This window comes from Rhizobium sp. CF142 (assembly GCF_000281145.1).
Lineage (GTDB): Bacteria > Pseudomonadota > Alphaproteobacteria > Rhizobiales > Rhizobiaceae > Rhizobium.
The window spans coordinates 225287-282957 of record NZ_AJWE01000114.1; the positions used below are offsets into that span (position 1 = coordinate 225287).

The following is a 57671-nucleotide window of genomic DNA, read 5'->3' on the forward strand; positions in this document are numbered from 1 at the left end:
TGCGCCGCTCGGCTTCAAGCTGCTGTTCGAAGCCGAATGGATCGGCATGCGCACGCCGGTCTCGGCGCCGTCTCCAATCACCTGGCAGCGCATGGAAAGCGCCGCCGATCTTGCCCAATGGGAGGCGGAATGGGGCAAGGCGAACGGTCCGGTAACGCAGAAGATATTTACCGAACCATTGCTGCACGATCCCGAAATCGCCTTTCTGCTCGGCTTCGAACACGGCAAGCCGATCGGCGGCGGTATCCTCAACCACCACGCCGGCGTCGTCGGCCATTCGAACCTGTTTGCCGAGGGCCGGCACGGTGAAACCATCCGCCGCGGGCTGGTCGCTCGGGCGGCCGAACTCTATCCGCGAGAACCGCTTGTCGGCTACGAACGCGGCGACGATCTGGACGAGGCGCTGCGCGCGGGCTTCGAACTTCTGGGCCCGCTGCGCGTCTGGCTGAAGGAGGCCTGAGCTTACTGAAATGTAAGTCGCCAAGGCTTTGAAATGCCCCAATCGCTTCCTAACTCAGCCTTAGCGGCCCATCCGCCGAATGTTAAAGCTGCAGAACTTTAGAGGAGACAGGATATGTCACCGGAAGAACGCCAATTGCTGACCGCCCTCTTCGATCGCGTCCGTACCGCCGCCGCCACGCCGCGCGATCCGGAAGCCGAAACGCTGATATCGGAAGCGACCCGTGCGCAACCGTCTGCCACCTACTACCTGGCGCAGGCCGTCATCGTGCAGGAAAAGGGTTTGGAAGCTGCGGCCAATCACATCAAGGAGCTTGAAGAGCGCGTCCGGCAGCTCGAAGCGGGCGAAACCGATCACCGCCGGGCCGAACAAGGCGGCTTTCTGAGCTCTATCTTCGGCAACACGCAGACGCAACAGCCGGCGCCCGCACCCGGCCCATGGGGTGGCGCTCCGAGAGACAGCTACGAACAGCCGCGCGGCTATGACAACACCAGGCAGGCGCCGCAACAGCCGACCGGCCCCTGGACCCAGCAGGCCTCCGCGCCGTCTGCCGGCGGCAGCTTCCTGCGTGGCGCCCTCGGCACGGCAGCCGGCGTTGCCGGCGGCATGCTGCTTGCCAACTCGCTTTCCGGCATCTTTGGCAATCACATGTCGTCGCTCGGCTTGGGTTCATCTTTTGGCGGCGCCAATCCCTTCGGCAATGCCAGCGCGCCCGCCGAGGAAACCGTTATCAACAACTATTACGGTAACGACGATAAGGCTGACGACAACCAAGCCGACAATAACGACAATATCCAGCAGGCCGATTACGACGACAACGACGATTTTACGGATGACTCCGGCGACGACACGACGGATGTTTGAGTTTTGATACGAAGGGCAAGCGGCAGTTGGCTTTAAACTGCAGCACCGTTTGCCCGGCCCTTCGCTTTGGCTCAGGGCGTTCGCAGTTGCAATCGATTCACTGGATCGATTGCTCGGGCTGCGCCCGACCACGGCTCACCCACGCCCACGATAGGTCGCAACGCCCTGATCCGGCAGCCATACGCCTTCCGGCGGCTTGCCTGTCTGCCAGAAGACGTCAATCGGAATGCCGCCGCGTGGATACCAGTAAGCGCCGATGCGCAACCATTTCGGATCGAGAAGCTCGACGATCCGCTTGGCGATATAGATCGAGCAATCCTCGTGAAAGGCGCCGTGATTGCGGAAGGAATGCAGGAAGAGCTTCAGCGACTTCGATTCGACCAGAAATTCGTTCGGGATGTAATCGATGACGATATGGGCGAAATCCGGCTGTCCGGTCATCGGGCAGAGCGACGTGAATTCCGGCGCGGTGAAGCGCACGACATAGTCGGTTCCGGCATGATTGGACGGCACTTTTTCCAGAACCGCCTCTTCGGGACTCCTGGCGGTTTCCGTCTGCTGGCCCAGCATCGAAAGGCTGGAAACGTCTGTATTGGGCATTACGCCTCCTTGATCACTTTGACGCGGATGCCATGGGCCTTTTCGCCCTCCGGCTCCACGTGAATGGCAATTGTCGAGCCCGAATGCGCGGCCCTGATGGCGTCTTCAAGGCGATCGCAAATATCATGGGCTTCGCGAACCGTCATCTTGGCGGGCACGACGAGATGGAAATCGACGAAGGTCACCGACCCGGCACGCCGCGTCTTCAGGTCATGCACGCCGATCGAGCCTGCCGCATGGGTGGCAATCGCCTGCTTGATCGCCTCTTCCTCCTGCGGTTCGACCGCCTGGTCCATCAGCCCGCCGATCGACTGCGAGATCACCTTCCAACCCTGATAGAGGATGTTGAGCGCAACAAGAATGGCGAGAATGGGGTCGAAGATCGCATAACCGGTCGCAAGCGCTAGCAGCAGGCCGACGAGAACGCCGACGGAAGTGACCACATCCGACATGATGTGCTGCCCGTCCGCCGTCAGTGCCGCGGAGCGATGCTTGCGCCCTGTGCGGATCAAAAGCCGAGCCCAGACGGCATTGATGACACCGGCGGCGAAGTTGATCGAAAGACCGAGCACCGGTGCGTCGAGCATGCGCGGATCTGCGAGATGGTTCACGGCCTCCTGCACGATCAGCAGCGCGGCAACGACAATCATCACTCCTTCGGTGACGGCCGAAAGATATTCCGCCTTATGGTGGCCGAAGGGATGGTCGTGGTCGGCCGGCTTCTGCGCGTAGCGGATGACGAAAAAGGCGATGAAGGCCGCCACCACATTGACGAAGGATTCCAGCCCGTCCGAGAGCAGCGCCACGGAGCCCGTCACCCACCAGGCGACCATCTTCAGCCCCAGAACGCCAAGCGACAGGGGAATGCCCCAGAACGCCAGTTTCCGAACCGTGAGATTGCCTTCTTCGTTCATATCATCCCCCTGCGGATGCGAATGAATTGCAGCATTTAAGCCATTGAAACGCAAAACCGCCCGCGCGGGAATCGCGCAGGCGGCCAATGCGGGTGATATGGGCAATCAGGCTCAAAAAGTCAAAGGTTTTGGCAGGACAAAGGCGAGGTCATCTCCATGTGAACCGCGCCCTAACCCGCTTGTGAATTGACGATAATTACATTATCAGTTATATAACTTGTTATGCAATTAGAATGAGGAACCTGTCTTGGTCGAAGATGTTGTGAAATCGCTGGGCTACCTTTGCCTCGGCAGCCGCTTCCGCCGGATCGGGGAGCGTCTGCAGGCCGACACGCAACAGATGATTGAGGAACTGGGCGTCTCCATACAGGCCGCGCAATATCCCTTCCTCGGCGCCATCGACAGGCTCGGCCCGCTGACCATCGGGGAATTGGCACAGGCAGTGGGTATCACCCAGCCCGGCGCGACGCGCACCGCCTCCCAGCTCATGGAGCTAGGTTTCCTCGACATGCAACCATCCGCCGAAGATCAGCGGCGCAGAGTCGTTTCGCTGACACCAAAAGGACAGGAACTCGTTGACTATTCGAAGCAACAGGTCTGGCCCCGCATTGCCGCCGCCGTCGCCGATCTTTGCCGGAATCTCGACGGCCCGCTGCTCGAGCAACTTGCTGCGATGGAGGACGGGCTCGCCGAAGCACCGTTGATCCGACGCGTTAGAGCGCCGTGCGTCCATTCGGACGCACAAAGGACGCTCTAATTTTTTGAATTTACGCATCAGGCTTTCCGAAAATCGGTCCCGATTTTCGGGCCGATACTGTAGCGCCATACAGGAAAAGACACCATGAGCCATATTCTCGACCGACCGATCTGGAACGCGCTGCAAACAACGCATGCCGAACTCGCCGAAGGCGGCAAGCACGCGATGCGCTACCCGCCGTCCATCGTCCCCTTCGCAGCCGCCGCCGACGATAGCCGCGAAAGCCTCGAAGCGCTCGAAAACCTCCCCGCCGCTGATGAGGTCATGGCGATCGTCGAAGCCGGACCCGTCACCATCCCACAGGGACTGACGGTCATCTCCGAGGGAAAGCTGGTGCAGATGATCGCCGAGCGGCCTTACGAGCGTATTTCCGACAGCCGGCTGCAGCCGCTGACCCCCGACGATGCGGATGAGATGCTAGCCCTCGCCATGCTGACCAAACCCGGGCCCTTCACACTTGGCGCTCAAAAACTTGGCACCTTCTGGGGCGTCAAGATCGACGGCCGGCTTGTCGCCATGGTCGGGCAGCGCCTGCGACATCCCGGATTTGGCGAGCTCAGCGGCCTTTGCACCCATCCTGATTTTCAGGGACGCGGCCTCGGCACCCTGCTCTTCCGTTTCGTCGCCGGCGAAATTTCCGCCAGGGGCGACACCGTCTTCCTGCATGCCTATTACACCAACACTTCAGCCATAACGCTCTACAAGACACTCGGCTTCAAGCTGCGGTCGGAAATGAACCTGCGCGTCGTCAAGCGCAGCGTATAGGCTGACCAAAACGCCGCAGGCTCGAGCTTTTGCCCATTTGCGCCATGATAGCGTCCCAATTGCATGGTGTTGACGGCCCTGCTGTCAATTGGGGACCGCGCAGACATGCATTGGATCAATCGCTACATCGACCAACCGTTGCTCGACGGTGCGGCCAGTTCCTTGCGGGCCTGGCATATCCGAACCGGCCTTTCGCCGGAACGGCTGGAGCCGCTCTGGAACATTGCCGTGACAGGCTTCCTGTTCTTTGCCGCCGGACACTTCCTCTCCGGACCGGCCCTGCTTCTGTGTTACGGCGGTCTCGCGATGCTGACCCTCCCCTCGGCCTGGATGCTCTTCACATCCAGTCGCACGACAGACGGCTATGACGTCGCCGCCTACAAGAAGCTGAGAACCAGGGCTTTCATGAAGCGCGAGGCGGAATGGGCCGTGCGGCTTGCCATCCTCTTCACCGCCATCTGCCTTCCCTTCGTCTCACGTTCGGATGATCCGACGGCCGCCTATTTCATGATCGGCGCCAGCCTCTGGTTCGTGCTGACCGGCCCGGCGAGATCCTATCTGGCAGCAGCAGAACCGCCCATGCCGCGCGATGGAGACCGCTCCTTCAATACCGATCTGCAATTCGGCTGAGCAGATTTAAATCAGCACACAATTCAATTGTCGCAGCGACAATGGAACGAACGGCTCACGCTTCCGTTATATTGCCAGCAACCGACAAAGGAGATCGCGATGCTGTACTATGCTCTGGTATTTCTCGTCGTAGCCCTGATTGCAGGCGTCCTTGGATTTGGCGGCATTGCCGGCGCATCCGCTTCGATCGCCCAGGTCCTGTTCTTCATCTTCCTGGTGCTGTTCGTCGTATCCATCGTCGCCCGGCTCATGCGGCGCGTATAGACGAACAAACCGACGCACATAAAAAACCCGCCATTCCGGCGGGTTTTTTATTGCTTATGCCTTTAGCGTCAGGCCGCCTTCGTCTTGGCCCGGCGGGCAAGATGCGCCACCACATTCTCGATCATCCGCATGCCGGCATCGCCGCCGAGCGTCATGATCGATTCCGGATGGAACTGTACCGCTGCGATCGGCTCCTTGGCATGCTCGATGCCCATGATCGTACCGTCTTCGCTTTCGGCAGTGATGATGAATTCCCGCGGCAGCGTCGAAGGATCGGCAAAGATCGAGTGGTAACGACCGACCGTCACTTCCTTGGCAAGGCCGGAGAAGACGATGCCCGGCTCCAGCACGCGGATGCGCGACGGCTTGCCATGCATCGGCAATGCCAGATGGCGAAGCTCGCCGCCATAGGCTTCCGCCAGCGCCTGCAGGCCGAGGCAGACGCCAAAGATCGGCAGGTTGCGTGCCCTCGCCTTCTTGATTGTCGCCTTGCAGTCGAAATCCTTGGGGTTGCCGGGACCCGGAGAGAGAACGACGAGATCCGGGTTCAGCCGATCGAAGACTTCCTCGGGCACCGGCGTACGAACGGTCGAAACCGTGGCACCCGTCTGGCGGAAATAGTTCGCCAGCGTGTGAACAAAGCTGTCTTCATGGTCGATCAGCAGAATGTTGACGCCCTTGCCGACTGAGGCGACATCGCGCTGGGTCTTGCCGGAATTGCCCGTTTTGGCATCGCGGATTGCGGAAAGCATGGCAGAGGCCTTCAGTTCGGTTTCGGCTTCTTCTTCCTCGGGAATGGAATCGTTCAGCAGCGTCGCACCGGCGCGCACTTCGGCAATGCCGTCCTTGATGCGCACGGTGCGCAGCGTCAGGCCGGTATTCATATCGCCGTTGAAGCCGACCATGCCGATCGCCCCACCATACCATGCACGCGGGCTCTTCTCATGAGATTCGATAAAGCGCATGGCCCAGAGCTTTGGCGCGCCGGTGACGGTGACAGCCCATGCGTGGCTGAGGAAGCCGTCGAAGGCATCCATGTCGTCCCGCAGGCGGCCTTCGATATGATCGACCGTATGGATCAGCCGCGAATACATCTCGATCTGTCGGCGACCGATGACCTTGACCGAGCCCGGCTCGCAGACGCGGCTCTTGTCGTTGCGGTCGACATCCGAGCACATGGTCAGTTCGGACTCGTCCTTCTTGGAATTCAGGAGCTTCAGGATCTGCTCGCTGTCGGCAATCGGATCGTCGCCACGCTTGATCGTACCGGAGATCGGGCAGGTCTCGATGCGGCGGCCGGAAACGCGCACAAACATTTCCGGCGATGCGCCGACGAGATATTCCTGGTTTCCGAGGTTGATGAAAAAGGAATAGGGTGACGGATTGATCGCCTTCAGCCGCTTGGAAATGTCCGAAGGCTTGCTTTCGCAACGCTCCATGAACTTCTGGCCAGGCACGACCTCGAAGAGATCGCCCTTGCGGAAGCTTTCCTTCGCCTTGACGACGAGCTCTGCATATTCGCCCGGACGATGATCGCTCTTCGGCGGAATGGCATCCGTGCGGATAAACGGCTCGGCAGCAATATCGCCCGCCCTGCCCTCAGTCGTCTTGCCGCCCTTAGCGAAGTCGTAGCGATCGACCCACGCCTTTGCGGCGTAGTTGTCGACGACGAGAATTTCATCGGGCAGGTAGAGCACCATGTCGCGCTGGTCGGAAGGGCGTTCCAGCTTCAGGTTGATCGCGTCAAACTGAAAAGCGAGATCGTAACCGAAGGCGCCATAGAAACCGATGCTGGCATCAGCCTGCGAATAGAAGAGATCGGTGATGGCGCGAAGCACGGTAAACACCGTCGGCATCTTCGAGCGCTCTTCTTCGGTGAAGACTCGGTCGGGCAACTTGACCGTCAGGTCGAGCCTGCGCGCGGTCAATGCACCGAGTTCAAGTTCGCGGACAGTCTTCAACCGCTCGACGATAAAGCCAAGGATGATCTCGCCGCGCTCGTTATAGGCTTCGATCCAGACATTGCGGCCGAAGGAGGAAACACCGAGCGGCGGATCGACAACAGCCGTATCCCAGCGCGTATAGCGGCCCGGATATTCGTAGTTCGAGGAGAAGACGGCGCCGCGCCGCTCATCGAGCTTGTCGACATAGGACGAAACAGCATCGGCATAAGGGATGGCCCGCCTTTGCCGCGTGACGGTGATGCCGCCCTTGGTCTCGTAGATTTCCGCACCATCATCCCGCAGGATCGTTACCATAGTTCCACTCCGTTATCGGGGCCCGGACGAAAGGCGGCCTTTGAAACAAAAAAGCCGCCTCGAAGTTTCGGGCGGCTCGTTCGTCGTCTTTGGACACGATTGGTCGAGGCCGCCTCAGCGAGCCCACCACCAAACTGCAATGTTCAAGGACTTCTTCATGGGCGAAATTGTTAGCCTGAGATGAAGCCAAGCGCAAGAGGCCATTCCCGCACGAAAAAGGGCGGCCCGAAAGCCGCCCCTACCCCCAGCCGTGAAAGGTTGATTCTTAACTAGAAAGTCTTGGTGACCGAAATCTTGAAGGTGCGGCCTGGCTCCGAATACCACTCCTTCGGCTGCGAAGACGTTGCGGAGAGGTTCACGTCGCGAACGGCGAGTGCATTGTAATATTCCTGGTCGAAGATGTTGTAGACCCCGCCCTGAATACGAAGCCCCTTTACCTGCTCCGGTGTCCACCATGCAGTCAGGTCGACGATGCCGTAACCGGGCGCGTCGAATGACGTCACCGCGTTATCGTTGCCGGTCATCTGCGACGAGAGCGTCGAGGAGAGGTCGAAACCGTATTCGTCATTGCTCCAGCCACCGCCGACGATGGCCTTAAACGGCGCGACCGAGCGCAGCCGCTCCTGCGTATCGTCATTCCGGCCATAGGTATAGGCAAGCGAGGTATGAAGGTTGATGCCGTTGTCGAACGTCTTGATCAGGTTCGCTTCGAGACCGGAGATGGAGGCCGAAGACACGTTCGTATAATTGAACGTCGTGAAGCCTGGAGTGGTCGTCGTCACGACTTCGATGAAGTTCTGATACCGGGTATGGAATGCCGCTACGCGACCCTGCAGACCGCCAGTATCGAAATTGGCACCGATCTCGATGCCGCGGCCGATTTCCGGATCCAGATTGGGATTGCCGAGCTGCGCATAACCTTGCGTCGAGTTGTAGAAGCGGCTGTAGAGCTCATCGACGGTCGGAGCACGGAAGCCGACTGCAAGCTGGGCATAGAGCTGAACATCAGGTGTCAGGTCATAGGTCGCAAGCAATTTTGGCGACATGCCGGCTTCCGTACGATCGTAAATCGCACCGAAGCGGGGAAGCGCCGGATTGCTCTCGAAACCGCCACCCGTCGACGGCCGGTAGTTGAACCAGTCAAAGCGGAAGCCAGGCGTCAGGGCGAAGCCGCTATTGCCGATCTCGATCTTGTCTTCGAATGTCACGCCGAGGTTCGCACTGTCGACGTTGGGCACTTCGGACTGGTTGTTGAGTGACGGGCACGTGGTCGGCGTCGGGCAAAGCGCCGAACTATATTGGGTCCATTTCGATACCCCGACGTCGAGGCCGACGCGAACGGAGTGGCTAAGACCGGAATATTCGAAGTCCTTCGTTGCCGTGCCGCTAAAGCCCCAAGTTTCGTTTTCGATGCTGTTATTACGGCCGTAAGCGACATTGGCTGCGGTGCGGCCCTGGCTGCCGGATTCCTTTTTCAGATCCTGCCAGTAGAGGGTGGCTCTGGCCGTGCTGAAGAATGCATCGGAAGACTGCGCCTCGTAATCATAATCGAGCGAGACACGATCGCGGTCGCGCAGTTCCCGACCGTCATAGTTGCCGACGAGATAGCTGCGGATCGGAGGCGTGCCCTGCAGGTCCCGCAGATCGGTCTTCAGGTCGCGCCGGAAGCGTTCAGCCGTTAGGCCGATGCGATGGCCGCCTTCGAGATCCTGGCGCAGCTTGAAGAGCAGGTTGTGCTGATCGAAATCCGCCGGATCGGCCTCGGTGCGGAAGCGGCCATAAACATCGTCATTGCCCTTGCTGTCACGTTCATGGCCCTTGCGATAGGCACCCTGGAAAAGGATCGACGTATTGCCGACCTTCTTGGCGGCAGCAGCGGAGCCAGCAATGCTGCGGTCTTCGCTGTCATAGGTCGACTTGACGATCGCGCCCCAGTCGCGGTCCTCGGGGATCAGATCCTCGGGTTCAAGCGTATTGAGGACGAAGGCACCGCCGAGCATGCCTGAACCGCCCTTGCTCGAATCCGCGCCCCGCACGATATCGAGAGAGGAAAGTGAATCGAAATCAAAGGTGTCGCCGCCGCCATTGGCATTGGCCGGCGCAAAGGCACCCTGACGCGAACTGTTCGAGAGATAAGGGATCGGGATGCCGTCGATGGTCGTCAGGATACGGGGGCCGGAAAGGCCACGCAGGCTGAAGCCCGCATCGGCACGCGAATAATTCACGGTTGCATCGACGCTGCGGCCGATATCGTCGTAATTCGTGACCTGCTTTTTTTCCAATTCCTTCTTGTCGATCTGCGTCGCAAGCGGCGTGTCGGCAACACTGCCGGGGGCTGCACGGTTTCCCTTGACGACGATTTTCTGAAGGACGGTTGCGCCTTCAGCATTCGTGGCCGGCGTGGTCGCCGGAGCGCTCTGGGCGAAAGCCTGTGAAACAGGAAGAACAAGTGCGGCTGCTGTGCAGACCATTAGAACCGAGCGCCAATGCCGGACGATCATAACCTACCCTCAAATGAAAATTACCGGGCTGGCTGTCGTGGCGTTTCAGACGCTCGAGGGGCTGGCTAGGCTTGCGGACGACTGCGGAGATTTCCGCCTTCTTTTTGCCGCATAAAAAACATGAGTTTTATTGTCAATATATTCCGCCGATTTATGTTGAATAATAGCGTCAAGTTTTAAGGATCTCAGGAAACGTTGCGCAATTGCAACGAATTCGCCGTTCTTGCGTTTCCCCTCCGCTCGATCAACGGGAAACGACGTGTGAGAGAATTTCGGAAGATGGCGGTCATTCTGGCCGCACTCGCCCTGCTCCCCGGTGCACGATTGCCGCGAACCGGCCCGGTGCCTCAGGCAAAGCCAGAAGCAGCAATCGAAGCGCCTGCGGTCCCTCAGCCAGAAAAGAAACAGGAAGAAGAGCAGGTTCCCAAGCCTCAGCCCGAACCTGCGCCTGCGCAAAACCCCGAAACACCGCCGGCCGCCGCCGAGGTTCCGACACCGCAGCCCAAACCGAGCGAGACTCCGGCCGCGCCAGCCGGCGAAAAATTTGGTCCGCCCTCTCCCGCACTAGAAGAGCGGGCACCGAAGCCCCCGACTGAACAGACGCTCGAAGAGCAGCATCTGACCATCGAACCGGAAAGCGATGTGGACCATGCCGAATGCACTAGAGAATTGCAGAGCCTCGGCGTCGTCTTCCGCGAGACACCCCGCATCGACGACGGCAACGGCTGCGGCATCGACAAGCCGATCATTGTCTCTGAGGCCCTGCCCGGCATCGCACTGAAGCCTGAAGCCACACTACGCTGCCCGACGGCACTGGCGCTCGCACGATGGATAAAGGGAAGCGTCATTCCCACAGCCTCGGTCGCCTTGCCGGAAAGCGGCGATATCACCACCATCAATCAGGCCTCCGCCTACATTTGCCGCCTGCGCAACGGCGCCGACACCGGCAAGATCTCCGAACATGCCCGCGGCAATGCCATCGATATCGCAAGCTTCAGCTTCAAGAAGGGCGAGGATGTTGCCGTCCGCTCGCGCCGCGAGGATTCGACGCTGACAGGGGCATTCCAGCGCACCGTCAGCGCCGCAGGCTGCCTCTATTTCACCACCGTGCTCGATCCCGAGAGCGATGCTGCCCACGAGACCCACTTCCATCTGGACGTATTGCAGAGAAAGGGCGATTATCGCTACTGCCACTAATCATTTCAGGCGCTTGAGACAGCGGCTTGAATCAGTTCCTCACATCCCCAAATCAAAGTCTGAGAATGACGAAGGCGAAGTTAGGAAAGTGAATGAAGGCTATCGCAGCCTGTATCATCCTCGGGCTGCTTTTAGCTGCCATAGCCTTGCTGTTTACAGGCCACATTCTCTGGCTCATCCCCATAGGGATATTGCTGAGCGGCAGCCTTGAGAGGCTCTTCATTTGGCTATTCATCGACCCTGAATTTGGGAACCGCCAACGTCATCGCCTGATCCGAGGCGAGAAAGCTGCTCCGGATCAGAACAACCCTTCGATATAACCCTGGTCATTGAGGTAAATCCGCTCTGCCGACGGCGACTTCGGCAGACCGGGCATCGTCATGATCTCGCCGGTAATGACCACGACGAAACCGGCGCCGGCCGACAGGCGTACCTCGCGCACCGTTACGATATGCCCCTCGGGCGCACCGCGCAGGTTCGGATCGGTGGAGAAGGAATATTGCGTCTTCGCCATGCAGACCGGAAGGTTGCCGTAGCCCTGTTCCTCCCAGGCTGCGAGCTGGTCGCGTACGGCCTTGTCAGCCGTCACCTCGCCGGCGTGATAGATCTTCGAGGCGACGATCTCGATCTTTTCGAGCAGCGGCAGGTCGTCGCCGTAGAGCGGCTCGAACTTCGCCTGGCCGGATTCTGCAAGCTCCACAACCTTATAGGCGAGGTCCTCGATGCCTTCAGACCCTTCCGCCCAGTGACGGCAGAGGATGGCTTCCGCGCCGTGACGCGCGACGAAATCTTTGACGGCAGCAATTTCCGCATCTGTATCAGACGTGAAATGGTTGATCGCCACCACGACAGGCACGCCGAACCGGCGCACATTGGCGATATGGCGGCCAAGGTTGGAACAGCCGCGAACCAGCGCCTGAACATTCTCCGCGCCGAGATCGTCCTTCTTCACGCCACCGTTCATTTTCAGCGCCCGGACAGTCGCCACGATCACCGCAGCACTCGGCTTCAATCCTGCCTTCCGGCACTTGATGTTGAAGAATTTCTCCGCGCCGAGATCGGCCCCGAAACCCGCTTCCGTCACGACATATTCGCCGAGCTTCAGCGCCGTCTTCGTGGCAATCACCGAATTGCAGCCATGGGCGATATTGGCGAAAGGACCGCCGTGAACGAAGGCAGGATTGTTCTCCAGGGTCTGCACGAGGTTCGGCTGCATGGCGTCTTTCAGGAGCACGGCCATGGCCCCATCCGCCTTGAGATCGCGGGCATAAACCGGCGTCTTGTCGAAGCGATAGCCGATGATGATATCGCCAAGGCGACGTTCCAGATCCCTAAGATCAGTCGCAAGGCACAGGATTGCCATAACTTCGGAGGCGACGGTGATATCGAAGCCGTTCTGCCTCGGAAAACCATTGGACACGCCGCCGAGTGACGAGACCATGCTGCGCAGCGCCCGGTCGTTCATGTCCATCACCCGCCGCCATGTGATGCGACGCAGGTCGATATTCTCTTCGTTGCCCCAGTAGATGTGATTGTCGATCATCGCAGCGAGCAGATTGTGTGCCGAGGTGATCGCGTGGAAATCGCCCGTGAAATGCAGGTTGATGTCTTCCATCGGCACGACCTGGGCATATCCGCCACCTGCCGCCCCGCCCTTCACACCAAAGCAGGGACCAAGCGAGGCCTCGCGCACGCAGACGATCGCCTTCTTGCCGATGCGGTTCAGCCCGTCGCCGAGACCGACGGTGGTCGTCGTCTTGCCCTCGCCCGCCGGCGTTGGGTTGATGGCGGTAACAAGGATAAGCTTGCCATCCTTCTTGCCCTCTTGGGCGGCGATGAACTCGGCACTGATCTTCGCCTTGTCATGACCATAGGGAACAAGCTGTTCCGGGGGGATGCCAAGCGTGGCGCCGATTTCGAAGATCGGCTTCTTCGTCGCCGCACGCGCGATTTCGATATCGGATTTGATGGCAGCCATGGATCGTGTCCTCATTCTCTCAGCACAACGGACTCGGCGTTTATTTCAATCGGATAGCGAAATATCCCGAACCTGTGAATAGTGCTGCGCCTTGCAGTCCGCCTATTCCATTGTTTATTAGGGACCAACGATTCTAGGATTTACGGGGATAGACCATGAAATCACTCGAACTTCTGGTCGAGCGCATCATTCTTTCCAGCCGCTGGCTGCTGGTGGTCTTCTATATCGGCCTGGTGCTTGCGTTGGCCGTTTATGCCGTATCTTTCGCCTTCAAGTTCCTGAAGGTCGCAGGAAGCGTATTCGAACTCGGCGAGGCGGAAATGATCCTCGCCATGCTCGGGCTTATCGATGCGGCACTCGTCGCAAGCCTCATCGTCATGGTCATGATCTCCGGCTACGAGAATTTCGTCAGCCGCTTCGACGAGGCGGAAAAGGAAGGTGAAGTCTCCTTCCTCGGCAAGCTCGATTCCGGCAGCCTGAAGATCAAGGTCGCCTCCTCGATCGTCGCCATCTCCTCCATCCACCTGCTGCAGGTCTTCCTCAACGTCGATCAATATACCGACGGCAGGATCATGTGGCTGACCCTCATGCATCTCGCCTTCGTCGTCTCGGCGGTCATGCTCGGCTTCCTTGAGAAGCTGATGAGCGTGACCTCGAAGAATGATTTGAAGGACAAGGCGTAAGGCGGCATCAAGCCGAAAAAATCCGACGAATGATAGCGGCACAAAGCAAAGGCGCCGTATCGCGGCTGCGCATCTTTTCGGATATCGGCATCAATTGACCGTAGCCGCAACCGGAACAGTTTCCACACCGGATCTCCTGGGGCACCGAACGCTTTCCTTCGCGTTCGGTCCGCAGAAATGAAGGCCAGGCTCTTCATCGTAGGGGATCACACCGTCGATGATGTCAAGCTTGAGCGCCTGAGGTGGATATATATCGCCTCTCCCGAAAGACGGCGTTATCATCATCGTGTCGAATGTCTCGGGACTGATCCCCATCTCACTGAAATAGGCAATGAATTTTCCGCGCTCAGTCTCCGTAACCTTGCTCGCCGGCTGGCTGATGCCAAGAGCGGAAGTCCTTCCCACGAGCCGCGACGTTCCGCCCATAAAGGCGAGCGTGCAGCTCGAAAAACAGTACGCACCACCGGCAAAGACTTCCCCCTCGGTCGGCCCGCTTTTGGCCATGCTCGCGGTGCAACGCGGATCCTGCATCGGACAATTCGGCAAGCGCGTTCTACCAATTGACGTATCGAGGCCTGCAGCGCGGATCATACGCCCCATTGCGAAAGCTGCATCCTTGTCGCCACCAAAGGACTGAAAGACGACCGGCAACTTTCTGTCGCCGAGCGTCTTCAAGATTGCGTCCAGTTGAGCCGGTGTATCCGGCATGATGTCGCCATCCGCCGAGATCCACTGCGTGCACTCTTCCTGGCAATTACCGTTGTACATCAGGAGAAAGTCCATCGGATGGGTTTTAGGCGCAGGATAGCTTGGGTATACGGTCGCACGCTTCACGGGCACCTCTGCGACAGCCGCTTTGGGCGCCGGATGGCGATAGCATACGGCATCGGCCGCTGCATCCTGCGCGCAGAGCGGCATGCCGGGCCATTCGTTGTAAGCCAGCATATCCGTTAGCAGACCTGTCCGAAGTGCATCGGTGGGCGCGACCATCATCATGCTGTCGGGCGCGGCCCTCATCATCAGGTCAACGATGTCATCGCTGACTCCCATTTCTTTCAGATACGCCTTCAAAGTCGCGGTAGCTTTTTTGCCGAGCTTGGTGGAACTGCTCTGCCCGGTCACTTTGCGGCCAATCTCCTTGCGGGAAACTTCCTGCTTCTTCCCATTCACCATCTTATATTCGATGCGATAGGACACGCGCATCTTGTTGTAGACGGTCGTGATCTGATGAACGCCGATATAGGCCCATTGAGACGAAACTCGCGTCGTGCCCCCCGCCAAAGCCAGCGGGCACGCAGAAACGCAATATGCTCCATACGAATAGGTGGATCCAGCTGGAGCGCCATTCCGGGCGATGGCAGCAGCGCAACGCAGATCCTCAGGCGGGCAGCCCTCCAGCCGCGTACCACCGACCGCCGTTTCCAGCCCAGCCTTACGAATCATTCGTCCCATAGCATAGGCAGCGTTCACATCCCCACCTTCGGAACGGAACACGATCGGCAATTTCCGATTCCCGATCTTCTTGAGAATCTTTCTCATTTGGGCAGGTGTATCGGAAGTAATGCGCCCCTCTGCCGAAATCCATTCCGGGCAGGGTTGGTTGCAAACAGCACGGCGCACGATGATGAAGCTCATCGCTGGATGTTCCGACTGCTTCTGCTCTGCGGCCTGCAAAAGCGCAACCCCGATTGGGAGGCTAGAAAGAACTAAAGCAAGTATTATTCGAGAAAACAGATACTTTACGGAAAAGAAAATTGCAAAGCGCACGACCAGATCGCCTCAGTTGTATCTGATCATACGCTTACCAATTGGTTTGAACGGCAGCAAGCGGCGTTCCAAAGACTTGCTGCCGCTTCATTACTTTATTCGCCCATCGCGATCAGGCTGGCATTGCCTCCAGCCGCAGCGGTGTTTACCGAGATCACCTGTTCCAGCGCAAAACGCTGCAGATAGGCAGGGCCGCCAGCCTTGAAGCCGGTTCCGGAAAGGCCCGAGCCACCGAAAGGCTGAGTACCGACAACGGCGCCGATCATGTTGCGGTTGACATAGATGTTGCCGGTATCGAGCGCATCGGTGACGGTGCGGATCGTGGATTCGATGCGGCTGTGGACGCCAAGCGTCAGGCCATAGCCGGAGGCCTGGATATCCTGCAGCACCCTAGGCAATTCCTTCGCCTTCCATCTGACGATGTGCAGCACCGGCCCGAAGACCTCCTTGGTCAGCGCCGCTGGCTTGTCGAGCTCGATAATGTGCGGCGCGAAGAAGCTGCCACCATCCGGCGCCTTGCCGGCATAGCGCACCTTCTGCGTTTTCTGCATCTCGGCGATATGGGCTTCCAGCATCGCCTTCTGCTTCTCGTCGATGATCGGGCCGACATCGGTGGTTTCCAATGCGGGATCGCCGAGCTGCAGTTCGCGCGCAGCACCTTCGATCATCTGCGTCATGTGCTCAGCCACATCCTCCTGCAGGAAGAGCAGGCGCAGTGCGGAACAGCGCTGACCGGCCGAACGGAAGGCCGATAGGACCACGTCATCGGCCACCTGCTCGCCGAGCGCCGTCGCATCGACCACCATGGCGTTGAGACCACCGGTTTCGGCGATCAGCGGCACGATCGGACCATCCTTGGCAGCAAGCGCCCGGTTGATCGCCCATGCCGTCTTCGTTGAACCGGTGAAGGCGACGCCGGCAAGCGCTGCATGCGCGGTGATAGCGGCACCGACGTCGGGACCGCCAGGCACGAAGAGCAGCGCGTCTTCGGGCACGCCGGCCTTGTGGAACAGCTTGACGGCCTCATAGGCGATCAGCGGCGTCTGCGGTGCAGGCTTTGCGAGCACGGCGTTGCCGGAAACGAGTGCGGCCGAAACCTGCCCAAGGAAGATCGCCAGCGGGAAATTCCAGGGCGAGATGCAGGCAAAAACCCCGCGACCACGCCACAGGTACCGATTATCCTCTCCAGTCGGCCCCGGCATCTTGGTCGCGGTACCGAAAAGCCGGCGCGCCTCGCCGGCGTAATAGCGGCAGAAATCCACCGCCTCGCGTATTTCCGCAATGCCGTCGTCGAGCGTCTTGCCGGCTTCTGCGGCCAAAAGAACAAGCAGCCTGTCGCGATTTTCTTCCATAAGGTCGGCCATGCGCTCCAGCGCAGATGCACGTTCTTCGACCGAACGGCGCGACCATGCCTTGTAGCCTTTGGCGGCAGCGGCAAAGGCCTTGTCGATATCGGCAGCGGTGGCATTGCGAATCGAGCCGACGGTCTTGGAGCGATCGGACGGCGAAACGACTGGCGCTTCCAAACCGCTGGCAGCCACACCCGGAATGAGGGGCGCAGCCGCGATGGCGGGAAGCCCCTTCCGAATCGCCTCCATCAGCTTTTCAAGCGTCGCACGATGACCGAATTCCAGTCCGGCGCTGTTCTTGCGCTTGCCGTAAAGCTGCAGCGGCATAGGAATCTTGCTGTTGCGCGCGCTTGCTCCGACATCGAATTGCAGTTTGTCCGCCGGGCGTTCCAGCAATGCCTTGATCGGCACGTTCTTGTCGCCGGCCATCGCGACGAAGGAGGAATTGGCACCGTTTTCCAGAAGACGGCGGACGAGATAGGCGAGCAGATCACGGTAACCGCCAACAGGCGCATAGATCCGGCACGCGATCCGGTCGTTGGTATCAAGCAGATGATTGTAAAGGCTTTCGCCCATGCCATGCAGGCGCTGGAATTCGAAGCCGGAGCGATCATTGCCAGCGAGCTCCAGAATGGTGGAAACCGTCAGCGCATTATGGGTAGCGAACTGCGGGAAGATGCGCGCCCGCTTGGCAAGCATGTGCTGCGCGCAGGCGAGATAGGAAAGATCCGTCGCCTGCTTGCGCGTCCACACCGGATAATCGTCGAGCCCGCGTTCCTGCGCCCGCTTAACCTCGGTATCCCAGTAGGCGCCCTTGACGAGGCGCACCATCATGCGGCGGCCAAGCTTTGCGCAGAGTTCGTCAATATAATCGATCACGGCCACCGCGCGCTTCTGATAGGCCTGGATTGCCAAGCCAAAACCATCCCAGCCGGCAAGCGACGGATCGGAAAAGACTGCGGCGATTACGTCCAGCGACAGCTCCAGCCGGTCAGCCTCTTCGGCGTCGATGGTGAAATTGAGCTGATGTGCCTTGGCCATCTGCGCAAGCTTGAGGAGATCGGGCACCAGCTCCTTCATGACGCGGTCGCGATGGGTGGCGAGATAACGCGGATGCAGCGCCGAAAGCTTGACGGAAATACCCATGCGATCGGGCAGATCCTTGCCCTTGGCGTTCTTCGCCATCCAGCCGCCGATCGCTTCGATCGCCATGGCATAGGATTGCCAGTAACGTTTGGCATCTTCGGCCGTCCGTGCGCCCTCACCCAGCATGTCGAAGGAGTGGCGATAACCCTTCTCCTCGCTCTTGGCCGCGCGGTTGAGAGCGTCCTTGATGGTTTCGCCAAGCACGAAGTGATGGCCCAGGAAGCGCATGGCCTGTTTGGTGGCATTGCGAACGGTCGGCAGGCCCATGCGTTTGACGAGGCCGCGAAGCACGCCCTCGGGCGTCTCACCGGGACGGATGATGCGGGCTGAAACGCCGAGCGCCCAGGCGGATGCCGAGACAAACCAGCTATCGGCCTTGCCCTCATGCTCGCTCCAGCCGCCTTCCTTAAGCTTGTCCTCGATCAGCTTGTCCTGTGTCAGCGCGTCGGGCACGCGCAGCAGCGCTTCGGCAAGCACCATCAGCGCCAGACCCTCCTTGGTGGAAAGCCCGTATTCCCTGAGGAAATCCTCCACGCCGCCGATCGATCCCGAATTGCTGCGGATCGCCTCGATCATGCCGCCGGCACGCTTGTCGATAGCAACATCCTGGGAGGCCGAAAAGCGCAAGCCTTCGGCGAAACCATGCAGCAAGCGATCATCGTCACCGGCAAATGGAGCGTTGAACGGGGCAAAAGCCGTGGAAATCTGGGTCGGCATGAAGTGTTCTCCGTGATTTCGGCAACATAGCTGTTCATTCGCAGTGTTTTTCACTAAACTGAGGCCGACCAACACGATCTTCGCCTACCGACCGCCTGAAAGGCCGCGAAAAATGAAAGAGCTCGACCGTCTCGACCGCAAGATTCTCCGTGCGCTGCAGAAGGAAGGACGACTTTCCAACATAGAGCTCGCCGAACGCGTCAACCTGTCTCCCACGGCGACTGCCGAGCGCGTCAAGCGGCTAACCCGAGACGGTTATATCACGGGCTATATGGCAATCCTTTCGCCGGAAAAACTCGGCCGCAACCTCCTCGTTTTCGTACAGGTAAAACTTGACCGCACCACGCCTGACGTTTTCGATGCCTTTGCTGCGGCAGTAAAACGCAGCGACGACGTCATGGAATGTCATATGGTCGCGGGAGGCTTCGACTATCTTGTGAAGGCGCGCATGGCGGGGATGGAGGCTTATCGCCAATTCCTCTCCGAGGTGATTCTTTCCCTCCCCGGCGTACGCGAAACACATACCTATGCGGTCATGGAGGAGGTAAAAGGCACAGCCCTTCTACCCGTATAGCTCGAAAATCAACTTAAGCGCGTTTTTCAGCTGATTAATTTTTCACAAAATGAATTAATCAGCGTGTGCTAAGTCAATTAGGGCTAGCATGCAGGCGGATTTATGTATTTGATAGCGGTAACATGGGGACCTGCGGGGGCATATAATGTCTTACATGACTACCTCTGAAAGGCAGTCATTGCTATCGAGCGAACTGGCAGTGGCGCGCACGCGCGGCTTGTTCGCACAAGCGCTTGGAAGGGTGGCGGCAGCTTTCGGTTTTGAGCACGCCACTCTGCTGAACGCACCGACGATAGAAGATTTGCTGCTCAAGCCGCTGATCATCGAGAGCTCGCTGCCGGTTTCCTACATCAGGGATTTCGATCGCGCGCATATGCTGCGCGCCTGTCCTTTTGCCGCGCGCATGAGGGAATCAGCCGTACCGCAGGTATGGCATCTTAACGATCCCGGCCATGCCCAATCTTTCCCCGCCGGCACCAGAAACTTGATGCTCCAGCACGCTATGAGCGCCGGCATTGCCATGCCGATCAATTCGGCCGATGGACAGCGCCTCGTCTTCTGGTTCGGCGGCGAACGCGCATCCCTCGGCCAGAGCGAGATCAACGAACTCGCGATGATCGTTCTTCACGCCGTCGATACCTACAACAGCGTCAAGCGCAATGAGGAGAGCCCCCATAGCGCGCTCTCGGCCCGCGAGCTCGAGGTCGTGCGGTGGACGGCGCAGGGCAAGACCTCGATCGAGATTGGCCAGATCCTGGCGCTCTCGGATCACACGGTAAATGCCTATATGACGAACGCAATTAAAAAACTCGATTGCGTCAACCGCACCCAGTTGGTAGCAAAAGCCATCCGATTGAAGCTGATCAACTGAGGAATCAGAAGAGAATCAGCGCGTCATCCCAATTAGGGGGAAACCGTGCCTCTTCGTTTCGAACAGTCAGCCGTCGAACATCGGCTGCAATCCCGTGCCCACATCGGAATTACCGATGCCGAAGCGCTGACCATGTTCGCAGCCTACCGCCTCTTCGGCTTCTGGCGGATGAACCTCGAGACCGGGCATTTCTTCGCCAGCGAAGACGTACACCAGATCTTCGATCTTCCCTACAGCGAAGGTCCGGTCAACCTGACCGAACTCATGTCGCGCATCCATGAGGAAGACCGGCTGCTGATTGCCGAAACCTTCGAGCAGGCAAGCCTCTACCGGGTCGGCTTCCACTATGTCTATCGCGTCGACAACGGGCTCGGCGGCTACAAGATGGTGCGCTCCGTCGGCAAATTCCGCGACGACGCTAGCGGCGGCGGCATCGTAGGCATCACCTACGAATTCGTCGAGAAACTCCGCATCGTCGGCTTCGAGGACGGCGGCACGCCCCTTTAGCGGGTCGAGCTTTAGCCGCCAGGATACAGCGTTCCGGACGGCTTAGCGGTCGAGCACCGAGCGGATTTCGACCAGGTTCGACCGCACTCTCAGCATATAAAAGCCCATCGTGGCGAGATGGCTCGGCATGATCCAGCCATCCTCCCGGCCGTTGGAAATGATCGCCGGCTGGATGCGAAGTGCGGCCTGAAACTGTTTGGTCGTGCCCGCCCAGATTGCTCCGAGGTTCCGTTCTGCCACAACCTGAGAGAAGTCCGACTGCGCGGCCGACAGAATCGCGTAATAAGCGTAGAGCTGGCCATAGGCGAACCAGAACCGGTCGTCGGCCCGCGTGTCGAACCAGCCGCGATTATGGTTTTCCGAGCGCTCCGCCAGCATGTCGGAGGTGCTGCCGAGATCGTTGGCGATGCGGTCGATGAACTGCATCAGGTTATCGGCGCGACCGTCGAAAACTGCGTTGCAGGCGGCAAGATCAGCGTTGAACTTGCGCAAGTCTTTGATGGCCGTGCGATAATAGGCAGGCGTCGGCGTCTTCAGTCCGAAGGGATCGAGCCCGAAATACCAGCTGTGTTCATCGAACTGCAGATTGCCGCGCGCGGTCTGCAGATCGTTGTTGATACCCGACGTGCCGCGCACGCGCCCGAGCGTATCAACAAGCTCCGCCGAAGTTCGCCGGACCGCCTGGTTGATGCCGCGTTGGAAGGATGCCTTGTTGTCGAGGAAGGGCGTGTGATCCCAGTCCATGCCGAACAGGCCCATCTTGTAGAGCACCATCGACGATATCCAGGCATTCTGGTTGACGTTGAAATCCGTCAGATCGGCCGCGACATCGACGATCGCCGAGCGCTGGCAGGTCTTGGCAGCAGTCCCGTCCGCGGTCGGAATTTCCTGTCCTGCCGGCACCTTGCGATCAGAAAGGCGATACTGATCGACGAAATTCGTGTTGAAATTCGACCAGACCTGCGTCTGCCAGATAAAATAGCCGTAGAGGACGACGAGAAGTGCCAGAAACGCGATGATCGGCAGCCGGATCATCCAGGTCCGCCGCGCATACCATCCGTGCGCGGCCATGAACGGCCAGATGGCCCAGGCGGCAAAAAGGCGAACCCAGCGGCTGATCGTCTGGCCGATCAGTCTAAAAAAACCGGCAATCCGGTCAAGCATCGTCGTCTCCTGTCAGGCGGCGAAAACAGGGATATCCTTTCCATCCACATATGCGCTCAATCGCCCAAGTACAACAACAGACAAGGATATTTCGGCCAAACGGTGCGCGAGCCAGACACGACAGATCGGATACGCCTTCCCTCGCCGCCCCGTCAGGAGCGCAGTGAACGGAGGAATCCGAGGCCGAACATCGGAGATTTTCGCACCACATCGATCAGTGGCGCCTCCGAGGGCTTCTCGGCATAGGCGGGAAATTTCCGGGCAAATTCCTGGTCTGCACGGCTCTTTCGTTGGACCAGATCCTGAGGCACCAGCATGCCCTTCTCGAAAAGCGCAATGGATGCGGCGATATTAGGGAAAAGCTCCGGCTTGATCCTCACCTTCATGCCCGGACGATCGGTATCGACCTGTGCCTGATAGATGATGAGCCGCTCCTCGGTATCGACCGAAAGCTTTCGGATGAGAACGTTGCAGCCGGCGATACGGCCGTTCAGCCTGTCGACGAAGGCCTGGAACATGCCGATGAAGCGTTCGCGCCGCTGGCTCTCGTCGCGCATCGCATGTTCCTCGACGGAAATGCGCTCGGCCTCCGCCTTTAACGCCAGACGCTCCGCTTCCATCTGCTCCCAGTGCGCCTTGTTGCCATAGACGCCGATGCGCCCCTGCGTGTTTAATGCCTTGGCGTTGAGCTCCTTCATACGCATCCGCGCGATGTCGATCTTGTCGACAAGCCGCCGCCGGTGCTCGACAATGTCGATGAGGCTCAATTCGGCGCTCTTGTGACGCTCGACAAGGGACAGCCTCTGGCCTTTAAGCAGCGTCGCCAGCAGATCGGATTTCGTCAGAAGATCGAGCAGTTGTTCCACGACCGGCGCCTCGCGCACCCGCGCGCCATGCATGCGCCACATGCGCTGTCGGGAAAACCATCCGGCCATCTTTTCGCGCCGCGTCAGCCCGCGAAAACTGTCGAGATCGGCCGAAACCTTGGCCGTCAGCCGGTCGAGAGAGAAGACGAGTTCCGCAAGCAGCACATCGAGCGTGGCACTATCGTTTAAGAACGCCTGGAAGCGCGCATTCTGCTCCAGGAAAATCTCGTCGGATGAGCGCGACTCATCGCCATCGAACCCCTTGATGCAGGCGGAGCAATAATCGGCTTCGCCGGCCATGGCCTCGGCAAGGTCACGGGCAGCATCATACTGGCTATCGAAAGGCGGGCTTTTGCGCACCGGGCACTCCCAGGGAATCTGCGAATTCCAGATTATTCATTTGCCGCGCTAAAGAAAACAGGCGTCGATCCGTTCAGACCGGCTCGGCAATCCATTCGCCGTTCATTGCATCATCCCAATGGCGGCGACACAATGAAACATATTTCTCGTTCCCGCCGACATCGATCTGTGCGCCTTCGTGCAGCACCTTGCCCTCGGCATCGAGCCGCACGACCATGGTGGCCTTGCGCCCGCAATGGCAGATGGTACGCACCTCCCTCATCTCGTCGGCAATCGCCAGCAGCTCCTGCGAGGCCGGGAAGAGCTTACCCTGGAAATCCGTTCTCAGGCCGTAGACCATCACGGGAATGCCAAGCCTGTCGACGACGCGGGCAAGCTGCCAGATATGATCGCGCGTCATGAAATGCGCTTCGTCGACGAAGACGCAGGAGATCGCCTGTCCTTCACGGCTGAGTTTCCGGACCAGCACGTAGAGGTCACTGTCGCTTTCGAAAGGGATGGCCTCCGCTTCGAGCCCGATACGCGAACCGATGACGCCGCGCCCCACCCGATCGTCGAAGGCCGCGATCAAGAGAACCGTGCGCATGCCGCGCTCCTGGTAATTGTAGGAGGCCTGCAGCAGCATGGTCGACTTGCCGGCATTCATTGTCGAGTAGTTGAAATAGAGTTTTGCCATCGGATTCTCCTTATCTGGCTTCTTGAAAGCTGGAGAACGCAAAGAAAAGCCCCGACAAATCGATAATCACAGGAAATCCTGGCGGCGAAATCGCCAAAAGCCTTGAAATTCAAGCTTTCCCAAAAAACGCTGGGGCGTCGCAATCATATAGTCCGGAACGCCGCAAACGCGCCGAGATCGCTTGTAAAACTGGTCTATTGATGGTTGGCTTGGGAACGTAAGACTGGGAGTCTAAAATGAAAACAACAAGCGCATTCAAACTCGTTACCGCAACTGCAGTCGCAGCTCTCTCCGTTGCGACCGCCGCCTTCTCTGCAGACCCTGAAAGCTGCTCCACCGTCCATCTTTCGGACATCGGCTGGACGGACGTCACTTCTACTACGGCGACCGCCTCCCTGCTCCTCAAGAAGCTCGGCTATGAGACCGACATCAAGGTTCTCTCCTTGCCGGTCACCTATACCTCGATGAAGAACAAGGACATCGACGTCTTCCTCGGCAACTGGATGCAGTCCCAGAAGGCGGATATCCAGCCCTACCTCGACGACAAATCGGTCGAATCCTACGGTCCGAACCTCGTCGGCGCCAAGTACACGCTGGCGACCAATGCCAAGGGCGCCGAACTCGGCATCAAGGACTTCAAGGATATCGCTGCTCACAAGAGCGATCTCGACGGCAAGATCTACGGCATCGAGCCCGGCAATGACGGCAACCGCCACGTCATCGACATGATCGACAAGAACACCTTCGGCATGAAGGAGATGGAACTGGTCGAATCCTCCGAGCAGGGCATGCTGGCGCAGGTCGCCCGCGCCGAGAAGGATGGCAAACCCATCGTCTTCCTCGGCTGGGAACCGCACCCGATGAACACCAACTTCAAGATGACCTATCTGTCGGGTGGCGACGACACCTTCGGGCCGAATTTCGGCGGCGCCGAAGTCTATACCAACGTGCGTGCCGGCTATCTCGGTGAGTGCCCGAACGTCGGGACGTTGGTCAAGAATCTGAAGTTCTCCCTGAAGATGGAGAACGAGATCATGAACAAGATCCTGAACGACGGCGAGGAACCGGAAAAGGCAGCGGGCGAATGGCTGAAGGCCAATCCGTCCACCGTCGAACCCTGGCTTGCCGGTGTCAAGACGCGTGACGGCAGCAGCGATGGCCTCGCAGCCGTCAAGTCCGGCCTCGGCCTCTGATGAAATGACCGGGGCGGATCTGCCGCCCCGTTTTCGTTTTCATCCCGATCTTCGTTCTCAAAAGACAGGCGCGCCTCGTGAATTGGATCACCGACGCTAAAATTCCCATTGGCCCCTGGGCCAAGTCCTTTGTCGATTGGCTGACATCGAACGGCGAATGGTTTTTCAACCAACTCTCCGCCCTGTTGTCGCACGTCATTAATGCCTTGCTTTTCGTGCTACAGACGCCCAATCCGCTGATTGCCGTCCTTGCCATCAGCCTCCTCGCCTGGTGGCTGCGCCGGTCGATTACAGTGGCGGTATTCACCTGTCTTGGGCTGCTGCTCATCATGAATCAGGGCTATTGGAAGGAGACGACGGAAACGCTGGCGCTCGTACTCGCCGCGACCTTCGTCAGCATGGTGATCGGCATTCCGCTCGGCATTGCGGCTGCACGCCGCGCCTGGATCTATGCCGCGATGCGGCCTGTTCTGGACCTCATGCAGACCATTCCAACCTTCGTCTATCTGATTCCAGCACTTATCCTTTTCGGCCTCGGCATGGTGCCGGGCCTGATAGCAACCGTCATCTTCGCCATCCCCGCCCCCATCCGCCTTACCCGTCTCGGCATCATCTCGACACCCCCTTCCCTCGTCGAAGCCGCCGTCGCCTTCGGCGCGACGCCGATCCAGGTTCTGCGCAAGGTGGAGCTGCCCTTTGCAACGCCGCAGATCATGGCCGGCCTGACACAGACTATCATGCTCTCCCTCTCGATGGTCGTGATCGCCGCCCTCGTTGGCGCTCCCGGTCTCGGCGTACCGGTCGTGCGTGCCTTGAACACCGTCAACATCGCCAAGGGTTTTGAGGCCGGTTTCTGTATCGTCATCCTGGCAATCATTCTGGACCGCATGTTCCGCACCGCAGGCGAAGGAGACGGCGCATGACCGCGGTCAGTTTCAGAGACGTCAACATCATCTTCGGCGACCGGCCGGAAATTGGGCTCGCCATGGTCGACCAGGGTCGCTCACGCGACGAGATCGGCGCCGAGACCGGCCTCGTTCTCGGCGTCGCCAATGCCTCGCTGACCATCGAGGAAGGCGAAATCCTCGTGCTGATGGGCCTCTCAGGTTCCGGCAAGTCGACGCTCCTGCGCGCCGTCAACGGGCTTGCGCCGGTCGTACGCGGCGACGTCGCCGTTTCGACGGCAACGGGGCCGGTAAACCCGTACAAATGCAACGCCAAGGCGCTGCGCGACCTGCGCACGCATACGGTCTCCATGGTGTTCCAGCAGTTCGCCCTCCTGCCCTGGCGCACCGTTGCCGAGAATGTCGGTTTCGGCCTTGAGCTCTCGGGCGTGCGGGAAGCCGAGCGCAAGAGCCGGGTCGGCGAGCAGCTCGAACTCGTCAACCTGACGAAATGGGCGGACCGCAAGGTCAACGAGCTCTCCGGCGGCATGCAGCAGCGTGTCGGCCTCGCCCGCGCATTCGCCACCGGCGCACCGATCCTGCTGATGGACGAACCGTTCTCCGCGCTCGATCCGCTGATCCGTACGCGCCTGCAGGACGAGTTGCTGGAATTCCAGCGGCGGTTGAAGAAGACCATCCTCTTCGTCAGCCACGATCTCGACGAGGCCTTCCGCATCGGCAATCGCATCGCGATCATGGAGGGCGGACGCATCATCCAGTGCGGAACGCCGCAGGAGATCGTCAAGAACCCGGCCGATCAATATGTCGCCGACTTCGTGCAGAACATGAACCCGATCAACATGCTGATGGCCTCCGACATCATGCAGCCCGGGCTTGGCGATGCTGCAATCGGCATGTCGGTCAGCGCCACCGCGCGCCCCACGACGCCGCTTGTCGATATCCTCGACGCCCTCTCCCGGCAGCCCGGCAGTATCGGCGTGGTCGACAACGGCCAGATCGTCGGCACGATCTCGGCGCAGGATGTCGTCACCGGCCTCACGCGGCACAAGCGGAAGGAATAAAGCATGCCACGCAAAACTGCAGCGGTTTTGCGTGGCATGCGAAAACAAAAACTTAAGCGTGACAAGCGAATCCTGGAGACCGCAACACGCTTTAGACTTGATCCTTTTACTCCGCTTTGCAAACATGGCGGATATGAAAGAACCGTCCTCCACGCTCCGTGAAACCGACGACGAGGCCCGCAAGCTGGCGCGCACTCTCTTGCGCTCCGCTCGCTATGCGGCCCTCGCCGTTCTCGATCCTGAAACCGGCTTTCCCTTCGCAAGCCGGGTTCTCCTCGGCACCGACATAGACGGCGTGCCGGTCATTCTCGTTTCCGCGCTGTCGACCCACACGAAAGCGCTCGCTGCCGATGCCAGGGCCTCGCTCCTGACCGGCGAGCCCGGAAAGGGCGATCCGCTCGCCTATGCCCGCCTGACGACCCAATGCCGCGCGGAACAGGTGGAGCGGGATACGCCTCTCCACGCGCGCATCCGCACTCGTTTCCTCAACCGTCACGCCAAGGCGAAACTCTATATCGATTTCCCGGACTTCCGTTTCTTCCGGCTCATCCCGCAATCGGCCAGCCTTAATGGCGGATTCGGCCGTGCTTACATTTTGGACGGCAGCGATCTCGTGATTCACTCCCGGGCAAATGATGACATCGCTGAAAAAGCTGACGCCGCAGTGCAAGATTTAGTAGCGCGCCATCCGGACCTGATGTTAGCGCTGACATCGCGACTAAAGGCGCCTGAAGCGGGTCCTTGGCGCATATGTGGGGTCGATTCCGCAGGTTTTGATATGATTTCAGGTGACTTATTGATGCGTTGCGAGTTCGACATACCCGCTGAAGACTTGGATCACATTTGTTCAAACATATCTAAAATAGCATACCTGATACCTTAAATTTAGGTATATACAATCTTCGAGCCCAATTGCTAGTTTTCGCCGTCAGTCAAAGAACCGTCTGACGGCCTGTGCCTGTACGGATGATGTACGTTTCGCATTAGGAAGAAAAAATATGGAAACCTCTGATTTGGCCGAGCACACCAATGTGGCGGCAGCTTTATTATCGGCCATGGCCAACCCCAAGCGTTTGCTGATCCTCACCAGCCTGGTAAAGGGAGAAGTGCCTGTCGGCGTTCTCGCCACCCAGGTTGGCCTGAGCCAGTCGGCCCTCTCCCAGCATCTGTCGAAATTGCGCGCTCAGAAGCTGGTCAAGACCCGTCGTGATGCACAGACGATCTACTATTCCAGCAACTCCGAGCCGGTCATGAAGATCCTCGCGACGCTGGAGGATATCTACGTGGCTCAGAACCGGAGCAGGTCTGCAGCCTGATGTCCGCGCTGACATGATGTCAGTCTGAGCAGCGTCCTAAAGGAGATGTTTCCACGGACGCGGCTTGAGCTGTTTTCAGCACGTGAAGCCTTAGAGACCGGCAATTCGCAAGAATTGCCGGTCTTGTTTGTTTGAAGCATGTCGCGCAAAACTGTGCAGCGGCTTTGCGATGACGATATGCGGAAAACAAGGACCTAAAGCGTGGCAGCCAATCTGAAAGATCGTGCCACTCTTCAGGAAGGGCGGACCTAGCTGCCCACCACTTCGTTGTTGCCGCGCGTCAGCACGACGAGCGACGGGCGGGCTGGTACGCCCGGCTTGAAGTCCGGCCAGTTGGTGCCGGCATCTTCCATTGAGGTCGCATCCTCGTTGTCGGCCATACGCAATTCGCCCGGATGCTGAACCGAGAGGAAGACGCTGGAACCATCAGAGGTGAAGGTCGGCGAGCAGGTCTCCGAACCGACCGGCGCGATATAGATGAGCTTCGGCAGCGCGCGACCCGGACCCTCCGTATCCATCACATAGACGGAATCGGCGATGCCTTCCGGCGGCGGACCGTCGGTGGTCACCCAAAGGCGGCCTGCTGGATCGACAGCAAGGTTATCGGGGTCGGTGAACCAGCCGGCCGATGTGGTCGCCGGGTGGAACATCGCCTGGTCCTCGGGCTTGGCCGGATCGCCGCAGAGTACGAAAACGTCCCACTTGAAGCTTTCAGCTGCGTAGTCCGGCTTATCCGGACCGCCTGGTGTTACCAGCTCCAGCAGATGCCCATGCGGGTTGGGGCCGCGTGGATTGGCAACGTTGACCTGTTCCTTCTCGTCGTCCCCCTGGCCCTTCGGCAGGCGATCCTCGTTTTCGGTCATGGCCACATAGAGCTTGCCGGTGCCGAGATGCGGGATGAAGCCCTCCGGCCCGTCCATCGGCGTCGCACCAACAAGGTCGGCGGCAGCGCGAGTAGCGAGAACCACGTCAGCCTGGGTCTTGAAGCCGGCCTCCGCCGTCAGCGGGCCTTCGCCGGCGATCAGCGGGATCCAGCGCATCGTGCCGTCGCTTTCGAACTTGGCGACAGACAGGGTGCCGTGATCGAGCAGATCCTTGTTGGCGGCGCGATCGCCAGGGTTCCACGGATCGCGGGTGACGAAGCGATAGATATATTCGAAATCGTCGTCATCGCCCATGAAGACCACGACGCGGCCGTCAGGCGCGACGCAACATTGCGCGCCTTCATGCGTCATGCGGCCGAGCGAGGTGCGCTTGACTGGCTTTGCCGTCGGATCGAACGGATCGATTTCCACCACCCAGTCGAAGCGCATCCACTCATTCGGCTCTTCCTCGAACTTGAAGCGCGGCTCGACGCGGCTGACGGAATAGATGTCGTTCTCATCCTCGTCCCAACCCTGGCGCTCGACCAGTTCCTGGTTCGGCAGCTTGGTACAATCACCGGCAAAGACATCCATTGCACCTTCTTCGCCTGAGAGCATCGTGCCCCAGGGCGTGATGCCGCCATTGCAGTTCGAGATCGTGCCGAAGACGACCGTGCCGGTCGGATCGGCCTTTGTCTTGAGGCGGTCGTCGCCGGCAGCCGGGCCGGAAATGCCGATCTCCGTGCTCATGTGGATGCGGCGGTTATACTTGCCGTCCTTGACCACCTGCCACTGATTACCGTCCTTGCGCACCTCGAAGACCGAAACGCCGACAGCGGCCATGACGGCACGGATCTGGTCCTCGGTCATCTTCTCGCGATAATCGTCCGCCGTCAGGCCCGGAAACATCAGGAAGGGCGTCGCATATTCATGGCTGACGACCATCAGGCCGTGGTCCGAGCTCTTCTCGCCCCAAGGCAGCGGGAGGAACTGCGTGAAATCATTGTTGTAGCCGAACTGGCGCTCGGCGGCCTTGCCGTTGAGCTTCGTGACGTCGAATTCCGGGCTGTCGGTAAAGAGAGCATCGCCCCAGCGCACGAGAATCTGGCGCTCGTAACCTTCAGGCCAGTGGTCGGCGGCGTCACGCACGCGCTTCAGTTCGGGGAAAGTAAGGGTCGACTCGGCGGCTTCTGCCTTCGTTGCTTCGAGCGCCGGCGCAAAAGCGGCCGCCCCCATGGCTGCGATGAAGCCTTTGAGAACGGTGCGGCGACGAACGCCTTCTTCGAGAATGGTGCCGTAGCTCGGCGCAAATGCACGCCGCGGATTGGGGCGCGGTCTGGTTTTCTGGCGGTCCGTCATGACTACCTCCGGTAAAAACGGTTGAATTTCAAGGAAATGAATGAAATGCCCTCGGCCATTGCGGCCATCGATTTTTGTAGCAATGCCGGGCGAAGGATTGATGACGCCCGAAGCGTCCCGGGAACGGCAGACGGCGGCGCTTCTTCGGCTTGACGCCTTGCCTTGCGCTGATAATTTGACCGGGCAGTAAAAATAATCGGCGCCAAGCCTTGAACGGGAACGGCCTCCCCAACGGCCAGGAGAACAGCATGTCCAACCGTCTGAATGCAACGCCAAACGACCTTCGCGCCTTTTGGATGCCCTTTACCGCGAACCGTCAGTTCAAGAAGGAACCGCGCCTCTTCGTGAGCGCCAAGGATATGTACTACCAGACCCATGACGGGCGTCAGGTTCTGGACGGTACGGCTGGCCTCTGGTGCGTGAACGCCGGCCACTGCCGCCCGAAGATCACCGAAGCGATCAGCGAGCAGGCCGGCGAACTCGACTATGCCCCGGCATTCCAGCTCGGCCATCCCAAGGCTTTCGAGCTTGCCAACCGCCTGGTCGACATTGCGCCGGAAGGCTTGGACCATGTCCTGTTCACCAATTCCGGTTCTGAATCGGTGGAAACGGCACTCAAGGTGGCGCTCGCCTACCACCGCGTGAAGGGCAATGGCTCACGCTTCCGCCTGATCGGCCGCGAGCGTGGCTATCACGGCGTCAACTTCGGCGGCATCTCCGTCGGCGGCATCGTCACCAACCGCAAGATGTTCGGTACCCTGCTGACTGGCGTCGACCACATGCCGCACACCCATCTGCCTGGCAAGAACAACTTCACCCGCGGCGAACCCGAGCATGGCGGCGATATCGCCACCGAGCTCGAGCGCATCGTCACCCTGCATGACGCTTCTACGGTCGCCGCCGTGATCGTCGAGCCGGTCGCTGGCTCCACCGGCGTTCTCATTCCGCCGAAGGGCTATCTGCAGAAGCTGCGCGAGATCTGCACCAAGCACGGCATCCTGCTGATCTTTGACGAAGTCATCACCGGCTTCGGTCGCCTCGGCGCTCCCTTTGCTGCTCAGTACTACGATGTGAAGCCCGATATCATCACCACCGCCAAGGGCCTGACCAACGGCGTCATCCCGATGGGTGCTGTCTTCGTGACCTCGGAAATTCATGATGCCTTCATGAATGGCCCCGAACACATGATTGAGTTCTTCCACGGCTATACCTATTCCGGTAACCCGATAGCCTCGGCCGCAGCACTTGCAACGCTCGACACCTACAAGGAAGAGGGCCTGCTGACCCGTGCAGCCGAACTCTCGGACTACTGGGCCGATGCGCTGCATTCGCTGAAGGATTGCCCCAATGTCATCGACATCAGAAACACCGGCCTTATCGGCGCCATCGAACTCGACCCGATCGCCGGTGAACCGACCAAGCGCGCCTTCACCGCCTTCCTCAAGGCTTATGAAAGCGGCCTGCTGATCCGCACGACAGGCGACATCATCGCGCTCTCCCCGCCGCTGATCATCGAGAAGAAGCACATCGACGAACTCTTCGGCAAGCTGCGTACGATCCTGCAGAACAACATCTGAGCTCAATCGTCCCAAGTGAATTCAAGGGCGAGGCTCCGGCCTCGCCCTTTCTTTTGATATTGGCGACCTCAATCGTGTTATCGGTCTCCAGCCTCAGGGATTTCCTCCAGACAGGGTAGATCAACCCAATGGAGATCCCATGCCAAGACTTGCCTTTGTCCTCCCTCTGCTCCTGCTGCTGGTATCAGCAGCACATGCCGGAACCGGGTTCCGCGAAACCACCCTGCCCGGCAAAAACGCCGATCGCCCTGTTCATGTCAGCATCTGGTATCCGACCGCGTCTGACGCCACACCGGTCCTTCTCGGCGAAACACCGGCCTTCATCGGCCAGCCTGTCATCAAGGACGCCGAACCCGTAGCCGGCCCGCATCCGCTGGTCGTCCTCTCCCATGGTTATGGCGGCAGCTGGCGCAACCTCGCCTGGCTTGCGGCCGACCTCGTTGACGCGGGCTATGTCGTCGCCGCACCCGATCATCCCGGCACGACCACATTCGACATGCGAAAGCCCGATGCTGTCGAACTGTGGAAGCGCCCCGGCGACCTCAGCCGCGTGATCGACGCTCTGCTCGACAATCCCGATCTGACGGGCGGCATAGCATCCGATCGGATTGCCGCCATCGGCCATTCGCTCGGCGGCTGGACGGTCGTCGAACTGGCAGGCGGCCGCTTCGACGCGGCCAAGGTGACGAAGAATTGCATGGCTGAATTCAGCGCGATCTATTGCAAGATATTCGAGGCGCTCGGCATCGGGCGCGATGCGGCCTCCAATGCGGCGATGGCCGCCGATCTCGGTGATGCAAGAATTCGTGCCGTCGTGACACTCGATCTCGGACCTGGCCGCGGGCTGACACCGGAGAGCCTTGCGGCAGTCCATATCCCCCTCATGGTGCTGGGTGCTGCGGCGGATGTCGATGCGGACACTGCAACCGAGGCGGACATAGCCGCCACCAACAAGGATTCCGATTACCTTGCCCGCCATCTGCCGCCAGCGACCACCACCTACAGCCTTATCCCCGGATCGCTGCATTTCAGCTTCATGCAGCCCTGCAAACCTGGCGCCGCCGAACTGATCGAGAAGGAGGCGCCAGGGGAGAGCATCGTCTGCCGGGACGGCGTCGGCGCAGCTCGCGGAACGATTCACCGGCAGGTTTCCAGCATGGTCACGGATTTCCTGGGAAAGGCGCTCGCTGATCAATAGAGCAGCTTCCTCATCCTGCGCGCTTTCGGGGTGCCACGGATCCCGAATACATTCGGCCTGCGGCGGATCACATCCCCGCAGGCCTTGTGTGATGAGACAGATACGCTCAGGAACCGGAGGCGACCGATAGGCAGAGGGCGAATTTTTTGACGAGCCGGCGATCGAAATGCCCCTCATTGGCCAGCATCCAGGTCAGCGCCTCCTTCGCACTCCATGCAGCCTTGTAAGGGCGTGCCGACGTAACGGCGTCATAGACATCGCAGATCGCGGCAAGACGCGCGTGAAGGCTGATCTCGCCGTGGGACAGCTTGCGCGGATAACCCTTGCCGTCGATCCGTTCATGATGATTGAGGCAGACATCGAGAACGATTTCCGACATGCCCTCCTGACGCGACAGGATTGCATGCCCCTTTTCCGGATGATCGCGGATCAACTGCATCTCGTCTTCGTTCAGGCGCCCTTCCTTGTTGAGTACTTCGAGCGGAATTTCGAGCTTGCCGACATCGTGCAACAGTCCTGCCGTGCCGAGCGTCTGCACCACTTCCTCGTCCAGTCCGAGATGACGGCTGAAAAGGATCATCAACGCACTGACCGAGAGTGAGTGCAGAAAGGTCACCTCGTCCTTGGACTTCAGCCGCGTAACGCTGATGAAGACGGCGGGATGGTCATCCATCGATTTCGAAACGGAGGAAATCACCGGCTCGACCTGATCGACGGTGATCGCATCCCCGCCCTGCAGCCGACCGAAGACATTTTCCAGCACTTCCACGGATTTCTGAATGGTCTCGCGCGCCGCCTTGACGTCGATCTCGGTCTTGCGTGAACTGTCGCTGACATCGAGGCCCTTGGTGGTGTTAATCACGACACCCGCATCCGCGCACTCATTGAGCTTCAGCGTATCGCTCTCGCGTCGCAGTAAGAACCGTCGCCGGGATAGAAGAGGATCGTGCCAGATGCCCTCGACCATCTCGATAAACATTCCGGTCCGCACCTGCCTGGCTTCAATACGCTTGAGCATTCAGATATCTGTTCCCGCTATATGCCTGTATCGACAAATCAAATATTTTATTGCACCGCAACAATATACTAGGGAATGGTAGTTATACTGGGATTCTCAGAATCAATTGTTAACTTGCTAAAACAGCAAAACTAAAACAGTGATCAGCGGCGCCACTACCACATATCTGCTTATCCGAAGCCGTCGATATGCTCTCGCCTCGACTTTCTGCGGAGGTTGCAAGTCACGCACGACTGAACGCATGCGATCGGAAAAACCTAGCCCTGACAGTTGCAGACCGAGATTGCCCTGACACCGGCGCCGGGGCCTGCGGAACAGCCCGGGCAGGACAGACCGAAAATTGCGGGAAATGGACTGAAAAATCAAAAAATCGGGCGTAATCTTTCCAGATTTGGCGAAAACGAACCCGATCTTGTTATCATCTTGCGGAATCTCACCGAAATTCCTAGAAATCTTGCCATGCGCCGCGCGAGCCAAATATGGCCGCGAGGCTCATTGATCGCGCAGCTTTTCCTCGTCCTTGGCACGCTCCCAAAGGGATCGCTGACAAAGAAACGGCTTTCGCGGCAAGCAACCGGTGGTCGAAGACGACCCTACCCAAGGAGAGAGAACATGACCCTGAAGACTCTGACGGCGACGCTCATCGCCTCGCTGGCATTTGCGCCGCTCGCGCATGCGGATATCGTCATCGGCCTCATCGCGCCGCTGACCGGTCCGGTGGCAGCCTATGGTGACCAGGTAAAGAACGGCGCACAGACCGCCGTCGATGAAATCAACAAGAGCGGCGGCATTCTCGGTGAGAAGGTCGTGCTCGAGCTTGCTGACGACGCCGGCGAACCGAAGCAGGGCGTTTCCGCCGCAAACAAGGTTGTCGCCGACGGCATCCGCTTCGTCGTCGGTCCGGTCACCTCCGGCGTTGCAATCCCGGTTTCCGACGTTCTCGCTGAAAACGGTGTGCTGATGGTCACCCCAACGGCAACCGCGCCTGACCTCACCAAGCGCGGCCTGACCAACGTTCTGCGCACCTGCGGCCGTGACGACCAGCAGGCCGAAGTCGCCGCCAAATACGTTCTCGAACACTTCAAGGACAAGCGTGTCGCCATCATCAACGACAAGGGCGCTTACGGTAAGGGCCTTGCCGACGCCTTCAAGGCAACGCTGAACGCCGGCGGCATTACCGAAGTCATCAATGACTCCATCACGCCCGGCGACAAGGACTTCTCCGCACTCACGACCCGTATCAAGGCCGAAAAGGTCGATCTCGTCTATTTCGGTGGTTACCACCCGGAAGGCGGCCTGCTTGCCCGCCAGCTCCATGACCTCTCGGTCAACGCCCAGATCATTGGCGGTGACGGCCTCTCCAACACCGAGTTCTGGACGATCGGCACGGATGCGGCAGCCGGCACGTTGTTTACCAACGCCTCCGACGCCACCAAGAGCCCGGACTCCAAGGCTGCTGCCGATGCACTCGCCGCCAAGAACATCCCGGCCGAAGCCTTCACGCTCAACGCCTATGCTGCCGTCGAAGTGCTGAAGGCCGGCATCGAGAAGGCCGGTAGTGCCGAGGATGCGGAAGCCGTTGCTGCTGCCCTGAAGGGCGGCGAGCAGATCCCGACCGTCATCGGCAAGCTCACCTACGGCGAAACCGGCGACCTCACCTCGCAGAGCTTCTCGCTCTACAAGTGGGAAGGCGGCAAGATCGTCGCCGCCGAGTAAGTGGCAACAGGCTGACAACGGGATCGGGCGCCATTGGCGCCCGGTTTCGTTTGCGGGCATCGAATCCGCAGACAGATGCGCTATAACTCGCGGAATCGATTGTATCGCGAGGATAGTCATGACCGCCAAGCTCGAACATCTCATCGACCAGGGTGTGGGCCGCATACCGGCCGATATCGTCCTGAAAGGCGGGCACTTCTTCGATCTGGTCACGGGCGAACTCGTCCAGTCTGATATCGCCATCGGCGGCGACCGCATCGTCGGTACCTGCGGCAGCTATAGCGGCGAAACCGAGATCGATATTTCGGGCAAGATCGTCGTCCCCGGCTTCATCGACACACATCTGCATATCGAATCCTCGCTCGTCACACCGCATGAGTTCGACCGCTGCGTGCTGCCCTATGGTGTGACGACCGTGATCTGCGATCCTCACGAGATCGCCAATGTGCTCGGCAAGGACGGTATCGAGTTCTTCCTCGCTTCGGCGCTCGAAACGATCATGGATATTCGCGTTCAGCTTTCCTCCTGCGTACCGGCCACGCATCTGGAAACATCGGGCGCCGATCTGCCGGTCGAAAGCCTCCTGCCCTATCGCGATCATCCTAAGGTCATCGGCCTTGCCGAATTCATGAATTTCCCCGGCGTGATCCACAAGGATCCTGTCTGCATGGCGAAGCTTAATGCCTTCCAAGGCGGCCATATCGACGGGCATGCGCCGCTGCTCTCAGGCAACGATCTCAACGGCTATCTCTCCACCGGCATTCGCACCGAGCATGAATGCACGAGTGCAGTCGAAGCGCTGGAGAAAATCCGCAAGGGCATGCATATCCTCGTGCGCGAGGGCTCCGTCTCCAAGGACCTGTACGCCCTGATGCCCATCATCACCGAACGCCTCTCGCCATACCTCGCGCTCTGCACCGATGACCGCAACCCGCTCGACATCGCCGAGCAGGGCCATCTCGACTACATGATCCGCACGGCGATCGCTGCTGGCGTCGAGCCGCTGGCGATCTACCGGGCCGCCTCGATCTCGGCCGCCCGCGCCTTCGGCCTGCGTGACCGCGGCCTCGTTGCCCCGGGCTGGAGGGCCGACCTCGTCGTTGTCGACAGCCTGGAAAATTGCCGGGCGGAGATGGTCTTCTCGGCCGGCCGCCACGTCACCGACGCGCTGTTTGCCACCCGCAAACCCGTCTCGCCTGTCGGCCTAGACAGCGTCAAGGCGCGGCCGGTCAATGCGGCCCACTTCGGCGTACCCGTCTCGGAAGGCGAAACGCCCGTTATCGGCGTGATGCCCGGCAAGATCATCACCGAGCATCGTCGCTACCGCCTACCGGCCAGGGGCAACCAGACCACCGCCGATCTCGGCAATGACATCATCAAGGTCGCCGTCATCGAGCGTCACGGCAAGAACGGCAATCACGCCAACGGCTTCGTCCAGGGTTTTGGATTGAAGAAAGGCGCCATCGCCTCGACAGTCGGCCATGATAGCCACAATATCTGCGTCGTCGGGGTCAGCGAGGATGACATGGCGCTTGCGGCCAATCGTCTCGGAGAGATCAAGGGCGGCTTCGTCGTTGTCGAAGACGGCAAGGTCACCGGCGAGATCGCCCTGCCCGTTGCCGGCCTGATGAGCCTGGAACCCTATGAGGCGGTGCGCGACACGCTGCATCATCTGCGCAAGGCGGCTTATGCGCTGGGCACGACCCTGGAAGAGCCTTTCCTGCAGGTTGCCTTCCTGCCCCTGCCCGTGATCCCGCATTTGAAGATCTCGGACAAGGGAATGGTGGATGTCGATCGCTTCGCGCTGATCAGCTCACGACTAAGTTAGCTGATACGAGCGCAGAAGGCGTCAAGCGCATCGAGTCGCACTGTCTTGATGCTGGCGACAGCGTTGAACCCAGGCATGGACAAACTAGCGCCCAGCACCATGCCGGCAGGAAGTTGAAACTCCGCAGGCTCACGCGTCAGGTTGAAGACGAAGAGCAGTTTCTCGTCTCCCTTCTCGCGCACGAAGGCGAGGAGATCCTGATTGCTGCCAACGAATTCCATGCTGCCGTCGACGAGCGCCGGATAGGTTTTCCGGAATTCCAGCGTACGCCGGTAATGGTGCAGCACGGAACTGTCATTGTTTTCCTGGGTATCCACGGAAAGCGCCGCCTGTTCGTAGGGCACCGGCAGCCAGCTCTTCTCCGCACTGGTGAAACCGGCATGCGCCTTGCCAGCCTCCCATGGCATCGGCGTGCGGCACCCGTCGCGGCCCTTGAAGGCCGGCCAGAAGCGGATGCCATAGGGGTCGCGCAGGTCTTCGAAGGCAAGCTCCGCCTCCGGCAGCCCCAGCTCCTCGCCCTGATAGAGGCAGATCGAACCGCGAAGTGCTGCCAGAACCGAAATCGCCAGCTTGGCGATAACCGGACGCTCCTCTTCCGTCAGCGCGAAACGGCTGACATGGCGGTTGACGTCGTGATTGGAGAAGGCCCAGCAGACCCAGCCGTCCTTCACCATACGCTGGAAACTCTCGACACAGCCGCGGATATGATCTGCCGTGAAGTCCGGACCAAGCAGGTCGAAGGTGTAGCACATATGCAGCTTGTCGCCGCCGGTCGTATAGGCCGCAACAGTCTTCAGCGAGCGCGCACCGTCGCCGACTTCGCCGACGGTCGTACGCCCCTCATACTGGTCGAGCAACGCACGGAAGCGCTTGAGGAATTCGAGGTTTTCCGGCTGCGTCTTGTCGTAAAGGTGGTTCTGCATGCCATAGGGATTGCTGTCGGGCGCATCGAGGCCGGGCTGATCCGGGTCTGGCTGATGCGGCGGATTGTCTCGGAGCAGCTTGTCGCAGAAGTAATAATTCACGGTATCCAGCCGAAAACCGTCCACACCGCGGTCGAGCCAGAATTTCACCGTCTGCAGCAGCGCATCCTGAACCGGCTTGCTGTGAAAATTCAGGTCGGGCTGCGAGGTCAGGAAGTTATGCTGGTAATATTGCCGGCGCACGCCGTCCCACTCCCAACCAGGCCCGCCGAAGATCGACAACCAGTTGTTCGGCGCCGTCCCGTCGGGCTTCGGATCGGCCCAGACATACCAGTCGGCCTTGTCGTTCGTCCGGCTGGAACGGCTTTCCACGAACCATGGATGCCGGTCTGATGTATGGGAAATCACCTGATCGATAATGACCTTTATGCCGAGCCTGTGGGCTTCTGCCATCATCGCATCGAAATCGTCGAGCGTGCCGAAAATCGGATCGACATCGCAATAGTCTGAGACGTCATAACCCATATCGGCCATCGGCGACTTGAAGAAGGGAGAGAGCCAGATGGCATCGACGCCCAGGCTTGCGATATGGGTGAGGCGCCGGGTTATCCCCTTGAGATCGCCGAGCCCGTCACTGTTCGTATCCTGAAACGAGCGCGGATAGACCTGATAGATCACCGCACCGCGCCACCAATCCGCATTCCCGCCTGTCTGCAGCACCATTGACCACCGCCTCCTGCTTCATTTTCGCCCGCAACACTAAAGCATGTCGCGCAAAAGTGTGCAGCGGTTTTGCGAGAACGACATGCGCAAAACAAAGACTTAAAGCGTGGCAGGCGAATCTGAAAGATCGCGGCGCGCTTTAAGCGGCGAAGCAAAAAACAACAGCGCAATGGCACATTTGGACTTGAATGACGGGCAGTCGCGATCGGACAAAAGGGAGACGCTTATAAGCTTGTCCACACCCGAATGCTACCCACCGGTTTAGGGGTTGCAACGCCAAACCTTTGCGTTAAGGTGCCGTTGACCTGCACGTAACAGGTCAAACCGGGAACAAATGACTAAAGAAAAGGCGAAAAGCCTAGAAAGGTGGACCCAGTATGTCCTTTTTCACGAAAAAATTTCTCGCGTCTGCAATGGTTGGCTCATTGCTCGCATTTTCGGCCCACGCGGCCACGCTGAATATCCATAATGGTGGCGACCCCACCTCGCTGGATCCGCAAAAACTCTCCGGCGACTGGGAGAACCGTATTGCCGGCGACATCTTCGAAGGCCTCGTCACCGAAGACGCCAAGGACAACCCGGTTCCCGGCCAGGCCGAAAGCTGGACCATTTCCCCCGATGGCAAGGTCTACACTTTCAAGCTCCGTGATGGCATCAAGTGGTCCGATGGCCAACCGGTAACGGCCGGCGACTTCGTCTTCGCCTTCCAGCGCCTCATCGACCCGAAGAATGCGGCCGACTACGCCTATCTGCAGTTCACCATCAAGAACGCGGAAAAGATCAACAAGGGCGAGATCACCGATCTGAACGAGCTTGGCGTCAAGGCAATCGACGACAAGACGCTCGAGATCACCCTTGAAAACCCGACCCCCTATTTCATCAACGCCCTGATGCACTACACGGCCTATCCGCTGCCGAAGCATGTCGTCGAGGCCAAGGGTCAGGACTGGGTCAAGATCGGCAACATCGTCACCAACGGTCCGTACAAGCCGGTCGAGTGGGTCCCCGGTTCGCACGTCACGACCGTCAAGAACGACCAGTATTACGGCGCCAAGGATATCAAGATCGACGGCGCGAAGTTCTTCGTGCTTGAAGACCAGGAAGCCGCGCTGAAGCGCTACCGCGCCGGCGAATTCGACATCCTCACCGACTTCCCGACCGACCAGTACGAGTGGATGAAGAAGAACCTGCCGGGCCAGGCGCATGTCGCCCCCTTCTCCGGCCTCTACTACTACGTCATCAACTCGACCAAGCCGCCCTTCAACGACAAGCGCGTCCGCCAGGCTCTCTCTATGGCGATCAACCGCGAAGTCATCGGCCCGCAGATCCTCGGTACCGGCGAACTGCCGGCTTACTCCTGGGTTCCGCCGGGCACGGCAAATTACGGCGAACCGGCCTACGTTTCCTGGAAGGACCTTCCTTACAAGGACAAGGTTGAAGAAGCCAAGAAGCTGCTGAAGGAAGCCGGCTTCGGCCCGGATCATCCGCTGACCACCGAGCTTAAGTACAACACCAACGACAACCACAAGCGTATCGCCGTCGCGATCGCCTCCATGTGGAAGCCGCTGGGCGTGAATGTCGAGCTCGTCAACGCTGAGACGAAGGTCCACTACGACCAGCTGCAGCGTGGTGAAGTGCAGATCGGCCGCGCCGGTTGGCTCGCCGACTACAACGATCCGGACAACTTCCTGAACCTGCTCGTCACGGGCGTTCAGATGAACTACGGCCGCTGGTCGAATGCCGACTATGACAAGCTGATCAAGGACGGCAACGCTCAGACCGATCTGACGAAGCGCGCCGAGATCTTCAAGAAGGCCGAACAGCTCGCGCTGGACGATTCCGCCGCACTGCCGATCTATTACTACGTCTCCAAGAACGTCGTCTCGCCCAAGATCGAGGGCTTCGTCGACAACGTTCAGGACATCCACCGCACGCGCTGGCTGTCCATCAAGGAATAAGGATGAAAGGCTCTTCCCGGTCTGACCAGGAAGAGCCGCTCCACGACCATGATCAAATACGCTCTCCGTCGATTGCTGTCGACGATCCCCGTCCTGTGGATCGCCGTCACAGCCTGCTTTTTTGTTTTGCGCCTTGCCCCCGGCGGCCCCTTCGATGGCGAAAGGCCATTGCCGCCGGTGATCCTGAAAAACCTCGCGATCCACTACAATCTGGATAAGCCGCTCGTTCAGCAGTACCTGATCTATGTCGGCGACCTGTTGAAAGGCGACCTCGGCCCCTCCTTCGCGAGCGAGGACTTCACCGTCGCCCAGCAGATCATGATCGGTCTGCCCTACACCTTCACCATCGGTACGGCTGCCTTCCTGATCGCCATCATCGTCGGCGTGGCCGTCGGCTGTCTTGGGGCGCTCTATCAGAACAAGGCACCGGATTATATTCTGAGTGCCCTCATTCTGGTGGGTGTCGTTCTTCCGAACTTCCTGATCGCGCCCATCATGCAGCTGATCTTCGGCATTCACCTCGCCTGGTTTCCGGTCGGCGGTTGGGGTGACGGTTCGATCAAATATCTCGTCCTGCCGATTGTCGTTCTGTCTCTGCCGCATGCCGGCCGCATCTCGCGCATCACCCGTGGTTCGATGATCGAGGTGATGAACCAGAACTTCATCCGCACCGCCAAGGCCAAGGGCATCGGCCCGCGCCTCACGGTCATGCGCCACGCGCTGAAACCCGCCATGATGCCGGTCGTCTCCTATCTCGGCCCAGCGGCAAGCTATCTTCTCACTGGCTCGCTGGTTGTCGAGAGCATCTTCGGATTGCCCGGCATCGGCCGCTATTTCGTCAACGCAGCGCTGAACCGCGATTACGGCATGGTTCTCGGTACGGTCATCTTCTACATGGTGCTGATCGTGTTCCTGAACCTTCTGGTCGACATCGCCTATGCCTGGCTGGACCCGAAAGTGAGAAACAGATGATCCTCAATCCCGCAAAAAGAGAGCTGCTCGCAGCCGAGTTGCTGGAAGCGGAAGGCCTGGCTCCGGAAGGCCGCTCGCTGACGAAGGACGCGCTGCGCCGTCTCTCCCGCAACAAGGCGGCCGTCATCTCGATCGGCGTGCTGGTGCTGCTGATCCTCGCTGCCTTCCTCGGCCCGAACTTCATCCCCTTCAACTATGAAGACCCTGATTGGGCCGCCTTCCGCACCCCGCCTTCCTTCGAAAGCGGCCACTATTTCGGCACCGACCCGAACGGCCGCGACCTGCTCGCCCGCGTGCTCTATGGCACGCGCGTTTCACTGGCCGTGGCGCTGACGGCAACCCTCGTCTCCGTCGTCATCGGCGTGCTCTACGGTGCGGTCTCCGGCTATATTGGCGGCAGGCTGGACTCCATCATGATGCGCTTCGTCGACATCATGTATGCACTTCCCTACATCCTCTTCGTCATCCTGCTGATGGTCATCTTCGGCCGCAACGTCTACCTGCTCTTTGCAGCGATCGGCGCGCTCGAATGGCTGACCATGGCCCGCATCGTGCGCGGCCAGACCCTGTCGCTCAAGCACCGCGAATTCGTGGAAGCGGCCCGCGCCTCGGGCCAGAAACCCTTCAAGATCATCACCAAGCACATCATCCCGAACCTCGTCGGCCCCGTCGTCATCTTCGCGGCGCTGACCGTGCCTGAGATCATCGCGACCGAGAGCTTTCTTTCCTATCTCGGTTTCGGCGTTCAGGAACCGCTGACCTCGCTCGGCACCCTGATTGCCGAAGGCACCGACGCCATGGAAAGCATGCCCTGGCTGCTGATTTTCCCGGCAAGCTTCCTCGTGGCCCTGCTGCTGAGCCTGCTCTTCATCGGCGACGGCCTGCGCGATGCGTTCGACCCGAAGGATCGATAGGATGACCCCAGAAAAACAGAACGATACCCTTCTCGAACTGAAGGACTACTCGATCACCTTCGAAACGCCCGAGGGACAGGTGAAGGCGGTCTCCAACATGAACCTCACGGTTCGCCGGGGCGAGCGCATCGCCATCGTCGGTGAATCGGGTTCCGGCAAGAGCCAGACCTTCCTCGGCATCATGGGCCTGCTCGCAAAGAACGGTAAGACGACCGGCCAGGCTTTGCTCGAAGGCAAGGATGTGTTGGCGCTCAAACCGCGCGAACTCGATCATGTCCGCGGCAAGGACATGGCCATGGTCTTCCAGGATCCGATGACGGCCCTGAATCCGTCCCTCAGGATTTCCCGGCAACTAACGGAACAGCTTGAGATCCATCGCGGCTTCACCGCCAAGGCGGCATCCGCAGCGGCGCTCGATATGCTGAAGCGTGTTGGCATTCCTGATCCGACACGCCGTTTCAACCTCTATCCGCACGAGCTTTCGGGTGGCATGCGCCAGCGCATCGTCATTGCCATGGCGCTGCTCACCAAGCCGAAACTGCTGATCGCCGACGAGCCGACCACCGCGCTCGACGTGACCATCCAGGCCCAGATACTCGATCTCTTCAATGATCTGACGGCCGAGATGAACACGGCGCTTCTGATGATCACCCACGACCTCGGCGTCGTGGCGGGTCTCGCAGACAGGGTTGCCGTCATGTATGCCGGCCGCATCGTCGAGGAAGCCCCGGTCGACGAGCTCTTCGAAAACCCGGCCCACCCCTATACGGCCGCACTCCATGCTTCGATCCCGCGCCCGGACCAGGATGTCGACGACCTCGTCGTCATCCCCGGCCGCCCGCCGAACCTGCAGCACCTGCCGAAGGGCTGCAATTTCTCGCCGCGCTGTTCGCAGGTTCAGGACGATTGCATCGACCGCCCGCCGCAGCTTCAACAGCAGGGGGCAAATCATTGCGCCGCCTGTTTCCATCCCTTCCCCCGCCGCGAGGAGTTGCTGATCCATGGCTGAACGCTCGCTTCTGAGGGTCGAGAACCTGACGACCCAGTTCGAGATCCCCTCGAAATCCTTCTTCAAGCCGCCGCTGATGCTGACGGCCGTCAACAATGTCAGCTTCGATCTTGCCGAAGGCCGCACACTCGGCATTGTCGGCGAATCCGGCTGCGGCAAGTCGACGCTCGGCCGCTCCATCCTGCGTCTTCTGAAGGCACAGAAGGGCCGCATCCTCTGGCAGGGCCGCAACCTGCTCGATCTGACGGATGAGGAAATGCGTGCCGCACGCCGCGACATGCAGATCATCTTCCAGGACCCGATCGCCTCGCTCGACCCGCGCATGACGGTCGGCGATATCATTGCCGAGCCGCTCACCGTCTTCGAGCCAAAGCTGACGAGGTCTCAGCGTCTTGAGCGCGTGCGCGAAATCATGACAGCCGTCGGTCTGGTGCCGGAAATGATCAACCGCTATCCGCACGAATTTTCGGGCGGTCAGGCGCAACGTATCGGCATTGCCCGCGCTGTCGTCACCCGGCCGAAGCTCATCATCTGCGACGAGCCGGTCTCCGCTCTCGACGTGTCGATCCAGGGCCAGGTCATCACCCTGCTTCGCAAGCTGCGCAAGGAGTTCGGCCTGACGCTGATCTTCATCAGCCACGACCTCTCGGTTGTACGTCTGATCTCGGATGATGTGCTGGTGCTCTATCTTGGCAAGGTCGTCGAAGCCGGTGATTGCGCGACGGTCTTCGAACACCCGGCCCATCCCTACACGCAGGCGCTCTTCTCAGCGGCTCCGATCCCGGATCCCAAACTTGCGCGCCTGCGCAGCCGCATCCGCCTGCAGGGAGACCCGCCCTCGCCGCTCAATCCACCGAAAGGCTGCGTCTTCTCGCCGCGCTGCTGGAAGGCGACGGCTGTCTGTCGCACCGAAATGCCGCCGACGGAAATGATCCGTCCCGGCCAGACAGCCGCCTGCTATCACATGGACCGGCCTTAAAGCATGTCGCGCAAAACCGTGCAGCGGTTTTGCGATAACGACATGCGTAAAACAAAGACCTAAAGCGTCGTAAGCGAATCCTAGAGAGCGCGACACGCTTTAGTCTCTCTTCCTCCATCTCCCTGCATCGGGGCGATGGACTTTCCGCTCCATGCGGCTTGTCTCATCTCAGCACTTCGCGTATCCGCAAGAGCAGAAAAAATCCGGGAGGATGGCTTGAGCGGACGGTTTCTGTCGATCGGCGAATGCATGGTGGAACTCTCGCAAGCGGGTGAAGGCCTGCTTCGCAAAGGCTTTGCCGGCGATACTTTCAACACCGCATGGTATGCTCGCGCTTGCCTGCCTCCCGCCTGGTCGGTCGATTATTTCACCGCGCTCGGCGATGATCCGATGTCCGACGAAATGGTCGCCTTCATGGGCAAGGCCGGCATCGGCACAGACCTCATCCATCGCATCAAGGGTAAGACGCCCGGCCTCTACATGATCAATCTCAGGAACGGCGAACGCTCCTTCAGCTACTGGCGCGACAGTTCTGCCGCCCGCAGCCTTGCCGCCGATCCTGACCGCCTGCGCGAGGCGGTGGAAAGTGCTGACGTCGTCTACTTCTCCGGCATCACGCTCGCCATCCTCTCCCATGACGACGCAGAGACGCTGCTGGCGGAAATCCGCCGCGCCAAGGCAATCGGCAAGTTCGTCGTCTTCGATCCGAACATCCGTCCCCGCCTCTGGTCGAGCTACGACGTGATGCACACGACGATCAGCGAAGGCGGCCGTGCCTCCTCGCTGGTCATGCCGAGTTTCGATGACGAGGCTGCCCATTTCGGAGACGCCTCCATTGACGCCACCATTGAGCGCTATCTTGCTCTTGGCGCCTCGCATGTCGTCGTCAAGAACGGCGCCGAAGGTGCAACGCTGAGCTTCGCCAACGAGAAAGCTTACGTGCCGGCGGAAAAGGTCAAAAAGGTCGTCGACACGACGAGCGCCGGCGACAGTTTCAACGGCGCATTTCTTGCTCATTATCTGGAGAACCGGGACGCCCCGGCAGCCGCTCGCTTCGGGGCTAAAATCGCCGCCCGCGTGGTCAGCGAGCATGGCGCACTCGTGCCGAAGGAAAAGCTCGGCCTCTGATATCGTGATGAAGCCTGCGCATGTCGCTTATCGCGCGGCCACGCGCAGGCTCGCCCCCGCCAAAGCGGTCATTCATCATCGATCGTCGGATCAGGAATTGGGTTTCTTGCCGTCGGTGCGAACGGCTTCGTCGTGATACCAGCAGCTGTCGAGCGCAGCGTCACACACATCAGCGGCCTCCCGCTCCATCATGCGAAAGCGCTCGAAGCGGTTCTGGGCCTGAACGGCCTTGACGGGAAACTGGTAGATCGTCGCGGATTCACGATGGAAACCGATTGCCATGAGATAGCCTTTCTTCAGCTCGGCCTATCAACATTCACGGTCTGTATAGTAGCACAATGCACATAGTTTATGCAAATTGCACAAAATAACAGCAATGTTGCAATTATAAACGATCGATGCAGCATTTCCTGATTAAGCTTGCGCTGATTTGTTTAAAACTTCATCCGTCATGCTCAACGCCGGAATTTTCATCTGGTTCCAACGCGGAAAATGCTCATCTCTAAGCGGGATAGCCATATACCGGCTCCACTCAGCCCCCTGCCAGTCCGCTCCGAAATTGCGATGGCGGGATGATTCGTAAATTTTTTATGTCGGCTGCCCGATCTGGCACGCTACGTGCTTCACAAGAGACATCCCCTGGCGGGAGAGCGCACCCTTGCGTCTACTGCCTCAGGATTTGCTCAAGTTCGCAGCAGAGAGAGTCGCGATGACAAAGTATAAGCTCGAGTACATTTGGCTCGATGGGTACACCCCGGTACCGAACCTGCGTGGCAAGACGCAGATCAAGGAATTCGATAGTTTCCCGACGCTCGAACAGCTCCCGCTCTGGGGCTTCGATGGTTCGTCGACGATGCAGGCCGAAGGCCGCAGCTCTGACTGCGTGCTGAAGCCCGTCGCCCTCTATCCCGATCCGGCCCGCACGAACGGCGTGCTCGTCATGTGCGAAGTCATGATGCCGGATGGCGTGACCCCGCATGCAAGCAACGCCCGTGCGACCATCCTCGATGACGAAGATGCCTGGTTCGGCTTCGAGCAGGAATATTTCTTCTACGAAAACGGCCGTCCGCTCGGCTTCCCGGAGAGCGGCTACCCGGCTCCGCAGGGTCCTTACTACACCGGCGTCGGCTACTCGAACGTCGGTTCGGTTGCTCGCGAAATCGTCGAAGAGCATCTCGACCTCTGCCTCGCTGCCGGCATCAACCACGAAGGCATCAACGCCGAAGTGGCCAAGGGCCAGTGGGAATTCCAGATTTTCGGCAAGGGCTCCAAGAAGGCCGCCGACCAGATCTGGATGGCGCGCTACCTCCTGCAGCGCCTGACCGAAAAATACGGCATCGACATCGAGTATCACTGCAAGCCGCTCGGCGACACCGACTGGAACGGTTCGGGCATGCATTGCAACTTCTCGACCAAGTTCATGCGCGAAGTCGGCGGCAAGGCCTATTTCGAAGCGCTGATGGCGCAGTTCGACAAGAACCTGATGGACCACATCAACGTCTACGGCCCAGACAACGACAAGCGTCTGACCGGCAAGCACGAGACGGCTCCGTGGAACAAGTTCTCCTACGGTGTTGCTGACCGTGGCGCCTCGATCCGCGTTCCGCACTCCTTCGTCAAGAACGACTACAAGGGCTACCTCGAAGATCGCCGCCCGAACTCCCAAGGCGACCCCTACCAGATCGCTTCGCAGGTTCTGAAGACGATCTCAGAAGTCCCGACTTCCGGCTCCGCTTCGGCTGCAGCCTAAGTTTTACTGCGGCGCCGACCTCCCCGTCGGCGCCGTTCCTTTTAAGGCGCAAACGCCTTTCGGCCATTCATCGCCGACATAATTGCTGGCCCCTACCGCCGCAAGTTCCTGTAAATACTCGTACAGGGCTGTAATATTTCCATCATGCACTTCCGCCAAAATAAGAACGCGGGAATCGCCATTCCGGAAACCCCGCCAGGGGTTGTGCGTTGCCAGAACTAAGCGACGCTGATGGAAATGGAAGCATGCTGCAACGTCCGTCAAATTCATATAGCGGCGAAAGCTGGGCTAGTGCCGCAGCCGCTGGGGCCGTGCCAGAGCGGCTAGTGATCGTGACTGATGCCTGGCATCCGCAGGTCAATGGCGTCGTCCGCTCAATCGAGAACACCAATCGCGAACTGGCCAGGATGGGCGTCGAAGTCTCGATGGTGACCCCCGAGCGTTTCGCCAGCATCCCCTGCCCCACCTACCCCGAGATCCGCCTGTCGATCGCATGGTACCGCCGCGTCGCCCGCGAGATCGAAAAGCACAATCCTTCCTACGTCCACATCGCGACGGAAGGGCCGCTCGGTCTGTCGGCGCGGCGCTGGTGCATCCGCAAGCGCATGCCCTTTTCCACCAGCTACCACACCCGCTTTCCCGAATATGTGTCGGCTCGCCTGCCGATCCCTCAGAGCTGGCTCTACGCCTTCGTACGCTGGTTCCATAATGGTGGCGCCGGCTGCATGGTGGCGACGCCTAGCCTTGCCCGCGAATTGTCTGCCAAGGGCCTTAAGAACCTGATGCCGTGGAGCCGCGGCATCGATGCCACGCAATTTCATCCGATGCCGCTGGAGGAAAAGCCCTTCGGCCTTCCCCGGCCGATTTTCATGACAGTCGGCCGCGTGGCGCTGGAAAAGAACCTGCCGGCCTTCCTGGATCTCGATCTGCCCGGTTCGAAAGTGGTGGTCGGCGACGGCCCCGCACGCGCCGAACTCGAAGAACGCTATCCGGATGTGCATTTCACCGGCGTGAAATTCGGCGAAGAACTGGCAAAGGCCTATGCGCAGGCCGATGTCTTCGTTTTCCCGTCGCTGACGGATACGTTCGGCAACACTATTCTGGAAGCGCTTGCATCAGGCGTCCCGGTCGCAGCCTATCCCGTCACCGGCCCGCTGGATATCATCGGTGAGGAAAGCCTTGTCGGCGCGCTGGACGAGAACCTGCAGACCGCATGCCTTGCAGCCCTCTCCGGCTCGCGGGAGAAGGCACGCGAGCTTGCCATGCAATATTCCTGGGAAGCGGCGACGCTGCAATTCATCAACAATATCCGCGCCGCCAACGGCGTTATCACGCCGAAATGGAAGAAGGCTTGGCAATATGCCACCAAATCCCTTCCAAGAAGAAAGCCCGGCGAACCTGCCGGGCCTCTTCCATCCGCTGATTGACCCTTACTTGTGAAGGGCAGCCCGCAGCGTATCGTTGGCGACGGAGATGGCGCCACGGACGGCCGGCGTTTCGGCAATCGCATTCAAGAGCACGAAATCGTGGATCGTGCCGTTGTAGCGGATCGACGTGACCTTCACGCCGGCCTGAGTGAGCTTGCGGCCATAGGCTTCGCCTTCATCGCGCAGCACGTCGTTTTCATCGGTGATGATGAGCGCCGGCGGCAGGCCATTCAGCTGCTCGAGTGACGCCTGCAGCGGCGAAGCGGTCGGATCCTTGCGCTTGGCTTCGTCAGGCAGGTAGGCGTTCCAGAACCACTTCATGGCCTCCCTGGTCAGCCACGGGCCATTGGCGAACTGATTGTAGGAACCGGTGTCGAAATTAGCGTCGGTGACGGGGTAGAACAGCACCTGCTGGTCGATAGCAGGACCGCCACGTTCCTTGGCAAGCAGCGTCACGACAGCCGCCATATTGCCGCCGACGCTATCACCGGCAACGGCAAGACGGCTTGCATCTACGTGGAATTCCTTGGCATGATCGGCGACGTATTTCGTGGCGGCATAAGCCTGTTCGATGGCGATCGGGTAACGCGCTTCCGGCGAACGATCATAGTCGACAAAGACGACAGCGGCTTTCGCGCCATTGGCAATTTCGCGCACCAGCCTGTCATGTGTATCGGCATCGCCGAGCACCCAGCCACCGCCGTGGAAGTACAGGATGACAGGCAGCGTGCCCTTGGCGCCTTCAGGGCGGACGATGCGCAGCTTGACGCTGCCGGTCGGGCCGACCTTGATCACCTTATCCTCTTCCTGGGCCGCCAGCTTCTTCACGTCGCCCTTCTGGGCGCCGGCGAGAATGTTGCGGGCATCGGCGGGCGAGAACGTGTAGATCGGCTTGGAGCCGGCCAGGCTATCGATGAATTTCTGCGTTGTCGGTTCCAGTACCGGATCGGCAAACGCCCCAATGGCGGAAGCTGCCAGGATTGCCGCTGCGGAAACTGCGGTCTTGATCGTCGACATTGTCGTGTCCTCTTCGGGTTTGTTGCGTTCGTCCTGAACACAGCTTTTATATCGCACACGATTTTTTATCGTACGATTATAATTCTTGCATATCTGCCATGCACTAAAAGCGGCTACGATTATTTATCGCACGATATAAAGTTCGGTAGTTTTGGAGATTGAGCCATGTCGGATCAGCTGAAACTCGACACCTTCATCTGCTTTGCCGTCTATACGGCAAGCCACGCCTTCAACCGTGTCTATAAGCCTCTGCTCGACAAACTCGGCCTCACCTACCCGCAATATCTGGCGATGGTCTGCCTCTGGGAGGAAGACGGCCAGACCGTCGGCGGCCTCGGTGAAAAGCTCTTCCTGGAATCGAGCACGCTGACCCCTCTCCTCAAGCGGCTGGAAACAGCAGGCTACATCCGCCGCGAACGCAGCAGAGAGGACGAGCGTGTCGTCGTGCTGCACCTGACGGAAGAAGGCAAACGGCTGAAGGAAAAGGCTGAGACCGTACCGGGCTGCATCATCGACGCAAGCGGCCGCGACACGGATCAGCTCGTCAGGCTACAGGCGGAGATCGTCGCGCTGCGGGAAGCACTGAATAAGAGCGCGTCTTGAGGGCTACCGGCGCGTCCGGCAGACCCACTCTGGCCCAAGCGGCAAGGCGACAACAAGAAGCGGCTAGGTCCGCCTCTTCTTGCCCTCAAACGGATTGTCTGGCGACCGGTAATGGATCCGGATCGGTACGCTCGGCATATCGAAATCCGCCCGCAACCCGTTGATCAGATAGCGCGTATAGGATTCCGGCAGAGCGTCGGAGCGGGTACAGGACACCATGAAGGCCGGCGGGCGCGCCTTTACCTGAGTCATATATTTGAGCTTGATACGGCGGCCGGAAACGGCCGGTGGCGGGTGCTGGACCTGCTGCTGCTCCAGCCAGCGATTGAGCTTGGCAGTGGAGATGCGCTTGTTCCAGACACGGTCCGTATCGATGATCGACTGCATGAGCTTGTCGAGCCCCCAGCCTGTCTGGCCGGAGATCGGCACCGCGCGGATGCCGCGCGCCTGCGGCAGCAGCCGGTCAGTCTTTTCGCGCAGGTCAGCAAGCACGGCCTGACGATCCTCGATCATATCCCACTTGTTGAAAGCGAGCACAGCCGCACGGCCTTCGCGCAGCACGAGGTCGACGATGTGAAGATCCTGCTTTTCGAAGGGAATCGTCGCGTCGAAGACGATGACGACGGTCTCGGCAAAGCGGATGGCGCGCAACCCATCGGCAACGGAAAGCTTTTCCAGCTTCTCGATCACCTTGGCCTTGCGGCGCATGCCGGCCGTATCGAACATCTTGATGGTACGTCCGCGCCAATCCCATTCCACAGAGATGGAATCGCGGGTGATGCCGGCTTCCGGCCCTGTCAGTAGCCGGTCTTCGCCGAGGAAGCGATTGATCAGGGTCGACTTGCCGGCATTCGGACGACCGACAATTGCCACGCGCAGCGGCTTGGTCTCGTCATAGGCGGGCTCTTCGTCTTCTTCGCCCTCTTCACCGGTCGGCTGCGGCAGATCGACATCGGTGACGGCAACATCTTCTTTCGACGGATAAGCGACATCCTCGCCGAGTGCGGCAACGATGGCGTCGCGCAGATCGAGCATGCCCTGCCCATGTTCGGCCGAAATCGGCACGGGTTCGCCAAGCCCCAGCGAATAGGCATCGTAGAAACCGCTGTCGGAACCGCGCGCCTCAGACTTGTTGGCAACCAGCACGACCGGCTTGCCGCGACGGCGCAGCATCTCGCCGAGCGCCGTATCGACTGGCGTCAGCCCGGTTTTGGCATCGACGACGAAGAGCGATAGATCGGCCTCGTCGATTGCCGTTTCCGTCTGCTGGCGCATGCGGCCCTGCAGGCTCTCATCCGTCATCTCTTCAAGGCCTGCAGTATCGACAATTGTAAAACGCAGGTCGATAAGCCGCGCTTCACCCGGACGGCGGTCGCGGGTCACGCCGGGCGTGTCATCGACAAGCGCAAGCTTCTTCCCGACCAGCCGGTTGAAAAGCGTCGACTTACCGACATTCGGGCGTCCGACGATGGCGACCGTAAAACTCATTATTTTCCCTTAAGCTCAGCCCTGCGCGGCGGGCGCCTTGCCGGATGCGGTGATGAGATCAAGCATCATATGGGCACGATTGGCAACACCACGCGGGCTGTCCACATCGTCGACGATCGACTGGAACCACTGACGCGCCTGCGCCATGTTGCCGGCTTTGTAGGCGGCAAGACCAAGCGCCTCGCGTGCCGAATGGCGGAAGGCGTTGCCCGGCACGGCCATTTCCTCGACGGCGGCAGAAACCTGCTCGTAAGTGCCGTTTTCGATCAGCAGCCAGCCGGCCCGCATCTTGGCGGCATCCTGCACGGCAGCCGGAACGGATTTATCCTTGGCGATGGTCTGGAAGGACGCGATCGCGCCGGCATTGTCGCCCTTCTGCGACTGAACGGTCGCAGCACGCATGCGCGCCAGAACCGGGTAAGCGCCGTGGCCTTCCTTCTCCAGCTTGTCGAGTGCGGCCAGCGCCTCGTCAGTCTTGTTCTCGTCGGCAAGCTTCATCGCCGCCAGGAATTGGTCGCCGGCGCCGGAGGAACGGGTATTGTCCCAATATTCGTAAGCGACCTTGCCGATGGTTCCGAGCACGATGAGAACGGCAATGGCAACGATATAGCGGCCAAACCGGCGCACCGCGCCCTTCATCTGGTCGGAACGCAGTTCCTCATTGACTTCACGAATGAAGCTATCGTCGTTGAATGCCATTCTCGTCTCCGGCCGCGGATACCCATATACAATGCAAAACGCACATTGTCGGGCCTTCTACTCCATTTTGCGGCCGTTGTAAGGGGGATATCGCAGAATCGTCACGAAGCAAGCATCGGTAGCGGCGCTACACCGATCAGCCATTCGTGAACGCGCCAGATCATCAGCGCCCAGACGACCACGCCGATGATGACGGCATAGATGTCATATTTGGCCGAAACGAAGACCGGCAGCGTGATCTCGCCGCGGCGCTGGCGCCGCTTCAGCGAAATGCGCACCACCACGCCCCAGGCAAGGAATGCAGCAAAGAGCAGCACCGAATAGGCCTCGCCATTCGACAGGAGATGGGCAAGCGCCCAGATCTTCACCGACAGAACGATCGGATGTTTCGTCTTCGTCTTGATATAACCGGCTGGCAGGAAACCGGCGACGAAACAGATCACTGCAATCAACATCAGGGTGACGGTGAGATGCGCCATACCCATGGGTGGATTGTAAAGCATCCCGATCGGCTCGCTACGGGCGACGCCAAAGGCATAGATCACGAAGATCAGCGTCAGAATGCTGGCAATCGAGTGGAAGGCGATCCAGGCGGGCTTGCCCACCCTGTCAATCATCGCCTGCCGGAAGCCCGGAACGACGACGCGGATCAGATGCAGGCCGAGGAAGAGAATGAGGCTGAGGACGAGCAGAGCCATGATGATCTGGTTTTCCTATTTTGACGGTCAGCAATGAATTACCGGCACAAGATGAAAAATGCCAGCAAGACCGCAGCTTCGCCGCATTTCTGTAACAGGAAAACCGCAATGCAAATTGTCGCGGTGCCCATGTTTCGTTCTATTTTTTCTGCGTCCCTCGCTCTCTCCCTGATTTTTCCTGCTGTTGCGGACGCCGCCGACAAGCCGAGACAGCTTGTCATCATTTCCTTTGACGGCGCACACGACAATGCGCTCTGGCAGAAGAGCCGCGAGATGGCGGCGAAGAACGGCGCACATTTCACCTATTTCCTCTCCTGCACCTTTCTGATGAATCAGGACGCGAAGCAGGCTTACCAGGCCCCTCATCAGAAACGCGGAAAATCCAATGTCGGCTTCGCACAGAGCGACGACGAAATCCGTGAACGCCTCGGCAATATCTGGCACGCTCACCTCGAGGGCCATGATATTTCCAGCCATGCCTGTGGCCATTTCGACGGCCGACAATGGAGCGAAGCGGACTGGTCAGCCGAATATGCGACTTTCAAGACCACGCTGAGGAACGCCTGGAAAAGCGTCGGCCTAGACGAACCGGCCGGCTGGCAGGATCTCGTCGATCACGGCATCAGGGGGTTTCGCGCCCCGTACCTTTCGACCGGCGGCGGCGCGGACATGATCGCAGCCGAGAAGAAGGCCGGCTTTACCTATGACGCAAGCCTCGTCACCAGGGGGCCGGCCATGCCCGTCGAGGAAGACGGCATCATACGCTTTGGCCTACCGCTCATCCCTGAAGGCCCGGGCGAAAAGCCGATCATCGGCATGGATTACAATCTCTTCGTTCGCCACTCCAAGGGCGAGGAAGATGCAGCAGACACCGCCACTTTCGAAGAGCGTGCCTATGCCGCCTTTAAGGAAGCCTTCGACAAGCAATATGCCGGCAGCCGCATTCCCCTGCAGCTCGGCTTCCACTTCGTGGAAATGAACGGCGGCGCCTACTGGCGCGCGCTCGACAGGCTGGTCAGCGACGTCTGCCACAGATCAGATGTTGCCTGCGTCAGCTATTCCGAAGCGATCCCCATGATCGAGGCGCGCGGCAAGCTGCAGCAGACATCCGGGTTGTAAGGCGCACTTACCGCTTAAAACTGTTGGATATCAAAAAAACCTGCACCTATTGATTGCATCGGGCCTGCGCTTCGATAAGCATTACCTCATGAATGCGCTGCAAGCATGGGAGGTAACGTCATGACGTTTTTTGAGAACCCGGAGTGCCTGGCTGATAAAGACGAATTTCCCGCCTGCGAAACTGGCTTTTTCACTTGGGATATCGTTGCGAACCTCCTCTATGGCGACGGAGCGGTCGCTGAAATGTTCGGGCTTGATTCCGCGGAAACGGCAAGCGGCCTTCCACTCGAAGCCTATGTCGCCCGTATCCATCCGGAGGATCAGCCGGCCGCCGCCAAGATCATCCACGATACGATCCTGACGCAGGAGCCGGAGCAACAGAGCTACCGCGTACGTCGCGCCAACGGCGCATTCCATCAGGTCATGGCATTCGGGCGGTGCTTCCGCGACAAGAACGGCATTCCGTCTCTTTACGGCGGCATTGTCTTTCCCCTTCCCGAGGAAGCGCCGGTGGCTACACCGCTGCTCGACCATTGCCTGGCGGCCTACGATATTGCCATCAGGGAAGGCAACATGGCCGTCGCCGACCATATTCTGGAGGCATTGATGGATATGGACCGGAAAAATACGGGCTGTACGCGCCCAAACTGACGATCCTCGTCAGGTCCCAAAAAAGAAAGGGCCACCGCATGGGTGGCCCTTATTCTTGTGGTCAGCCGTCGACGTGGACGACGCCGGCCTCGCGCTCCAGGTAGCGCTGGTCGATATCAGGTAGCGGCTCGTTGTCGATTGCCGCCTCGAAGGCTTTGAGACGCTTGTGGATGGAGAGCAGTTCGATGATCGTCGACCAGGAGTTCACCAGGTATTGGAAAGAATTGCTGACCTGGCCGAAAGCGGTCGCGATCTGTTGGAAGATGCCGTATGTGATGGCGCCGGCGACAAGGGTGGGTGCCATGAAGAAGTAGACGAAAAGATTGTCCGCCTGCAGATAAAACGAGCGGGCAACATTGAAATACATGTAGTGAAAATAGAGCGTGAAATAGTTTTTCCGCACCCTTGAGAACAGTTCCTGAACCGTCGGCGGCTGCGCCCGGTCCGCATGATCCTCGCCATAGACCAGTTCCTTGCGGTAGGCGGCCTCAACGCGCTGGTTCTTGAAGTTCAGACCAGGCAGCTTGATACCCGCGGCAGCAAGGAGAACGGTACCGAAGGCCGACCAGAAGATAGCCAGCCAGAAGAGAGAGTTCGGCACTTCCCCCAGAAACGGCAGGGACGTTACGTAATGTGATAGCGCCAGCATAATCGGCAGGAAGACGACCAGCGTCATCACTGAATTGATCAGGTTGATGCCGAGACCTTCCAGCGTGGTGGAAAAACGCATCGTGTCTTCCTGCACACGCTGCGATGCGCCTTCGATATGACGAAGCTTTTCCCAATTCGCCATGTAGAAATTGTTCATCGCGGTTCGCCAGCGGAAGATGTAATGGCTGGTGAAAAAGTCGGTCATGATCGATACGAACATGGCGAGGAAGGCGATCTGTGCAAAGATCAGAAACAGATCATAGAAGTTCTCGACGGTAATACCCGGCTTCTTCGCCAGCGCATTTTGCAGCAGATCACCGAACGGCCGGCGCCAGTTATTGATAACAACCGAAATCTGAACGCTGAAATAGGTGACGAAGATGATAAGCGCCGAGCCCCAGATGGACCAAATCTTCCACGGATGGCTGAGCGCCTTCAGATGCCACACGCCGCAGAAGATCAGCGCGGCCAGGAAGAAATACCCATAAAACCAGATATTTTCCGGCAGCAGGAAGAACGAGAGATCGATCGGCTGCTGCTCTTCAGGAACCGGCGCAAAACCGAGGGAAGCACCAAGACCGGCGGCGAAGAAATACCAGCCGAAAATTGCGGCCAGCGTCCAGACTACGAGCGAAGTAAAGAACGCCTTTGGCTGGGGAAAGAAGGAATGGAACACGGGAGGATTTGCTTTCCTGAACTGGAGTCACGGAAGAGTGGCGAACCACTGATTGCCCGGAAATTAAGGCAGTTCGAAGAAAGCGGCAATGGGTTCAGCCCATTGTTACGCACTTGTAACCACTTAAGGGATTTTCTTCATCACAGGCATGACGAGTAGTGCGCAGAAAACCAGCACAATGGCAGCAATAATGGTCGGCAGTACGAAGTTTCCGGTTGCCTCGGCGATCCATCCAGCAACGACTGGGCCGATAATCTGGCCGACACCGAAAGCCGCCGTCATCAGCGCCAGGATGCGGCGTGGGCTTTCGGGTGAGAGCCGGCGGCCGATCTGCAATCCATAAGCGGTGATGGCAAGGAAAGTGGCGCCGAACAGCGCGCCGCC

52 protein-coding genes (2 of these 52 running past the window's edge) are annotated in these 57671 nt (G+C 59.4%); 32 read left to right on the forward strand and 20 right to left on the reverse strand.

Annotated elements, in window-relative coordinates; all coding sequences use genetic code 11:
• Together PMI11_RS28980 and PMI11_RS28985 are read left to right on the forward strand one after the other, a co-directional pair.
• On the forward strand, positions 1-460 hold the 3' portion of the coding sequence (locus tag PMI11_RS28980) for a hypothetical protein (RefSeq protein ID WP_007824492.1). Its footprint begins 251 nt before the window's first position; only the last 460 of its 711 coding nucleotides appear in the window; its start codon lies off the left edge, out of view; the stop codon is at positions 458-460.
• A 114-nt stretch (positions 461-574) separates the two neighbouring features.
• The gene (locus tag PMI11_RS28985; protein ID WP_007824494.1) at positions 575-1324 is read left to right on the forward strand and encodes a DUF2076 domain-containing protein; all 750 of its coding nucleotides are present in this window, start codon (positions 575-577) and stop codon (positions 1322-1324) included.
• Positions 1325-1459: 135 nt separating this feature from the next.
• Here PMI11_RS28985 and queF read toward each other — a convergent pair whose 3' ends face one another.
• Both queF and emfA read right to left on the reverse strand, forming a co-directional pair.
• A complete protein-coding gene (gene queF / locus PMI11_RS28990; RefSeq protein WP_007824496.1) occupies positions 1460-1924 on the reverse strand; it encodes a preQ(1) synthase in 465 nt (154 codons plus the stop codon).
• The gene (gene emfA, locus PMI11_RS28995) at positions 1924-2838 is read right to left on the reverse strand and encodes a CDF family cation efflux transporter EmfA (protein ID WP_007824498.1); all 915 of its coding nucleotides are present in this window, start codon (positions 2836-2838) and stop codon (positions 1924-1926) included. Before emfA ends, queF begins: the two co-directional genes overlap by 1 nt.
• Positions 2839-3085: 247 nt before the next feature.
• On the opposite strand from emfA, the gene PMI11_RS29000 reads away from it, so the two are divergent.
• The 4 genes from PMI11_RS29000 to PMI11_RS36880 all read left to right on the forward strand — a co-directional run bounded on the left by PMI11_RS29000 (position 3086) and on the right by PMI11_RS36880 (position 5254).
• The gene (locus PMI11_RS29000; protein ID WP_007824500.1) at positions 3086-3595 is read left to right on the forward strand and encodes a MarR family winged helix-turn-helix transcriptional regulator; all 510 of its coding nucleotides are present in this window, start codon (positions 3086-3088) and stop codon (positions 3593-3595) included.
• 84 nt (positions 3596-3679) lie between these two features.
• A complete protein-coding gene (locus PMI11_RS29005; protein WP_007824502.1) occupies positions 3680-4360 on the forward strand; it encodes a GNAT family N-acetyltransferase in 681 nt (226 codons plus the stop codon).
• 105 nt (positions 4361-4465) lie between these two features.
• Positions 4466-4990, forward strand: coding sequence for a hypothetical protein (locus tag PMI11_RS29010; RefSeq protein ID WP_007824504.1), 525 nt, complete (start codon positions 4466-4468; stop codon positions 4988-4990).
• A gap of 99 nt (positions 4991-5089) precedes the next feature.
• A complete protein-coding gene (locus PMI11_RS36880) occupies positions 5090-5254 on the forward strand; it encodes a DUF1328 domain-containing protein (RefSeq protein ID WP_007824505.1) in 165 nt (54 codons plus the stop codon).
• Between the two features lie 68 nt (positions 5255-5322).
• Here the strand turns inward: PMI11_RS36880 and PMI11_RS29020 are convergent, their stop codons facing one another.
• Both PMI11_RS29020 and PMI11_RS29025 read right to left on the reverse strand, forming a co-directional pair.
• Positions 5323-7512 carry an anthranilate synthase gene (locus PMI11_RS29020; RefSeq protein ID WP_007824508.1) on the reverse strand — a complete coding sequence of 730 codons (2190 nt, stop codon included), beginning with the start codon at positions 7510-7512 and terminating at the stop codon, positions 5323-5325.
• Between the two features lie 269 nt (positions 7513-7781).
• Entirely contained in the window at positions 7782-10013 is a 2232-nt protein-coding gene (locus tag PMI11_RS29025) for a TonB-dependent hemoglobin/transferrin/lactoferrin family receptor (RefSeq protein ID WP_007824514.1), read from the reverse strand.
• A 279-nt stretch (positions 10014-10292) separates the two neighbouring features.
• Between PMI11_RS29025 and PMI11_RS29030 the strand changes: the two genes are divergently transcribed.
• Positions 10293-11210, forward strand: coding sequence for an extensin-like domain-containing protein (locus tag PMI11_RS29030; RefSeq protein WP_051034660.1), 918 nt, complete (start codon positions 10293-10295; stop codon positions 11208-11210).
• 92 nt (positions 11211-11302) lie between these two features.
• Positions 11303-11530, forward strand: coding sequence for a hypothetical protein (locus PMI11_RS29035; protein WP_007824516.1), 228 nt, complete (start codon positions 11303-11305; stop codon positions 11528-11530).
• On the opposite strand, the gene PMI11_RS29040 is transcribed toward PMI11_RS29035, so the two are convergent.
• Positions 11509-13188, reverse strand: a complete 1680-nt coding sequence (locus tag PMI11_RS29040; RefSeq protein WP_007824517.1) for a formate--tetrahydrofolate ligase — start codon at positions 13186-13188, stop codon at positions 11509-11511. The two genes, PMI11_RS29035 and PMI11_RS29040, sit on opposite strands and share 22 nt — an antisense overlap.
• Positions 13189-13343: 155 nt before the next feature.
• Here PMI11_RS29040 and PMI11_RS29045 point away from each other — a divergent pair, with 155 nt between their 5' ends.
• A complete protein-coding gene (locus PMI11_RS29045) occupies positions 13344-13871 on the forward strand; it encodes a TIGR00645 family protein (RefSeq protein ID WP_007824518.1) in 528 nt (175 codons plus the stop codon).
• Positions 13872-13961: 90 nt separating this feature from the next.
• On the opposite strand, the gene PMI11_RS29050 is transcribed toward PMI11_RS29045, so the two are convergent.
• Positions 13962-15638: a hypothetical protein gene (locus PMI11_RS29050; protein ID WP_007824520.1), complete on the reverse strand. Its 1677-nt coding sequence runs from the start codon at positions 15636-15638 to the stop codon at positions 13962-13964.
• Between the two features lie 95 nt (positions 15639-15733).
• Positions 15734-18850, reverse strand: a complete 3117-nt coding sequence (gene putA, locus PMI11_RS29055; RefSeq protein WP_007824521.1) for a bifunctional proline dehydrogenase/L-glutamate gamma-semialdehyde dehydrogenase PutA — start codon at positions 18848-18850, stop codon at positions 15734-15736.
• Between the two features lie 112 nt (positions 18851-18962).
• Here putA and PMI11_RS29060 point away from each other — a divergent pair, with 112 nt between their 5' ends.
• The 3 genes from PMI11_RS29060 to PMI11_RS29070 all read left to right on the forward strand — a co-directional run bounded on the left by PMI11_RS29060 (position 18963) and on the right by PMI11_RS29070 (position 20802).
• On the forward strand, positions 18963-19424 hold the full coding sequence (locus PMI11_RS29060; RefSeq protein WP_007824522.1) for an Lrp/AsnC ligand binding domain-containing protein: 462 nt from the start codon (positions 18963-18965) through the stop codon (positions 19422-19424).
• A gap of 145 nt (positions 19425-19569) precedes the next feature.
• Positions 19570-20295: a helix-turn-helix transcriptional regulator gene (locus tag PMI11_RS29065; RefSeq protein WP_007824523.1), complete on the forward strand. Its 726-nt coding sequence runs from the start codon at positions 19570-19572 to the stop codon at positions 20293-20295.
• A gap of 45 nt (positions 20296-20340) precedes the next feature.
• Positions 20341-20802, forward strand: coding sequence for a hypothetical protein (locus PMI11_RS29070; protein WP_007824524.1), 462 nt, complete (start codon positions 20341-20343; stop codon positions 20800-20802).
• 42 nt (positions 20803-20844) lie between these two features.
• Here the strand turns inward: PMI11_RS29070 and PMI11_RS29075 are convergent, their stop codons facing one another.
• From PMI11_RS29075 to PMI11_RS29085, 3 genes are all read right to left on the reverse strand, one after another.
• Positions 20845-21966: a DUF2333 family protein gene (locus tag PMI11_RS29075; protein ID WP_007824525.1), complete on the reverse strand. Its 1122-nt coding sequence runs from the start codon at positions 21964-21966 to the stop codon at positions 20845-20847.
• A 152-nt stretch (positions 21967-22118) separates the two neighbouring features.
• Complete coding sequence (locus PMI11_RS29080) at positions 22119-23192, reverse strand: hypothetical protein (RefSeq protein WP_007824526.1); 1074 nt, start codon at positions 23190-23192, stop codon at positions 22119-22121.
• A gap of 73 nt (positions 23193-23265) precedes the next feature.
• Positions 23266-23868: a thymidine kinase gene (locus PMI11_RS29085; protein WP_007824527.1), complete on the reverse strand. Its 603-nt coding sequence runs from the start codon at positions 23866-23868 to the stop codon at positions 23266-23268.
• Between the two features lie 236 nt (positions 23869-24104).
• Here PMI11_RS29085 and PMI11_RS29090 point away from each other — a divergent pair, with 236 nt between their 5' ends.
• The 5 genes from PMI11_RS29090 to PMI11_RS29110 all read left to right on the forward strand — a co-directional run bounded on the left by PMI11_RS29090 (position 24105) and on the right by PMI11_RS29110 (position 28343).
• Complete coding sequence (locus PMI11_RS29090) at positions 24105-25061, forward strand: choline ABC transporter substrate-binding protein (protein WP_007824529.1); 957 nt, start codon at positions 24105-24107, stop codon at positions 25059-25061.
• Between the two features lie 77 nt (positions 25062-25138).
• Positions 25139-25984, forward strand: coding sequence for a choline ABC transporter permease subunit (gene choW / locus PMI11_RS29095; RefSeq protein ID WP_007824530.1), 846 nt, complete (start codon positions 25139-25141; stop codon positions 25982-25984).
• Positions 25981-27027, forward strand: coding sequence for a choline ABC transporter ATP-binding protein (gene choV, locus PMI11_RS29100; RefSeq protein ID WP_007824531.1), 1047 nt, complete (start codon positions 25981-25983; stop codon positions 27025-27027). The genes choW and choV overlap by 4 nt, the downstream gene beginning before the upstream one ends.
• Before the next feature lie 133 nt (positions 27028-27160).
• The gene (locus tag PMI11_RS29105) at positions 27161-27910 is read left to right on the forward strand and encodes a HugZ family pyridoxamine 5'-phosphate oxidase (protein WP_037072441.1); all 750 of its coding nucleotides are present in this window, start codon (positions 27161-27163) and stop codon (positions 27908-27910) included.
• 115 nt (positions 27911-28025) lie between these two features.
• Positions 28026-28343 carry an ArsR/SmtB family transcription factor gene (locus PMI11_RS29110; protein WP_007824533.1) on the forward strand — a complete coding sequence of 106 codons (318 nt, stop codon included), beginning with the start codon at positions 28026-28028 and terminating at the stop codon, positions 28341-28343.
• Between the two features lie 248 nt (positions 28344-28591).
• On the opposite strand, the gene PMI11_RS29115 is transcribed toward PMI11_RS29110, so the two are convergent.
• Entirely contained in the window at positions 28592-30565 is a 1974-nt protein-coding gene (locus PMI11_RS29115; RefSeq protein ID WP_007824534.1) for a PhoX family protein, read from the reverse strand.
• Between the two features lie 248 nt (positions 30566-30813).
• Here PMI11_RS29115 and PMI11_RS29120 point away from each other — a divergent pair, with 248 nt between their 5' ends.
• Together PMI11_RS29120 and PMI11_RS29125 are read left to right on the forward strand one after the other, a co-directional pair.
• Entirely contained in the window at positions 30814-32142 is a 1329-nt protein-coding gene (locus tag PMI11_RS29120; RefSeq protein ID WP_007824535.1) for an aspartate aminotransferase family protein, read from the forward strand.
• 139 nt (positions 32143-32281) lie between these two features.
• Positions 32282-33340 carry an alpha/beta hydrolase family protein gene (locus tag PMI11_RS29125; protein ID WP_007824536.1) on the forward strand — a complete coding sequence of 353 codons (1059 nt, stop codon included), beginning with the start codon at positions 32282-32284 and terminating at the stop codon, positions 33338-33340.
• 106 nt (positions 33341-33446) lie between these two features.
• Here the strand turns inward: PMI11_RS29125 and PMI11_RS29130 are convergent, their stop codons facing one another.
• Positions 33447-34358, reverse strand: a complete 912-nt coding sequence (locus PMI11_RS29130; RefSeq protein ID WP_007824537.1) for an HD-GYP domain-containing protein — start codon at positions 34356-34358, stop codon at positions 33447-33449.
• Between the two features lie 612 nt (positions 34359-34970).
• Here PMI11_RS29130 and PMI11_RS29135 point away from each other — a divergent pair.
• Entirely contained in the window at positions 34971-36074 is a 1104-nt protein-coding gene (locus tag PMI11_RS29135) for a branched-chain amino acid ABC transporter substrate-binding protein (protein ID WP_007824538.1), read from the forward strand.
• A gap of 118 nt (positions 36075-36192) precedes the next feature.
• Positions 36193-37902, forward strand: a complete 1710-nt coding sequence (gene ade, locus PMI11_RS29140; protein WP_007824539.1) for an adenine deaminase — start codon at positions 36193-36195, stop codon at positions 37900-37902.
• Here ade and PMI11_RS29145 read toward each other — a convergent pair.
• Positions 37899-39548, reverse strand: coding sequence for a beta-galactosidase BglA (locus PMI11_RS29145; RefSeq protein ID WP_007824540.1), 1650 nt, complete (start codon positions 39546-39548; stop codon positions 37899-37901). The genes ade and PMI11_RS29145 overlap by 4 nt on opposite strands.
• Before the next feature lie 377 nt (positions 39549-39925).
• Between PMI11_RS29145 and PMI11_RS29150 the strand changes: the two genes are divergently transcribed.
• The 6 genes from PMI11_RS29150 (at position 39926) to PMI11_RS29175 (ending at position 46508) form a co-directional block, all read left to right on the forward strand.
• Positions 39926-41506: a peptide ABC transporter substrate-binding protein gene (locus tag PMI11_RS29150; protein ID WP_007824541.1), complete on the forward strand. Its 1581-nt coding sequence runs from the start codon at positions 39926-39928 to the stop codon at positions 41504-41506.
• 48 nt (positions 41507-41554) lie between these two features.
• Positions 41555-42478: an ABC transporter permease subunit gene (locus tag PMI11_RS29155; protein ID WP_007824542.1), complete on the forward strand. Its 924-nt coding sequence runs from the start codon at positions 41555-41557 to the stop codon at positions 42476-42478.
• On the forward strand, positions 42475-43392 hold the full coding sequence (locus PMI11_RS29160; RefSeq protein ID WP_007824543.1) for an ABC transporter permease: 918 nt from the start codon (positions 42475-42477) through the stop codon (positions 43390-43392). The genes PMI11_RS29155 and PMI11_RS29160 overlap by 4 nt, the downstream gene beginning before the upstream one ends.
• Position 43393: 1 nt before the next feature.
• Positions 43394-44401, forward strand: coding sequence for an ABC transporter ATP-binding protein (locus PMI11_RS29165; protein WP_007824544.1), 1008 nt, complete (start codon positions 43394-43396; stop codon positions 44399-44401).
• The gene (locus PMI11_RS29170) at positions 44394-45380 is read left to right on the forward strand and encodes an ABC transporter ATP-binding protein (RefSeq protein ID WP_007824545.1); all 987 of its coding nucleotides are present in this window, start codon (positions 44394-44396) and stop codon (positions 45378-45380) included. The genes PMI11_RS29165 and PMI11_RS29170 overlap by 8 nt, the downstream gene beginning before the upstream one ends.
• A gap of 216 nt (positions 45381-45596) precedes the next feature.
• Positions 45597-46508 (forward strand): sugar kinase, encoded by a 912-nt coding sequence (locus PMI11_RS29175; protein ID WP_007824546.1) that lies wholly within the window; start codon positions 45597-45599, stop codon positions 46506-46508.
• Between the two features lie 90 nt (positions 46509-46598).
• Here the strand turns inward: PMI11_RS29175 and PMI11_RS29180 are convergent, their stop codons facing one another.
• Positions 46599-46790 carry a DUF2735 domain-containing protein gene (locus PMI11_RS29180; RefSeq protein ID WP_007824547.1) on the reverse strand — a complete coding sequence of 64 codons (192 nt, stop codon included), beginning with the start codon at positions 46788-46790 and terminating at the stop codon, positions 46599-46601.
• Positions 46791-47217: 427 nt separating this feature from the next.
• On the opposite strand from PMI11_RS29180, the gene PMI11_RS29185 reads away from it, so the two are divergent.
• Both PMI11_RS29185 and PMI11_RS29190 read left to right on the forward strand, forming a co-directional pair.
• On the forward strand, positions 47218-48258 hold the full coding sequence (locus tag PMI11_RS29185; RefSeq protein ID WP_007824548.1) for a glutamine synthetase beta-grasp domain-containing protein: 1041 nt from the start codon (positions 47218-47220) through the stop codon (positions 48256-48258).
• A gap of 245 nt (positions 48259-48503) precedes the next feature.
• The gene (locus PMI11_RS29190; protein WP_007824549.1) at positions 48504-49685 is read left to right on the forward strand and encodes a glycosyltransferase family 4 protein; all 1182 of its coding nucleotides are present in this window, start codon (positions 48504-48506) and stop codon (positions 49683-49685) included.
• Positions 49686-49688: 3 nt separating this feature from the next.
• Here the strand turns inward: PMI11_RS29190 and PMI11_RS29195 are convergent, their stop codons facing one another.
• Positions 49689-50702, reverse strand: coding sequence for an alpha/beta hydrolase (locus PMI11_RS29195; protein WP_007824550.1), 1014 nt, complete (start codon positions 50700-50702; stop codon positions 49689-49691).
• Positions 50703-50867: 165 nt separating this feature from the next.
• Between PMI11_RS29195 and PMI11_RS29200 the strand changes: the two genes are divergently transcribed.
• The gene (locus PMI11_RS29200) at positions 50868-51305 is read left to right on the forward strand and encodes a MarR family winged helix-turn-helix transcriptional regulator (RefSeq protein ID WP_007824552.1); all 438 of its coding nucleotides are present in this window, start codon (positions 50868-50870) and stop codon (positions 51303-51305) included.
• Positions 51306-51368: 63 nt separating this feature from the next.
• On the opposite strand, the gene der is transcribed toward PMI11_RS29200, so the two are convergent.
• The 3 genes from der to PMI11_RS29215 all read right to left on the reverse strand — a co-directional run bounded on the left by der (position 51369) and on the right by PMI11_RS29215 (position 54190).
• A complete protein-coding gene (gene der, locus PMI11_RS29205) occupies positions 51369-52793 on the reverse strand; it encodes a ribosome biogenesis GTPase Der (protein ID WP_007824554.1) in 1425 nt (474 codons plus the stop codon).
• A gap of 15 nt (positions 52794-52808) precedes the next feature.
• A complete protein-coding gene (locus tag PMI11_RS29210; protein WP_007824556.1) occupies positions 52809-53492 on the reverse strand; it encodes a tetratricopeptide repeat protein in 684 nt (227 codons plus the stop codon).
• A gap of 101 nt (positions 53493-53593) precedes the next feature.
• Entirely contained in the window at positions 53594-54190 is a 597-nt protein-coding gene (locus PMI11_RS29215; protein WP_007824558.1) for an NnrU family protein, read from the reverse strand.
• Positions 54191-54319: 129 nt separating this feature from the next.
• Here PMI11_RS29215 and PMI11_RS29220 point away from each other — a divergent pair, with 129 nt between their 5' ends.
• Entirely contained in the window at positions 54320-55309 is a 990-nt protein-coding gene (locus PMI11_RS29220) for a polysaccharide deacetylase (RefSeq protein WP_037072443.1), read from the forward strand.
• A gap of 120 nt (positions 55310-55429) precedes the next feature.
• A complete protein-coding gene (locus PMI11_RS29225) occupies positions 55430-55960 on the forward strand; it encodes a PAS domain-containing protein (protein ID WP_007824561.1) in 531 nt (176 codons plus the stop codon).
• Between the two features lie 61 nt (positions 55961-56021).
• Here the strand turns inward: PMI11_RS29225 and sbmA are convergent, their stop codons facing one another.
• Entirely contained in the window at positions 56022-57287 is a 1266-nt protein-coding gene (gene sbmA / locus PMI11_RS29230; protein WP_007824563.1) for a peptide antibiotic transporter SbmA, read from the reverse strand.
• Positions 57288-57410: 123 nt separating this feature from the next.
• Positions 57411-57671, reverse strand: the end of a protein-coding gene (locus PMI11_RS29235; RefSeq protein ID WP_007824565.1) for a YbfB/YjiJ family MFS transporter. The gene runs 945 nt beyond the window's last position; only the last 261 of its 1206 coding nucleotides appear in the window; its start codon lies beyond the right edge, outside the window; the stop codon is at positions 57411-57413.

Bases quoted from the DNA above. Each gene is read 5' to 3' on its own strand.
- PMI11_RS28985 (WP_007824494.1), top strand. From the start codon at position 575: ATGTCACCGGAAGAACGCCAATTGCTGACCGCCCTCTTCGATCGCGTC.
- queF (WP_007824496.1), bottom strand. From the start codon at position 1,924: ATGCCCAATACAGACGTTTCCAGCCTTTCGATGCTGGGCCAGCAGACG.
- emfA (WP_007824498.1), bottom strand. From the start codon at position 2,838: ATGAACGAAGAAGGCAATCTCACGGTTCGGAAACTGGCGTTCTGGGGC.
- PMI11_RS29005 (WP_007824502.1), top strand. From the start codon at position 3,680: ATGAGCCATATTCTCGACCGACCGATCTGGAACGCGCTGCAAACAACG.
- PMI11_RS29010 (WP_007824504.1), top strand. From the start codon at position 4,466: ATGCATTGGATCAATCGCTACATCGACCAACCGTTGCTCGACGGTGCG.
- PMI11_RS36880 (WP_007824505.1), top strand. From the start codon at position 5,090: ATGCTGTACTATGCTCTGGTATTTCTCGTCGTAGCCCTGATTGCAGGC.
- PMI11_RS29020 (WP_007824508.1), bottom strand. From the start codon at position 7,512: ATGGTAACGATCCTGCGGGATGATGGTGCGGAAATCTACGAGACCAAG.
- PMI11_RS29025 (WP_007824514.1), bottom strand. From the start codon at position 10,013: ATGATCGTCCGGCATTGGCGCTCGGTTCTAATGGTCTGCACAGCAGCC.
- PMI11_RS29030 (WP_051034660.1), top strand. From the start codon at position 10,293: ATGGCGGTCATTCTGGCCGCACTCGCCCTGCTCCCCGGTGCACGATTG.
- PMI11_RS29035 (WP_007824516.1), top strand. From the start codon at position 11,303: ATGAAGGCTATCGCAGCCTGTATCATCCTCGGGCTGCTTTTAGCTGCC.
- PMI11_RS29040 (WP_007824517.1), bottom strand. From the start codon at position 13,188: ATGGCTGCCATCAAATCCGATATCGAAATCGCGCGTGCGGCGACGAAG.
- PMI11_RS29045 (WP_007824518.1), top strand. From the start codon at position 13,344: ATGAAATCACTCGAACTTCTGGTCGAGCGCATCATTCTTTCCAGCCGC.
- putA (WP_007824521.1), bottom strand. From the start codon at position 18,850: ATGCCGACCCAGATTTCCACGGCTTTTGCCCCGTTCAACGCTCCATTT.
- PMI11_RS29060 (WP_007824522.1), top strand. From the start codon at position 18,963: ATGAAAGAGCTCGACCGTCTCGACCGCAAGATTCTCCGTGCGCTGCAG.
- PMI11_RS29065 (WP_007824523.1), top strand. From the start codon at position 19,570: ATGTCTTACATGACTACCTCTGAAAGGCAGTCATTGCTATCGAGCGAA.
- PMI11_RS29075 (WP_007824525.1), bottom strand. From the start codon at position 21,966: ATGCTTGACCGGATTGCCGGTTTTTTTAGACTGATCGGCCAGACGATC.
- PMI11_RS29085 (WP_007824527.1), bottom strand. From the start codon at position 23,868: ATGGCAAAACTCTATTTCAACTACTCGACAATGAATGCCGGCAAGTCG.
- PMI11_RS29090 (WP_007824529.1), top strand. From the start codon at position 24,105: ATGAAAACAACAAGCGCATTCAAACTCGTTACCGCAACTGCAGTCGCA.
- choV (WP_007824531.1), top strand. From the start codon at position 25,981: ATGACCGCGGTCAGTTTCAGAGACGTCAACATCATCTTCGGCGACCGG.
- PMI11_RS29105 (WP_037072441.1), top strand. From the start codon at position 27,161: ATGAAAGAACCGTCCTCCACGCTCCGTGAAACCGACGACGAGGCCCGC.
- PMI11_RS29110 (WP_007824533.1), top strand. From the start codon at position 28,026: ATGGAAACCTCTGATTTGGCCGAGCACACCAATGTGGCGGCAGCTTTA.
- PMI11_RS29115 (WP_007824534.1), bottom strand. From the start codon at position 30,565: ATGACGGACCGCCAGAAAACCAGACCGCGCCCCAATCCGCGGCGTGCA.
- PMI11_RS29120 (WP_007824535.1), top strand. From the start codon at position 30,814: ATGTCCAACCGTCTGAATGCAACGCCAAACGACCTTCGCGCCTTTTGG.
- PMI11_RS29125 (WP_007824536.1), top strand. From the start codon at position 32,282: ATGCCAAGACTTGCCTTTGTCCTCCCTCTGCTCCTGCTGCTGGTATCA.
- PMI11_RS29130 (WP_007824537.1), bottom strand. From the start codon at position 34,358: ATGCTCAAGCGTATTGAAGCCAGGCAGGTGCGGACCGGAATGTTTATC.
- PMI11_RS29135 (WP_007824538.1), top strand. From the start codon at position 34,971: ATGACCCTGAAGACTCTGACGGCGACGCTCATCGCCTCGCTGGCATTT.
- ade (WP_007824539.1), top strand. From the start codon at position 36,193: ATGACCGCCAAGCTCGAACATCTCATCGACCAGGGTGTGGGCCGCATA.
- PMI11_RS29145 (WP_007824540.1), bottom strand. From the start codon at position 39,548: ATGGTGCTGCAGACAGGCGGGAATGCGGATTGGTGGCGCGGTGCGGTG.
- PMI11_RS29150 (WP_007824541.1), top strand. From the start codon at position 39,926: ATGTCCTTTTTCACGAAAAAATTTCTCGCGTCTGCAATGGTTGGCTCA.
- PMI11_RS29155 (WP_007824542.1), top strand. From the start codon at position 41,555: ATGATCAAATACGCTCTCCGTCGATTGCTGTCGACGATCCCCGTCCTG.
- PMI11_RS29160 (WP_007824543.1), top strand. From the start codon at position 42,475: ATGATCCTCAATCCCGCAAAAAGAGAGCTGCTCGCAGCCGAGTTGCTG.
- PMI11_RS29165 (WP_007824544.1), top strand. From the start codon at position 43,394: ATGACCCCAGAAAAACAGAACGATACCCTTCTCGAACTGAAGGACTAC.
- PMI11_RS29170 (WP_007824545.1), top strand. From the start codon at position 44,394: ATGGCTGAACGCTCGCTTCTGAGGGTCGAGAACCTGACGACCCAGTTC.
- PMI11_RS29180 (WP_007824547.1), bottom strand. From the start codon at position 46,790: ATGGCAATCGGTTTCCATCGTGAATCCGCGACGATCTACCAGTTTCCC.
- PMI11_RS29185 (WP_007824548.1), top strand. From the start codon at position 47,218: ATGACAAAGTATAAGCTCGAGTACATTTGGCTCGATGGGTACACCCCG.
- PMI11_RS29190 (WP_007824549.1), top strand. From the start codon at position 48,504: ATGCTGCAACGTCCGTCAAATTCATATAGCGGCGAAAGCTGGGCTAGT.
- PMI11_RS29195 (WP_007824550.1), bottom strand. From the start codon at position 50,702: ATGTCGACGATCAAGACCGCAGTTTCCGCAGCGGCAATCCTGGCAGCT.
- PMI11_RS29200 (WP_007824552.1), top strand. From the start codon at position 50,868: ATGTCGGATCAGCTGAAACTCGACACCTTCATCTGCTTTGCCGTCTAT.
- der (WP_007824554.1), bottom strand. From the start codon at position 52,793: ATGAGTTTTACGGTCGCCATCGTCGGACGCCCGAATGTCGGTAAGTCG.
- PMI11_RS29210 (WP_007824556.1), bottom strand. From the start codon at position 53,492: ATGGCATTCAACGACGATAGCTTCATTCGTGAAGTCAATGAGGAACTG.
- PMI11_RS29215 (WP_007824558.1), bottom strand. From the start codon at position 54,190: ATGGCTCTGCTCGTCCTCAGCCTCATTCTCTTCCTCGGCCTGCATCTG.
- PMI11_RS29220 (WP_037072443.1), top strand. From the start codon at position 54,320: ATGTTTCGTTCTATTTTTTCTGCGTCCCTCGCTCTCTCCCTGATTTTT.
- PMI11_RS29225 (WP_007824561.1), top strand. From the start codon at position 55,430: ATGACGTTTTTTGAGAACCCGGAGTGCCTGGCTGATAAAGACGAATTT.